48 protein-coding genes (1 of these 48 running past the window's edge) are annotated in these 50,027 nt (G+C 73.8%); 11 read left to right on the top strand and 37 right to left on the bottom strand.

Translation table 11 applies throughout. The features are described from left to right. Window positions 1–46 precede the first annotated feature (46 nt). Window positions 47–1,969 carry a discoidin domain-containing protein gene (locus AC156L_RS27650; protein WP_484407382.1) on the bottom strand — a complete coding sequence of 641 codons (1,923 nt, stop codon included), beginning with the start codon at window positions 1,967–1,969 and terminating at the stop codon, window positions 47–49. 95 nt (window positions 1,970–2,064) lie between these two features. On the opposite strand from AC156L_RS27650, the gene AC156L_RS27645 reads away from it, so the two are divergent. Beyond that, window positions 2,065–3,063, top strand: coding sequence for a LacI family DNA-binding transcriptional regulator (locus AC156L_RS27645; RefSeq protein ID WP_330875309.1), 999 nt, complete (start codon window positions 2,065–2,067; stop codon window positions 3,061–3,063). A 9-nt stretch (window positions 3,064–3,072) separates the two neighbouring features. Here AC156L_RS27645 and AC156L_RS27640 read toward each other — a convergent pair whose 3' ends face one another. Genes AC156L_RS27640 through AC156L_RS27630 form a run of 3 tightly spaced genes read right to left on the bottom strand, consistent with a single transcriptional unit; the run spans window position 3,073 to window position 6,222 of the window. Next, window positions 3,073–4,935, bottom strand: a complete 1,863-nt coding sequence (locus AC156L_RS27640; RefSeq protein WP_330875308.1) for a WD40 repeat domain-containing protein — start codon at window positions 4,933–4,935, stop codon at window positions 3,073–3,075. Next, window positions 4,932–5,765 carry a hypothetical protein gene (locus AC156L_RS27635; RefSeq protein WP_330875307.1) on the bottom strand — a complete coding sequence of 278 codons (834 nt, stop codon included), beginning with the start codon at window positions 5,763–5,765 and terminating at the stop codon, window positions 4,932–4,934. Before AC156L_RS27635 ends, AC156L_RS27640 begins: the two co-directional genes overlap by 4 nt. Then, complete coding sequence (locus tag AC156L_RS27630; RefSeq protein ID WP_330875306.1) at window positions 5,758–6,222, bottom strand: MFS transporter; 465 nt, start codon at window positions 6,220–6,222, stop codon at window positions 5,758–5,760. Before AC156L_RS27630 ends, AC156L_RS27635 begins: the two co-directional genes overlap by 8 nt. Before the next feature lie 224 nt (window positions 6,223–6,446). On the opposite strand from AC156L_RS27630, the gene AC156L_RS27625 reads away from it, so the two are divergent. Beyond that, window positions 6,447–6,863 (top strand): helix-turn-helix transcriptional regulator, encoded by a 417-nt coding sequence (locus AC156L_RS27625; protein ID WP_330875305.1) that lies wholly within the window; start codon window positions 6,447–6,449, stop codon window positions 6,861–6,863. A gap of 171 nt (window positions 6,864–7,034) precedes the next feature. Here the strand turns inward: AC156L_RS27625 and ligD are convergent, their stop codons facing one another. The 3 genes from ligD to AC156L_RS27610 all read right to left on the bottom strand — a co-directional run bounded on the left by ligD (window position 7,035) and on the right by AC156L_RS27610 (window position 10,890). After that, complete coding sequence (ligD, locus tag AC156L_RS27620; protein WP_330875304.1) at window positions 7,035–9,077, bottom strand: DNA ligase D; 2,043 nt, start codon at window positions 9,075–9,077, stop codon at window positions 7,035–7,037. Between the two features lie 512 nt (window positions 9,078–9,589). Continuing rightward, complete coding sequence (locus tag AC156L_RS27615; protein WP_330875303.1) at window positions 9,590–9,871, bottom strand: hypothetical protein; 282 nt, start codon at window positions 9,869–9,871, stop codon at window positions 9,590–9,592. A 164-nt stretch (window positions 9,872–10,035) separates the two neighbouring features. Then, window positions 10,036–10,890 (bottom strand): SDR family oxidoreductase, encoded by an 855-nt coding sequence (locus AC156L_RS27610; protein WP_330875302.1) that lies wholly within the window; start codon window positions 10,888–10,890, stop codon window positions 10,036–10,038. A gap of 132 nt (window positions 10,891–11,022) precedes the next feature. Here AC156L_RS27610 and AC156L_RS27605 point away from each other — a divergent pair, with 132 nt between their 5' ends. Together AC156L_RS27605 and AC156L_RS27600 are read left to right on the top strand one after the other, a co-directional pair. Then, window positions 11,023–11,883: a LysR family transcriptional regulator gene (locus AC156L_RS27605; RefSeq protein WP_330875301.1), complete on the top strand. Its 861-nt coding sequence runs from the start codon at window positions 11,023–11,025 to the stop codon at window positions 11,881–11,883. Next, window positions 11,871–12,446 carry a helix-turn-helix domain-containing protein gene (locus tag AC156L_RS27600; RefSeq protein WP_330875300.1) on the top strand — a complete coding sequence of 192 codons (576 nt, stop codon included), beginning with the start codon at window positions 11,871–11,873 and terminating at the stop codon, window positions 12,444–12,446. The genes AC156L_RS27605 and AC156L_RS27600 overlap by 13 nt, the downstream gene beginning before the upstream one ends. A gap of 9 nt (window positions 12,447–12,455) precedes the next feature. On the opposite strand, the gene AC156L_RS27595 is transcribed toward AC156L_RS27600, so the two are convergent. Further along, window positions 12,456–13,331 carry an AraC family transcriptional regulator gene (locus AC156L_RS27595; protein WP_330875299.1) on the bottom strand — a complete coding sequence of 292 codons (876 nt, stop codon included), beginning with the start codon at window positions 13,329–13,331 and terminating at the stop codon, window positions 12,456–12,458. Window positions 13,332–13,475: 144 nt separating this feature from the next. Between AC156L_RS27595 and AC156L_RS27590 the strand changes: the two genes are divergently transcribed. From AC156L_RS27590 to AC156L_RS27570, 5 genes are all read left to right on the top strand, one after another. Further along, on the top strand, window positions 13,476–13,781 hold the full coding sequence (locus tag AC156L_RS27590; RefSeq protein ID WP_330875298.1) for a putative quinol monooxygenase: 306 nt from the start codon (window positions 13,476–13,478) through the stop codon (window positions 13,779–13,781). A 27-nt stretch (window positions 13,782–13,808) separates the two neighbouring features. Then, a complete protein-coding gene (locus AC156L_RS27585) occupies window positions 13,809–14,786 on the top strand; it encodes an alpha/beta hydrolase (protein ID WP_330875297.1) in 978 nt (325 codons plus the stop codon). 355 nt (window positions 14,787–15,141) lie between these two features. Further along, window positions 15,142–15,825 (top strand): glycoside hydrolase family 11 protein, encoded by a 684-nt coding sequence (locus AC156L_RS27580; protein WP_330875296.1) that lies wholly within the window; start codon window positions 15,142–15,144, stop codon window positions 15,823–15,825. Between the two features lie 86 nt (window positions 15,826–15,911). Further along, the gene (locus AC156L_RS27575; RefSeq protein ID WP_330875295.1) at window positions 15,912–16,580 is read left to right on the top strand and encodes a polysaccharide deacetylase family protein; all 669 of its coding nucleotides are present in this window, start codon (window positions 15,912–15,914) and stop codon (window positions 16,578–16,580) included. A gap of 151 nt (window positions 16,581–16,731) precedes the next feature. Next, entirely contained in the window at window positions 16,732–17,361 is a 630-nt protein-coding gene (locus tag AC156L_RS27570; RefSeq protein ID WP_330875294.1) for a DUF6518 family protein, read from the top strand. Window positions 17,362–17,386: 25 nt separating this feature from the next. Here AC156L_RS27570 and AC156L_RS27565 read toward each other — a convergent pair whose 3' ends face one another. The 16 genes from AC156L_RS27565 to AC156L_RS27490 form a co-directional block, all read right to left on the bottom strand. Then, entirely contained in the window at window positions 17,387–18,172 is a 786-nt protein-coding gene (locus AC156L_RS27565; RefSeq protein WP_330875293.1) for a class I SAM-dependent methyltransferase, read from the bottom strand. Between the two features lie 265 nt (window positions 18,173–18,437). Next, on the bottom strand, window positions 18,438–19,883 hold the full coding sequence (gene argG / locus AC156L_RS27560; RefSeq protein WP_330875292.1) for an argininosuccinate synthase: 1,446 nt from the start codon (window positions 19,881–19,883) through the stop codon (window positions 18,438–18,440). Window positions 19,884–19,973: 90 nt separating this feature from the next. Beyond that, the gene (locus tag AC156L_RS27555; RefSeq protein ID WP_330875291.1) at window positions 19,974–20,480 is read right to left on the bottom strand and encodes a hypothetical protein; all 507 of its coding nucleotides are present in this window, start codon (window positions 20,478–20,480) and stop codon (window positions 19,974–19,976) included. Further along, on the bottom strand, window positions 20,477–20,965 hold the full coding sequence (locus tag AC156L_RS27550; RefSeq protein WP_330875290.1) for a hypothetical protein: 489 nt from the start codon (window positions 20,963–20,965) through the stop codon (window positions 20,477–20,479). The genes AC156L_RS27555 and AC156L_RS27550 overlap by 4 nt, the downstream gene beginning before the upstream one ends. Beyond that, window positions 20,962–22,191: an MCE family protein gene (locus tag AC156L_RS27545; RefSeq protein ID WP_330875289.1), complete on the bottom strand. Its 1,230-nt coding sequence runs from the start codon at window positions 22,189–22,191 to the stop codon at window positions 20,962–20,964. Before AC156L_RS27545 ends, AC156L_RS27550 begins: the two co-directional genes overlap by 4 nt. Further along, window positions 22,188–23,345, bottom strand: coding sequence for an MCE family protein (locus AC156L_RS27540; RefSeq protein ID WP_330875288.1), 1,158 nt, complete (start codon window positions 23,343–23,345; stop codon window positions 22,188–22,190). The genes AC156L_RS27545 and AC156L_RS27540 overlap by 4 nt, the downstream gene beginning before the upstream one ends. Beyond that, a complete protein-coding gene (locus tag AC156L_RS27535) occupies window positions 23,342–24,526 on the bottom strand; it encodes an MCE family protein (protein WP_330875287.1) in 1,185 nt (394 codons plus the stop codon). Before AC156L_RS27535 ends, AC156L_RS27540 begins: the two co-directional genes overlap by 4 nt. Continuing rightward, window positions 24,523–25,539, bottom strand: a complete 1,017-nt coding sequence (locus AC156L_RS27530) for an MCE family protein (RefSeq protein ID WP_330875286.1) — start codon at window positions 25,537–25,539, stop codon at window positions 24,523–24,525. Before AC156L_RS27530 ends, AC156L_RS27535 begins: the two co-directional genes overlap by 4 nt. Continuing rightward, entirely contained in the window at window positions 25,536–26,585 is a 1,050-nt protein-coding gene (locus AC156L_RS27525) for an MCE family protein (protein ID WP_330875285.1), read from the bottom strand. Before AC156L_RS27525 ends, AC156L_RS27530 begins: the two co-directional genes overlap by 4 nt. Beyond that, a complete protein-coding gene (locus AC156L_RS27520; RefSeq protein WP_330875284.1) occupies window positions 26,582–27,850 on the bottom strand; it encodes an MCE family protein in 1,269 nt (422 codons plus the stop codon). Before AC156L_RS27520 ends, AC156L_RS27525 begins: the two co-directional genes overlap by 4 nt. Beyond that, window positions 27,847–28,671 (bottom strand): MlaE family ABC transporter permease, encoded by an 825-nt coding sequence (locus tag AC156L_RS27515; RefSeq protein ID WP_330875283.1) that lies wholly within the window; start codon window positions 28,669–28,671, stop codon window positions 27,847–27,849. Before AC156L_RS27515 ends, AC156L_RS27520 begins: the two co-directional genes overlap by 4 nt. Then, window positions 28,671–29,402, bottom strand: a complete 732-nt coding sequence (locus AC156L_RS27510) for an MlaE family ABC transporter permease (protein ID WP_330875313.1) — start codon at window positions 29,400–29,402, stop codon at window positions 28,671–28,673. The genes AC156L_RS27515 and AC156L_RS27510 overlap by 1 nt, the downstream gene beginning before the upstream one ends. A 240-nt stretch (window positions 29,403–29,642) precedes the next feature. Further along, entirely contained in the window at window positions 29,643–31,850 is a 2,208-nt protein-coding gene (locus AC156L_RS27505; protein ID WP_330875282.1) for a xanthine dehydrogenase family protein molybdopterin-binding subunit, read from the bottom strand. Then, complete coding sequence (locus AC156L_RS27500) at window positions 31,847–32,827, bottom strand: FAD binding domain-containing protein (RefSeq protein ID WP_330875281.1); 981 nt, start codon at window positions 32,825–32,827, stop codon at window positions 31,847–31,849. Before AC156L_RS27500 ends, AC156L_RS27505 begins: the two co-directional genes overlap by 4 nt. Beyond that, window positions 32,828–33,418, bottom strand: coding sequence for a (2Fe-2S)-binding protein (locus AC156L_RS27495; protein WP_330875280.1), 591 nt, complete (start codon window positions 33,416–33,418; stop codon window positions 32,828–32,830). A 93-nt stretch (window positions 33,419–33,511) separates the two neighbouring features. Continuing rightward, a complete protein-coding gene (locus tag AC156L_RS27490) occupies window positions 33,512–34,204 on the bottom strand; it encodes a TetR/AcrR family transcriptional regulator (RefSeq protein ID WP_330875279.1) in 693 nt (230 codons plus the stop codon). Between the two features lie 144 nt (window positions 34,205–34,348). Between AC156L_RS27490 and AC156L_RS27485 the strand changes: the two genes are divergently transcribed. Then, on the top strand, window positions 34,349–34,915 hold the full coding sequence (locus tag AC156L_RS27485) for a hypothetical protein (protein ID WP_330875278.1): 567 nt from the start codon (window positions 34,349–34,351) through the stop codon (window positions 34,913–34,915). A gap of 95 nt (window positions 34,916–35,010) precedes the next feature. Here the strand turns inward: AC156L_RS27485 and AC156L_RS27480 are convergent, their stop codons facing one another. From AC156L_RS27480 to AC156L_RS27450, 7 genes are all read right to left on the bottom strand, one after another. Continuing rightward, a complete protein-coding gene (locus AC156L_RS27480) occupies window positions 35,011–36,207 on the bottom strand; it encodes a VWA domain-containing protein (RefSeq protein WP_330875277.1) in 1,197 nt (398 codons plus the stop codon). A 17-nt stretch (window positions 36,208–36,224) separates the two neighbouring features. Next, window positions 36,225–37,967 carry a vWA domain-containing protein gene (locus tag AC156L_RS27475; protein ID WP_330875276.1) on the bottom strand — a complete coding sequence of 581 codons (1,743 nt, stop codon included), beginning with the start codon at window positions 37,965–37,967 and terminating at the stop codon, window positions 36,225–36,227. Between the two features lie 174 nt (window positions 37,968–38,141). Then, window positions 38,142–39,569 (bottom strand): PepSY-associated TM helix domain-containing protein, encoded by a 1,428-nt coding sequence (locus AC156L_RS27470; protein ID WP_330875275.1) that lies wholly within the window; start codon window positions 39,567–39,569, stop codon window positions 38,142–38,144. A 107-nt stretch (window positions 39,570–39,676) separates the two neighbouring features. Beyond that, window positions 39,677–40,474: an ABC transporter ATP-binding protein gene (locus tag AC156L_RS27465; RefSeq protein ID WP_330875274.1), complete on the bottom strand. Its 798-nt coding sequence runs from the start codon at window positions 40,472–40,474 to the stop codon at window positions 39,677–39,679. Then, window positions 40,475–41,542 (bottom strand): FecCD family ABC transporter permease, encoded by a 1,068-nt coding sequence (locus AC156L_RS27460; protein WP_330875273.1) that lies wholly within the window; start codon window positions 41,540–41,542, stop codon window positions 40,475–40,477. A gap of 3 nt (window positions 41,543–41,545) precedes the next feature. After that, window positions 41,546–42,604, bottom strand: a complete 1,059-nt coding sequence (locus AC156L_RS27455; RefSeq protein WP_484407378.1) for an ABC transporter substrate-binding protein — start codon at window positions 42,602–42,604, stop codon at window positions 41,546–41,548. Between the two features lie 105 nt (window positions 42,605–42,709). Next, window positions 42,710–43,276, bottom strand: a complete 567-nt coding sequence (locus tag AC156L_RS27450) for a sigma-70 family RNA polymerase sigma factor (protein ID WP_330875271.1) — start codon at window positions 43,274–43,276, stop codon at window positions 42,710–42,712. Between the two features lie 64 nt (window positions 43,277–43,340). On the opposite strand from AC156L_RS27450, the gene AC156L_RS27445 reads away from it, so the two are divergent. Further along, window positions 43,341–44,093, top strand: a complete 753-nt coding sequence (locus tag AC156L_RS27445; RefSeq protein WP_330875270.1) for a zf-HC2 domain-containing protein — start codon at window positions 43,341–43,343, stop codon at window positions 44,091–44,093. A 127-nt stretch (window positions 44,094–44,220) separates the two neighbouring features. On the opposite strand, the gene AC156L_RS27440 is transcribed toward AC156L_RS27445, so the two are convergent. The 6 genes from AC156L_RS27440 to AC156L_RS27415 form a co-directional block, all read right to left on the bottom strand. Beyond that, on the bottom strand, window positions 44,221–44,799 hold the full coding sequence (locus tag AC156L_RS27440) for a sigma-70 family RNA polymerase sigma factor (RefSeq protein WP_330875312.1): 579 nt from the start codon (window positions 44,797–44,799) through the stop codon (window positions 44,221–44,223). Between the two features lie 49 nt (window positions 44,800–44,848). After that, the gene (locus AC156L_RS27435; RefSeq protein WP_330875269.1) at window positions 44,849–45,595 is read right to left on the bottom strand and encodes a class I SAM-dependent methyltransferase; all 747 of its coding nucleotides are present in this window, start codon (window positions 45,593–45,595) and stop codon (window positions 44,849–44,851) included. A 675-nt stretch (window positions 45,596–46,270) separates the two neighbouring features. Further along, window positions 46,271–46,954 carry a response regulator transcription factor gene (locus tag AC156L_RS27430; RefSeq protein WP_330875268.1) on the bottom strand — a complete coding sequence of 228 codons (684 nt, stop codon included), beginning with the start codon at window positions 46,952–46,954 and terminating at the stop codon, window positions 46,271–46,273. Beyond that, window positions 46,951–48,189, bottom strand: coding sequence for a sensor histidine kinase (locus tag AC156L_RS27425; protein ID WP_330875267.1), 1,239 nt, complete (start codon window positions 48,187–48,189; stop codon window positions 46,951–46,953). Before AC156L_RS27425 ends, AC156L_RS27430 begins: the two co-directional genes overlap by 4 nt. 121 nt (window positions 48,190–48,310) lie before the next feature. After that, a complete protein-coding gene (locus AC156L_RS27420; RefSeq protein WP_330875266.1) occupies window positions 48,311–49,363 on the bottom strand; it encodes a hemolysin family protein in 1,053 nt (350 codons plus the stop codon). After that, on the bottom strand, window positions 49,360–50,027 hold the 3' end of the coding sequence (locus AC156L_RS27415; RefSeq protein ID WP_330875265.1) for a hemolysin family protein. It continues 739 nt past the right edge of the window; 668 of the gene's 1,407 nt are visible here — the last part of the coding sequence; its start codon lies off the right edge, out of view — the gene reads right to left on this strand; its stop codon occupies window positions 49,360–49,362. The genes AC156L_RS27420 and AC156L_RS27415 overlap by 4 nt, the downstream gene beginning before the upstream one ends.

Raw genomic sequence — 50,027 nt, 5'->3', positions numbered from 1 at the left:
GCTCCTTGCAGGGTTGGGAGCAAATCTCCACGGCCTTGTGGAGACGTCAGTCGTACAGGCGGAGGTCCGCGATGCTCCACCAGTTGTCCGCCGCGTTCGTGGCGGTGATCCGCAGGTACCGCGCGCTGGTGCGGCGGACGTCGACGTTCGTCAGGTGGCCGGTGCCGGTGCCGGTCGCGATGGTGCGCCACGTGGTGCCGTTGTCGCTCGCGGACAGCTGCCAGCCGCGTGCGTAGTCGCCGAGGTTGCCGCCGCTGTCGATCGCGACCCGCCGGAAGACCGTGCTGCCGCCCAGGTCGACCTGGAGGTGCTGGCCGGGCTCCTGGGCCTGGCCGCTGCTCCACCACGTGGAGGCCTCGGCGTCCACGGCGGCCGACGGCGCGGTGCCCGCGGGCGAGGCGGTCGCCGTCGCGGCGGGCAGCTCGACCCGGTCCAGGTCGGACCGCGGGGACCGGTGGCGGGGCCAGGTGAACGTCGCGAGCGCACCGCCGGGCAGCGTGTACTCGAAGACCTGCTCGCCGACCGCGACGGCGAACGTCCGCGGCTCGTCGTTCTCGTTGTGCACGACCAGGGCCGTGGAGCCGTCGGGGTTGCGGAACGCCACGTCGGCGACCTGCCCGTTCCAGCCGGTGGAGCCGAAGGACGTGCTGGCGACGCGTTTCGCGCCCGGCTTCACGAACTTCGAGAGGTGGCCGACCGTGTAGTACTCGGCGTTGGTCGTCACGGAGCCGTCGGCGCCGACGGTCACCAGGCCGGTGCACGTGTCGCAGCCGCCCAGGTGCGGCCCGCCGGTCTCGTCGAGCGCGATGTTCCAGTTCACCACGGACTTGGCCCAGTTGCGGGTGGTGCCGATGGCGATGGTGCGGGCGTGCCAGACCAGGGTGTCGCGGAAGACCTTCGCGGGCGGGTCGGCCGGACCGTGGGAGCCGGAGCACTCGGTGAACCAGATCCCCTTGTCCGGGTGGGCGTCGTGCAGCGCGGTCTGCGCGGAGGGATCGCCGTAGTAGCAGTGGAAGGCGGTGCCCGCGACCCACTTCGCGGCCGGGCCGGACAGGAAGTCCGCGGCGTAGTCGGTCTCGGGGTCCTCACCGGGCGGCGTGGTGCCGATGTCGCCGGGGTGCGTGGCCCAGTTGTGGTCGTAGGCCAGGATCTTCGTCCTCGGACTGGCCCACCGCAGCAGCGGCCCGAGCGCGCTGATCACCTTCTCCTGCTGGTCGACGGGCATGTCCGTGCCCGGATAGCCCACGGGGGTGCGGTTCTGCGGCTCGTTCTGCACCGACAGGTAGTCGACCGGCACACCCGCCGCGGCGTAGGCGCGCACGAACTTGACGAGGTAGCGCGCGTAGGCGTCGTAGACCGCGGGGTCGTCCTTGAGCCGACCGCCCACCAGCGAGTCGTCGGTCTTCATCCACGCGGGCGGGCTCCACGGCGTCGCGATGACCTTCAGCCGCGGGTTGAGCTGCTTGGCGCGGCGCAGCAGGGGCAGCACCCGCTCCTCGTCGCGGGCGGTGCTGAAGTGGCGCAACGGGAAGTCGGTCTGCCCGGCGGGCACGTCGTCGAACGTGTAGTGCTCGGCCGCCGCGGTGAAGTCGGAGGAGCCGACGGGCTGGCGCAGGAAGCTGACGCCGATGCCGCGCTCGGGGTCGAACAGGTCGCGCATCGCCTTCTCGCGCGCCGCCGGGGTCAGCCGGTGCAGCACGGCCGCCGACGAGTCGGTGATCGAGGCGCCGAACCCGTCGACCTCCTGGAACGTCCGGTCCGGGTCCACGACGATGGTCTGGTGGGGCGAGTCGCCGCGCCGGAACGGCACGGACGGCTGCTCGGCCAGCAGCCGCGTCCGGTCAGGGGTGGTGAGCCAGACCCCGACCCTCGGCGCGTCGTGCTTCCGGGCGTCGGCGTGGACACCGCCCGGCGTGCCGAGCACCAGGGCGACCACGGACGTGAGGGCTACGGCGACGGGGGTTCTCATCGCTCTCCTTCGAGCAGTATGTAACAAGCTGTTTCAGGATGGAACACGGCTGCTGGAGCGGCGTCAAGGCGCAAGACGTCGTTAAGATCGGCCTGGTGGAGAACAGGCGCGCGAAGGTCCGCGACATCGCCGCGGAGACCGGCGTCTCGATCGCCACCGTCTCCCGCGTGCTCAACGACCACGCCAACGTGTCGCCGCGGACCCGCGACCTCGTGCTCCAGGCGGTCGAGCGCCACCGGCAGCCCGCCGGCACCGGCGGCGCGGCCCGCACGGTCTACGTGCGCTGCCCGTACCTGCTCACCGACTACTTCGGACTGATCGTGTCCTCGGTCGTCGAGACCCTGCGCCTGCACGGGGCGCGCACGGTGCTCGACGCGGGCGAGGCCTCCCAGGGCTCCGAGGTCCTCGCGGGCCTGCCGGACGAGCCGGGGATCGACGCCGCCGTGCTGATCCTGCCGCCGGAGGACGACGACCGGCTCGTGGCGCTGTCCCGGCGCGGCTTCCCGTTCATCGTGGTCGACCCGCGCACCGCGCTGCCCGCGGACATCCCGTCGATCTCCGCCGCCCACCTCTCCGGCGCCCGCGCGCTCACCGCGCACCTGGTGGGGCACGGCCACCGCGCCATCGGCGTCATCGCGGGCCCGGACGTGTGGCTCGCCGGTGACGCCAGGCTGGCGGGCCACCACGCGGCGCTCGCGCAGGTCGGTGTCCTGCCCTCACCGCGCCTGACCAGGCACGTCGAGCCGACGATCGACGACGGCGTTCGCGCGGCGGGTGAGCTGCTGGACGGCGCGGACCGCCTGACGGCGCTGGTGTGCTTCAACGACAAGCTCGCCGTCGGCGCGCTCCGGGCGGCCCACGACCGCGGTCTGCGCGTGCCGGAGGACCTGTCCGTCGCGGGCTTCGACGACATCGACCTCAGCCGCGCCACCCGCCCCGCCCTCACCACGGTCCGCCAACCGCTCCAGGAGATGGGCCGCCTCGCCGTCACGCAGCTCGGGCGCGTCCTGGACGGGCACCGGCCGGAGGCCCTGCACCTGGAGCTGTCCACGACGCTGGTCGTCCGCGACTCCACCGGTCCCGTGCCCGTGTGACGCGGTTCGTCACGGCTGCTCCACGTCGGCCACCTCGCGCACCGAGATCGCCAGGTCGGCGTTGGCGCTGGTGATCACGACCAGCCGGCCGCCGGGCGCGCCGAACGCGGTCATGGTGGACGTGCGGTCGTCACCGACGGCCAGCTCCGCGACCCGCCGCCCCGTCCCCGCGTCCCACACCAGCACGACGCCGCCCTTGCCCATGCTCGCGAACACCTGCCGCCCGCCGTCCAGCCGGGCGGCGACCACCGAGAACACCGAGTAGTTCTCGCGGTGGCCGGGCAGGACGTCGCTGACCGGTTCCCCGGTCTCCGCGTCCCAGAGCCGCAGCCTGCTGTGCTTCTCCGCGAACGCGAGGACCGCGCGGCCGTCGTCCAGGACGATCGAGGCGATCGGCCCGGCCACCCCGTGCTCACCGGTGATCGGTTCGCCGACGGGCTGCCGGGTCTCCACGTCCCACCGCAGCACGGTCTTGTCCGAGGTCACGACGGCGAGCAGCGTGCGACCGCCGGGGAGCCGCACTGTGGTCAGCCACCTCGGGGTGCGGCCGAACCCGGTGATCGGCTCGCCCTCCGGCCTGCCCGTCAGCGCGTCCCAGAACCGCACGACGCCGTCCCAGGAGCAGCTGGCGACGAGCGTCCGCCCGGTCGACGGGGTGAACACGTCCAGGCACACCACCATCTCGGCGTGGCCGACGAGGGGTTCGCCCACCGGCAGCCCGGTCTCGGCGTCCCAGCGGCGCACCAGGCCGTCCTCGTACCCGCTGACGACGAGCGGTCCGAGCGCGGCGACCGATCGCACCTTCGCGCCTGCGATCATCGGCTCACCGACGGGCAGGCCGGTGGCCGGGTCCCAGCGGCGGACCGTGGTGTCGCCCGCGCTGACGACCAGCGTGCGGCCGTCGGCCAACCCGGTGGTGACCAGTCCGACGACGTAGTCGTTGTGGCCGGTCAGCGGAGAGCCGACGGCCTCGCCGGTGGCGGCGTCCCAGCGGCGCACCTCACCGTCGTCCGAGCCGCTGAACAGCAGCGTCCGACCGTCGTCCGCCTCGACCGCGGCCAACGACCGCACCGGGCGGACGTGACCGGCGAGCGGCCGCGCGGTCTCGCCGTCCCACCGGAGCACCGCGCCGTCGCGACAGCCGCCCACGAGCACGGTGCGGCCGTCGGGCAGCGCGACCGGCAGCAGCGACAGCACGACGGCGGAGAGGGGTTCGCCGACCGGCTGCCCGGTCTCGACGTCCCAGCGCCGCACCGTGCCGTCGTCGGAGGCGCTGCACAGCACCGAGCCCACGACGGCCAGCGCCCGCACGGGTCCACCGTGGACCATCCTCGGCTCGCCGACGGGAGCGCCGGTTTCCACGTCCCACCGCCACAGAGCACCGTCGGCGAACCCACCGACCAGCAGCGTCCGACCAGCCACCACCACCGTCGCCAACGACCACACCGACGACGGCCTGCCCGGCAGCGGACCGCCGACCGGCAGACCCGTGGTCACGTCCCACCGCCGCACGTCGCCGTCGTCGGAACCGCTGAACACCACCGACCCCACGACCGCCAGGGACCGCACCCACCCGGTCCGCGCCCCGTCCCCCACCGCCTCGCCGGTCGCCGCGTCCCAGCGCACCAGCCGCCCGTCCTGGAAACCGCCCACGACCACCGGGCGCCCGTCGGCACGAGCGGTGGCCAGCGACCACACCCACCCGCGCCCGTCCAGCGGCTCGTCCAGCGCCTCACCGGTGAGCGCGTCCCACCGCCGCACCCCGCCGTCGCTCGACCCGCTCACGAGCACCGCCCGCCCGTCGACCCGCAGCGCGGCCAGCGCGGTGACCGGTCCGCGGTGCGGGGTCCTGATGGCCGTCGGGGCGCTCACCAGCCGGCCTCCGTCAGCACCAGGCACAGCAGGTTCTCCTCGTCGTCGACGATCTCGTAGCCGTTGAGGTTCTCGGCGGTGACGGGGAAGACGAGGGCGTTGACCCCGGTGTCCCGGTCCAGCACGACCTCGGCCCAGTTGTCCCGCCGGAGGTGGGGGCCCTCGGCCTCGATGCGGTCGCGCACGTCCGGGAAGAACGCGGGCACGCCGTCCTCGTGCGGGAGCGTCGCGCGCATGGCCTCCTCGCCCCACAGCACGGCGTAGTCCTCGACCATGTGGACGTCGTCGTAGCACTCGACGTCCCACTCCGCCTGGGCGATCCGGTCCGGATCCGCCAACGGGACCACCAGCATCCGCGTGGTGTAGCGGAACGCGTCGGGGTCGTGGTCGTCCGGGGTGCACGCGGACGTGCCGACGTGCACCGGGTAGGTGCCCGCTGGCAGCCGGTGCGTGAACCCGCCCTCGGTGACCCACGGGGTCTCCCAGATGACCGGGCCGTCGGCCACGACGAGGTCGCCCGCGTGGTCGAACCAGTCGGGTTTGGCGTTGGGGAAAGGTGCCAGCCTGTCCGCCAGGCGCCACAGGAGCTGTTCCGCGTCCACGGTGTCGTGCCCTTCCGGTCGTCCGCTCGTCGTTCCCGTCATCCGGCCACCGGTCTCCGCGTCGGAGCGCCGCACCCCGCCGTCGCCCGACCCGCTGACGAGGACCGCCCGCCCGTCGGCCCGCAGCGCGGTGATCGGTCCGAGGTGCTGGGCGCGGAGGTCAGCGCGTGCTCGGACCCGACGGGTTCGACCGCTGACCGGTGGCCCACGCCGGTGATCTTCAGCCATCGGATGACCACGTGACTGAGCGGGCATCGGTCTCGCGGTGTCCGGTGTGGACCGAGCGCGGCAGCGGCACCACCGCCAGCACGCCGCTGAGCACCGTCCCGCCGCAGGCGACGAGGGTCGCGGTGGCCGGGGACGAGGCCTCCGCGATGACGGGTCCCGCGAACGCGGCGACCGCCTCCGCGGTGAACAGCGCGGAACCGACCCGGCCCAGGAGCTCGTTCGGCGTGATCCGCCGCACCGAGGTCTTCACGACCACCAGCGCCGTCGACCCGAACGCCCCGGTGACCACGGCGGCGGGGAGCGCGGTGGCCATCGGCGTCGAGCCGAACAGCAGCCCGAACCCGACGGCCGTGGCCGCGAGCGTGCCGCCGAGGAGGTACCCCGGCGACACGCGGTCGACCAGCGCCCGGACGAGCGGCGCGCCGAGCAGGAACCCGACGCCGAGCGCGGACAGCACGAACCCCGTGCGCGCGGTTCCTCCCCAGTTCCCGCAAGCAGCGCCGTCGGCGACGCGTTGGCGCGCAGGAAGACGCCGTTGACCACGACCAGCGCCGAGGCGGTCACCTCGCCGCGCAGGAAGGCCGGTCCCGCACCGAGTTCCCCGAGGAGGCCGCGCGCGCCACCGGTCCTCGGGCCCGCGGGCCGCCGGGTGGTCGCCAGGATCGCAGCGGCCGAGAGGACGTGGGTCGCGACGTCCACCCACACCAGGGCGTGGAAGCCCACGACCCCGACGCGGGGCTGTCGGCGCCCCGCGTGGCCAACCTGGAGAACGGCCGGGGCAACCCGACCCTCGACGCGCTCGACCCGCTGGCCTCGGCGCTCGACACGCGGTTGACGGTCGACTTCGCCCCCGACGGCGAGCCTCCCCCCGCGCTGCCCGCCTCCCTGGTCCGGCTCAGCCGCGGCACCCGGTTCCGCCACGACGTCCAGGTGCTCGCCGAGTCCACCGGGGCCGGCACGGCCGAACTGGCCGGGCGCCTGCTCGACGCGCTGGCCAGGCTGGGCGACCTGACCGGCCGCGACCTCACCGAACCCGACTGGCACCGCCTGCTCGACGCCCTGCTGCTGGTCACCCTCCACCCGCACACCACCAGGTAGCGGCCGTCACCACCCACCGCGGAACGCGGGCGAGCGGCCCGACCGAACTGGCGGGGCGCACCCCGGCCTCCCTCCACCCGCGCGCCTGCCGGGCACCTCTCCGGCGGGCACGACCTGGACGCGGTCCGCGCCGCCGTCACGGCCGAGGTCGACCGGGCCGCGCGGGACCGGTCAGCCGGTCGGTAGGCCGGCCCGGCTCCCCTCCAGCACGGCGAACAGGTCGCCCAGCTCCCGCACCCGCTCCACGACGTCCTCGGCGGTGAACACCAGCTGCTCGGCGGCGCTGCACGCCCGGACCTCGGCCCAGGTGACCGGGGTGGACGCGGTGGGGTGCTCACGGCCGCGCAGGGAGTACGGCGCGACGGTCGTCTTGGCGGGGTTGTTCTGGCTCCAGTCGATGAAGACCCTCCCCGGCCGCGCCGCCTTCGCCATCGTCGCCGTCACCAGGTCCGGCGTCCGCGCCGCGAACCGCTGCGCGACCGCCTTCGCGTACGCGGAGGTGTCGCCCGACCGCACGCCCCTCACGCCCGCGCAGACCTGCATCCCCTTGGAGCCCGACGTCTTCGCGACCGGCGTGAGGCCGTCGGCGACGAGGACGTCGTGCAGCCGCTCGGCCACGCGGGCGCACTCGACCACGCTCGTGCCCGGTCCGGGGTCGAGGTCGAACACCAGCCGGTCCGGGACCCGACGGGCGGTGCCGGGTCCGATCGTCCACTGGGGAACGTGGAGTTCCAGCGCGGCCAGGTTCGCCGCCCACACCAGGGCGGGCAGCTCGTCGAGCAGGGCGTGCTCGACGGTGTCGCGCGAGCCGCCGCTGGGCAGCCGCACCGTCCTGATCCAGTCCGGGGCTCCGCGCGGGACGTTCTTCTCGTAGAAGTGCTCGCCCGCCACGCCGTCGGGGTAGCGGACGAAGGTGACCGGCCGGTCGCGCAGGTGCGGCAGGAGGAACGGGGCGACGGTGCTGTAGTAGTGGATGACCTGGGCCTTGGTGAAGCCGTCCGGGTACAGCGGTTTGTCCAGGTTGGACAGGACGAGCTGCCGCTCCCCCGCCCGCACGGTGACGCGCTTCGCCTGCCGGGCGGGCGGCGCGGGCGCGGCGCGCGGGGCCGGTGGTTCCGGCGCGGCCCGCTGCGCGACCACGTCCGGTGCGGCGCGCGGCGCGACCACGTCCGCCGCGGCGCGGTCCTCGCGCAGGCCGCGCCACGCCGTGTGCCGGAGCCTGCCGGTGCGGCCGTCCGCGCCACGGGTGAACTGGCGGTACCGCACCTCGCCGACGAGTCGCGGTTCCACCCACCGCCCCCGGCGGACGTCGTCGCGCGGCGGGTCGGCCGCGAACGGGTGCGTGGACCGCTCCAGCGGGACCAGGAGCGCGCGCAGCTCGTGGCGGTCGCGGTCGGTGAACCCGGTCCCGACGTCGCCGATGTACACCAGTGCCCCGGTCACGGGGTCGTGCGCGCCCAGCAGGAGACCGCCGACCATGCCGGTGAACCGGTTCTGCCCCGGCCGCCACCCGCAGACCAGCACCTCCTGGGTCCGCACGATCGGGTGCTTGAGCCACGAGTCCGGCCGCGCGCCCGGCACGTAGGGCGAGGCGCGCAGCTTCGCGATCAGCCCCTCGTACCCCGCCGCCGCGACCGCGTCGAGCAGGGTGGCGGGCGTGCGCCGGTCCGCGGCGAGGGAGTCGAACGTGAACGCGGGCACCACCGAGACCCGGTGCGGGTCCGGCATCGGCAGCCGCTCCAGCAGCGCCCGGCGCTCGTCGTACGGCCGGTCGAGCAGCGACCGGTCGCCGAGCCGGAGCAGGTCGAACGCGAGGTACCGGACCTCGGCCACGTCGTGGAACACCTCGTCGCGCCACGGGGAGCCCGCGTGCTTGCGGTACCGCCCGCGCCGCTGCTGCAACTCCCCGAACTCGATCCGGCCGTCGGCGCCGTAGACGACGATCTCGCCGTCGAGCACGGCCGCGCGCCCGTCGAGCCCCTCGGCGAGGACGCCGACCAGGCTGGTGAACTCGGGGGTGAAGTCGATGCCGTTGCGGCTGGTCAGCACCGTGGTCCCGTCGGGGGCGACGCGCATGGACGCCCGGTAGCCGTCGAGCTTGTACTCGTACGTCCACTCCGGACCGCCGCGCAGCACGCCGCCGTCGGGCTTGGCGAGCATCGGTTCGACCCACGGCGGCACCGGGTCGACGGGTTCGGCGGGACCGCGTGCCATCGACGACCTCCGCCCCACCGTGGCGGCACCGCTCAGGCCTGCCGCGCCCGGACCACCGCCCTGCCCGACCGACCGTAACCCATTCGGCCTAGCTCCGCGCCCCGGTCCGGGCCTGGTCAGCGGATCTCGGTGGGCACCGCGTCGAGCACCAGGAGCACCGCGTCCCGCAGCGACCCCGGACGGTGGACACCCGGCAGGTCGAGGTCGGCCCGCCCCCGGCAGGCGACGGCCACGACAGACCGGTCCGCGCGGTCAGGGCGGCCGGCGGGACCCGCCCGGCGAGGTCGGCCCGGTGCCCACGGCAGCACGACGGTGGACGAGACCTTCTCCGCCGCACGCGCCGCACGTCCTCGTCGGCGCGGCGGCGGTGCCCGCCCGCGGTCCGGGCCGCGGGACCGAGGTCGTAGCGGTGCCGCCAGGTGCGCAGGGTGTGGTCGGCACGCCGAGCATCGCGGCGGGCGCTCCCGGCGTCCACAGCGCTCCCGGCGTCGCGGGCCGGTCGACGTCCTCGGTCATCGTCCGCCGAAGCCGGGAAGACCCCTGGACCTGAGGATCGCCAGTTCGTCGCGCACCCTCGCCCGGTCGACGGCGGCCTCGGCGGGCGCCCCGAACTCCGCCCGCAGCGCGTGCACCAGCCTGCCCCGCACGGCCCTGCCGTGCACGTCGCCGCTGTCGGCGGGCGTGAAGTGCTCGCGGAGGATGCGCCTCGCGGTGGCCTCCGCGGGCCGCCGTCGACCGCACGTCACCACGACGTGCCACACCAGGTCGATCATCCGGTCCTCTAGACCGGCCATGGACGGCTCCGGGGCTCGGTGACGAGCGTCGGCGCACGCGGTGGTACGGGCACGGGTCCCACGTCCCTCGGCGGGTGGTGACGACGGGACCACCTTAGAACCGTTTCAAAATCGGTTCAACCAGGCCTGGCCCCGCGTGTCGACGGGGCCGGGCCGGTCGCCGCCTACCCGATCGCCGCGCGCAGGACGTCCCGCAGCGGCGCCGGGGGCCGTCCGAGCAGCCTCGGGAGCGCCGGGTCCACCCGTGCGAACTCGCCCTTCCGGCTCGCCTCGAACAGGCCGACGAGCAGGTCGGCCGCGCGTCCGGGCACGCCGCGGGCGAGCAGGCCCGCGCGGTAGTCCTCGTCCGGCACGACGACCCGGCGGACCGGCCTGCCCGTCAACTCCGAGGCGATGGCCGCGACACCGGCCATGTCGACCGCCTCCGCCCCGGTGAGGTCCGGGCTCACCCCGTCCAGGACGTCGTCGACCAGCGCGACGACCGCGGCCTCGGCGAGGTCGGCGTGGGCGGTCCAGGACACCGGCCCGTCCTCCGGCAGGGCCAGCTCACCGGTCTCCAGCGCGGCGCCGAGCAGCACGAGCGCCGACGACGCGTAGAAACCGTTGCGCAGCACCGTGAAGTCCACCCCCGAGTCCCGCAGGAGGACCTCGGTGGCGGCGTGGTCCGGCATCGGCGGGAAGGGCGAGTCGGGGTTCGAGCCCGTGTGGCTCGTGTAGACGACCCGCCGCGCGCCGGACCTCGCCGCCGCGTCGATCGCCGTCCCGTGCAGGCGCAGCGCCTCCTCGCCCGCGCTGTCCACCGACACGACGAGCACCCGCGAGGCTCCCTCGAAGGCGTGGTCGAGGCTCGCGGCGTCGGCGAAGTCGCCCCGCCGCACGCGGACGCCCCGCTCGGCCAACCCCCGCGCCCTCTCCGGGTCGCGGACGCACACGCCGACCCGCTCGGGAGCCACCCGGTCCAGCAACCGCTGGACGACCAGTCCGCCGAGCGTTCCGTTCGCACCACTGACAATGATCATGAGAACCCGTTCACCAGACGTACGCCCAAGTCCTGGGCGCGCCGACCACGATGCCCGCGCAGGCGGCGCGCGAGAAGGATCGAGGCGGTCCCGGCTGTTACCCTCCGGGACACACCGATCGGAGGTGGACGGGTGGAGTCACGGCCGCTGCGCTACTTCGTCGCCGTCGCCGAGGAGCTGAACTTCTCCCGCGCCGCCGACCGGCTCGGCATCTCCGCGCCACCCCTGTCCCGCGCGATCCGCGGCCTCGAAGCGGACCTGGGCGTGACCCTGTTCGAGCGGACCACCCACAGCGTCGCGCTGACACCCGCGGGCGCCGTCCTGCTCGACCAGGCCCGCGTCGCGCTGGACGCCCTCGACGCGGCCGGGCGCCGGGCGCAGCGCACCGCGGCCCCCGAGCCGAAGCTGGTCCTCGCGGTCAAGGCCGACAGCGACGCCGGCCTGCTGGACGGCATCCTGGCCGCCTACGCCGCCGATCCCGCGGCTCGGCCCGTGTCGATCCGGCTGTGCGGCTGGGGCGAGCACCCGCGGCTGCTGCGCCGGGGCGAGGCCGACGCCGCCCTCGTCTACGAACCGTTCGACCGCACCGGGCTCGACGCCGAGACCGTGGTCGAGGAGCCGCGCGTCGCCGCCGTCCCCTCCGGACACCCGCTCGCCACCCGCGAGAGCATCGGCCTCGCCGAACTCGGCCTGCCCATCGCGGACCCGGCCGGTCCCGACGACGTCGGCCGATTCCTCGACCGGATCGTCGAGCAGCACGGCGTCCGCGACCTGCCGCAGCTGCTCAAGCTCGTGGAACTCGGCGAACTCGTCACGCTGCTCCCCGAATCCGTCGTCGACCGCTACCCCCGGCCGGGGATCGCCTACGTCCGCGTCCCGGACGCCCCGCCCGCCGTCCTGGCCATCGCGTGGCCGCAGCAGTCCCGGTCCACGGCGACCGCGGCCCTCGTCCGCGCCGCCTCCTCCGGCACGTCGAGGCCATGGACGAGCTGAGCGCCGTGCTGGCCGCGGTCGGACCGCGGCTGCGTGAACTCCGCCGCGCACGGGGCATCACGCTCGCCGACCTCGCGGACACCACCGGCATCTCCGAGAGCACGCTGTCGCGGTTGGAGAGCGGTGGGCGGCGGCCGAACCTGGAACTGCTGCTGCCGCTGGCCCGCGCCCACGGCGTCCCGCTCGACGAACTGGTCGGCGCGCCGCACACCGGGGACCCGCGCGTGCACCTCACACCGGTGCGGCGCTTCGGGATGACGTTCGTCCCGCTGACCCGGCGCGCGGGCGGCGTGCAGGCGCACAAGCTGGTCATCCCGGCGTCGGAGGGGGAATCGGCCCCGGACCTGAAGACGCACGAGGGCTACGAGTGGGTCTACGTCCTCAGTGGACTGCTGCGGCTCCTGCTCGGGGATCGGGACCTGGTGCTGAGACCGGGCGAGGTGGCGGAGTTCGACACGACCGTCCCGCACTGGATGGGGTCCGCGGGAGCCGAGCCGGTCGAGCTTCTGGTGCTGTTCGGCCAGCAGGGCGAACGCGCCCACCTGCGGGCCCGCACCACCTGACCCGGCCGGTCACGCGCGCAACCGGAGGGCGTCCTGGCTCGGTGACGCGCCGAACTGGCGGCGGTACTCGCGGCTGAACTGCGACGGGCTGTCGTACCCGACGCGGCGGCTGATCCCCGTGACGTCGGTGGGGTCCGCGGCGAGCAGGAGCCTCGCCTGCTGGAGGCGGATCTGCTTCTGGAACTGGATCGGGCTCATCGCCGTGACGGCGTGGAAGTTGCGGTAGAACGCCGACACGCTCATGCCCGCGAGCCGCGCCACGTCCTCGACGCGGAACGACTGGGCGAAGTGCTCGCGGATCCACCGGACCGCGCGGGCGACGTGGCTGAGCCCGCTGTCGGCCAGGCCGAGCTGGCGGACGGTGGCGCCCTGCTCGCCGGTGACGAGCCGCCACAGGATCTCGCGCTTGACCAGCGGTGCGAGCACGGCGACGTCCCTCGGCTCGTCGAGCAGGCGCAGCAGCCGCACGACCGCGTCGACCAGCCCGGCGGAGGCGTCGCTGACGGCCAGCCCGGACGCGCTGGCGCCGCCGATGGGCGGGAGGTCGCCCGGCCCGGCGTGCAGCAGCAGTTCCGCGATGGCGGACGGGCGCAGGGTCAGGCCGAAGCCCAGGGCCGGGCTCTCGGGGCCGACACCGACGTAGTGGCCGGTGATCGGCAGGTCGACCGACGCCACGAGGTACTGGCCCGCCCGGTACTCGTGGACGCGGTCGCCCAGCGCGATGTGCTTCGCGCCCCGCGCGATGAGCGCCATCACCGTGCCGGACATCGCGGGCGACGGGCCGTCGTCCCGGTCGACCTTCGAGACCAGCACGTCCTCGATGGCGGTGGTCGTGTCGGGGCGGGCGTGGCGCTCCAGCAGACCGCGCAGCTCCTCAAGGTCCATCAGGTGAGTGAAGCAGAATCGGATCCTCGCCGCAATGAGAGGATCGGGCAAGTGCTCAGGAGCATCGATCTACCATTTCCGCAGGTGGGAATGCTTAGCTGGTCACATCACCATCCCGGGTGACCACCAGCGAGGAGAACGTTCATGACGATCGGCCACGGCTTCCACGCCACCATGACCGCGCGGCCCGGCAGGGGTGACGACCTGGTCGCGTTCCTGCTCGACGCGCCGTCCCTGCCGAACCCTGACTGCGTCGTCTTCCTCGTCAGCCGCTCGGCGAGCGACCCGGACACCGTGCACGTCACCGAGGGCTGGACCAGCCCCGAGGCCCACGCCGCGTTCTTCGCGACCGAGCAGGCCGTGGCGCTGGTCGCGAAGCTCCAGCCGCTGCTGGCGGGCGAGTCGCGGTACGTCGACGCCGTGCCCGTCGGCGGCAAAGCCGCCTTCTGACCACCCCGACCACCGAGAGGACTCCCCGTGGCACCGGTTCGCCCCGACATCGACCCCGAGCTGAGCGCGCTGCTCGCCGACGTGCCGCTCGGCACCGAGATCGACCTCGACCTGCTGGCGCGGCTGCGCCGGTACCCGTCGACGCCGGTCGAGACCCTGCTGGACGGCCGTGCCGTCGAGCGGCGGGAGGTCACCGTCCCCACCGCCGACGGCGCCTCGATCCCGCTGTCGGTCTTCAGCCCCGCGGGCACCGACCGCACCGCTCCCGCGCCGTGCGTCTACTGGATCCACGGCGGCGGCATGGTCATGGGCGACCGCTTCTCGCAGATCGACGTCCCCCTCGACTGGCTCTTCCGGTTCGGCGCGGTCGTCGTGTCCGTCGACCACCGCCTCGCGCCGGAGGCCACGGGCACCACGCTGGTCGACGACTGCTACCTCGGTCTGCTGTGGACGGTCGAGCACGCCGACGACCTCGGTGTCGACCCGGAGCGCGTCGTGGTGGCGGGCATCAGCGCGGGCGGCGGCCTCGCGGCGGGCGTCACGCTGCTGGCGCGCGACCGCGGCACTCCGTCGATCGCCGCCCAGGTCCTGGTCTGCCCCATGCTGGACCACCGCAACAACACCACGTCCAGCCTCCAGTTCTCCGGCGAGCCCGCCGTCTGGACGCGGGAGATGAACGAGTTCGGCTGGCGGTCGGTGCTCGGCGACCTCGCGGAGCGGGACGTGCCGGGCCACGTCTCCCCCGCGGTCGCCGACGACCTCTCCGGTCTGCCGACGACGTACGTCGACGTGGGCTCGGCCGAGGTCTTCCGCGACGAGGACGTCGCCTACGCCTCCCGGATCTGGGCGGCTGGCGGTCAGGCGGAACTCCACGTCTGGGCGGGCGGCGTCCACGGGTTCGACGCGCTGGCACCGGGAGCGGCCCTCTCGATCACGGCCCGCCGGACCCGCGCCGACTGGCTCGCCCGCGTCCTGGAACAGCCCTCCCCCGAGAGGGGTCGGTGATCAGCGGACGGGGGCCCGGCTCGGTGGGGTGCTCGACGCACGGTGATCACCGGCTCTCGAAAGTTTCGGCGCTGGCGATCTCCCAATCCGGTCAATCGATTCAGCATCGGCGACCCGACCTGGCCACTTCGCCGGACTTAAACGTTGTTCGTAGGCACTTCCTCTGCCGAAAGTGTCAAAGATACTTTCCGAAACATTCTCGAAACCCGTTGACAACAACGCGCAGCCGGTTCAACACTGTCGGTGTCGACAGGGCTCGACCACCGTTGATCCGGGCACCGCGGAGGCCGCTACCGGCCACCCGGTCGCACCACGCTGCCTCGCCGCCGCGTCACACCCTCAACGAGGAGGAAGCATGCGCACGACACCGCAGAAGGGCCGCGGGCTCAGCCGTTTCAGGCTGCTCGCGGGAGGCGCCTGCGCCGCACTGGTCATGTCTCTGCTGCCCGGTGCCGCGGGCGTGGCGAACGCCGCCACGTGTTCGAGCCAGACCGGGAACAACAACGGCTACTACTACTCGTGGTGGACCGACGGCGGCGGCTCGGCCTGCATCACCCTGGGCTCGGGCGGCAACTACAGCACGAGCTGGCGCAACACCGGCAACTTCGTCGGCGGCAAGGGCTGGGCCAACGGCTCGCGCAGGACGGTCAACTACTCGGGCAGCTTCAACCCGTCCGGCAACGCCTACCTGACGCTCTACGGCTGGACGTCCAACCCGCTCGTCGAGTACTACATCGTCGACAACTGGGGCAACTACCGGCCCACGGGCGAGTACAAGGGCACCGTCACCACCGACGGCGGCACGTACGACATCTACCGGACGATGCGGTACAACGCCCCGTCGGTCGAGGGCACGAAGACCTTCCCGCAGTTCTGGAGCGTCCGGCAGCAGAAGAAGACCGGCGGCACCATCACCACGGGCAACCACTTCAACGCGTGGTCGAGGGCCGGGATGAACCTGGGCTCGTTCAACTACTACATGATCATGGCGACCGAGGGCTACCAGAGCAGCGGCAGCTCCAACATCACCGTGTCGTGACCCGGCCGGTGGTCTCCCGCGACGCGGGTCGCGGGAGACCACCGGTACGCCAGGCCCGCACCGGATCGATGGAAGGACCACACCGCATGGGAAAGACACGCTCCCTGGCCACCGGACTGGCCGCCGCCGCGCTCGCGGTGGCGAGCGCCGTCACGGCCACCCCCGCCAACGCCGCGGCCTGCAACGGGTACGTCGGGCTCACCTTCGACGACGGCCCGTCGGGCAACACCCAGGCCCTGCTCACCGCGCTCCGGCAGAACGGCTTGCGCGCCACCATGTTCAACCAGGGCAACAACGCCGCGGCCAACCCCGGTCTGGTCAGGGCGCAGGCGCAGGCGGGCATGTGGATCGGCAACCACAGCTACACCCACCCGCACCTGACCCAGCAGAGCCAGGCGCAGGTCGACTCGGAGATCTCCCGCACCCAGCAGGCCATCGCCAACGGCGGCGGTGGCACGCCGAGGCTGTTCCGCCCGCCGTACGGCGAGACCAACGCGACCGTGCAGTCGGTCGCGGCGAAGTACGGTCTGCGCCAGATCATCTGGGACGTCGACTCGCAGGACTGGAACGGCGCGAGCACCGACGCGATCGTCGCGGCCCACGCCCGGCTCACCAACGGGCAGGTCATCCTCATGCACGACTGGCCCGCCAACACGCGCGCCGCGATCCCGCGGATCGCCCAGACGCTGGCGAGCCGCAACCTGTGCGCGGGCATGATCTCCCCGCAGACCGGCCGCGCGGTCGCCCCCGGCTGACGTGCGGCCACCCGGTGCGGCGGCGGGGTTCCGCACGCCGCACCGGGTCCCGGTCCTCCGTGGTCGGTCGCGGCACACCGGCCACTCGGCGGGCCGACATCGGCCACACGGCTGATGCCGGCGGGCCACCGGCCGCGCGAGGCTCGCCCCCGTGCTCATCGACCCCACCCGCCGCCCGCCGTCCACGCCGTCGTCGACCGGCCTCGCGCTGCTCGCGGGCCTCCTCGTCGGCGCGGTCACCAACGTGCTCCAGGGCGTGCTGCCCGACGCGCTGCAAGCGGTGTCGAACTCCGGTTCCGTCTGGTCGGCCGCCGCGTTCGCGGCCGGTGCGCTCGTCCGGGTGCGCGGCCTGCCCGCGGTGCTGGCGGGCACCGCGACCGAGATCGGCGCGGTCGTCGGCTACTACGCCTACGCCGGACTCGTCCGCGACGGCGTGGGCGACCTGACCTACCCCCTGTTCTGGTTGGCGCTCGCCCTGGTGGCGGGACCGGTCTTCGGCACGGCGGGCGCGTGGTGGCGCACCGGCGAGGGCTGGCGCCGTCCCACCGGGCCCGCCCTGCTCGGCGGGGTGTTCGGGATGGACGCGCTCTGGTACGAGTTCGTCCTGCGCTACCACGGCGACGCCGTCGCCTACGGCGTCGTGGCCGTGCTGGTCCCGCTGCTGCTGGGGCGGACGGCCCGCGACCGGCTCGTCGGGCTCGCCACCGGCCTGGTGCTGTCGGTGCTCGCCGTGCTCGCGCTGGGACTGCTGGCCGAACTGCCAGCCCTGCTGTCGGGCTGACGCCCCTGGAACGCCTCGACCGGTTTCAGACGACCCCGCGCACGGTCCACGCCCGCGCCGCGAGGGAGATCGAGCCGTCCGGCGCGTGCGGGACGGTCCGGCGGAACTGGGCGGCGACCGCGGAGCGGTGCTCCCCGGTGAGGGTCGCGAGGTACCTCGGCGCCGCGCCCTCACCGCTGAGGAACGGCAGCCACAGGTCGTCGAACGAGCCGAACTCCACGGGCAGGTCCAGGGGCTCGACCACCACGCCGGTCAGGCCCGCGCCCTCGAACAGCGCCCGCAGCGGGTCGGGGCGGCAGACCGGGAAGCGCACCCTCTCGTCGAGGTCGGCCGCCGCCGGGTCGACCGCGAGGGCCGCGTCCCAGAACAGGCGGAACACCCCCGTGCCCTCGGCGTAGTCCCAGACGTAGGCGCCGACCACACCGCCGGGCCTCGCCACCCGGCGCATCTCGGCCAGCGCGTCCTCCGGCCGCGGCACGACGTTCAGGACGAGCCCGGACACGACCCGGTCGAACTCGGCGTCACCGGCGGGGATCGCCGTGGCGGTGCCCACGACCGCGTCGACGCCGTCGCGCACGGCCGCGGCGACGAAGGTCTCGGACGGATCCACCCCCAGGATCCACGTCGGGCGCGCCCCCGCGAGGACGGCCCGCGCCAGCGCGCCCGTGCCACAGCCGACGTCGCACCAGGCGAGACCGTCTCCCGTCGGCAGCCAGCCGACGAAGCGCGGCGCGAGCAGCCCGCTCCACCGCCCCGTGGACGCGTCGTACTCGTCCGCGCCCGCCCGCACGTCGACCGGTCCACCGCTCATCGGACACCTCCGCCAGGCACGTTCGCACAGTTCGGACGTCGTCGCGAACGCGGTGGTGGGGGTCGGCGAGCAACCGCGGGCGTGGAGGCGGGGACCTCCACGCCCACCTCGACCGAACGCACGCCGGGCCAGTCGACGGACTCGGTTCACCGCACGCGTTTCCGGCACCTCAGCGAGCGGGTGCCGAGCATCCGCTCGCGACCCCCGGAAAGCCGGGAGCCCTGAACGCGCGACGCGTCCAGGGCTCCCGGTCGAGCGCGGCCGATCAGTCGTTGCCCGACTCCAGCGCCGCGTGGTCGAGCAGTTCGTCGTCCGCCACCTCACCGCGCGACGCGATGGCCTCGGCCCCGCCGTCGGGCATGGTGCCGATCAGTTCGGTCGACGTCACCTGCGCGGCGCTGATCAGCGCCGACTGCCTGCTGCCGACCATGCCGAACCCGGCGTACAGCTCCAGCTTCGCGCGGGAGTCGGCGATGTCGAGGTTGCGCATCGTGAGCTGGCCGATGCGGTCGACCGGGCCGAACGCCGAGTCCTCGGTGCGTTCCATGGACAGCTTGTCGGGGTGGTAGCTGAACGACGGCCCGGTGGTGTCGAGGATCGAGTAGTCGTCACCGCGCCGCAGGCGCAGCGTCACCTGGCCGGTCACGGCGGTGCCGACCCAGCGCTGGAGCGCCTCGCGCATCATCAGCGCCTGCGGGTCCAGCCAGCGGCCCTCGTACATGAGCCTGCCGAGCTTGCGCCCGTCGTTGTGGTAGGCGGCCAGCGTGTCCTCGTTGTGGATCGCGTTGACGAGCCGCTCGTACGCGGCGTGCAGCAGGGCCATGCCCGGTGCCTCGTAGATGCCGCGGCTCTTGGCCTCGATGATCCGGTTCTCGATCTGGTCGGACATGCCGAGACCGTGGCGACCGCCGATGGCGTTGGCCTCCAGCACGAGGTCGACCGGCGTGCCGAACTCCTTGCCGTTGATCGTCACGGGACGGCCCTGGTCGAAGCCGATCGTGATGTCCTCGGGGGCGATCTCGACGGCGGGGTCCCAGAACCGCACGCCCATGATCGGGTCGACCAGCTCGATGCCCGTGTCGAGGTTCTCCAGCGCCTTGGCCTCGTGCGTCGCGCCCCAGATGTTCGCGTCGGTCGAGTACGCCTTCTCGGTGCTGGAGCGGTACGGCAGGTCGCGGGTCTGCAACCACTCGGACATCTCGGTGCGGCCACCCAGCTCACCGACGAACTCGGCGTCCAGCCACGGCTTGTAGATCCGCAGCGAGGGGTTGGCCAGCAGGCCGTAGCGGTAGAACCGCTCGATGTCGTTGCCCTTGTAGGTGGAGCCGTCGCCCCAGATCTGCACGTCGTCGTCGAGCATGGCCCGCACCAGCATGGTGCCGGTCACGGCCCGCCCCAGCGGCGTGGTGTTGAAGTACGTCCGACCGCCGGTGCGAATGTGGAACGCCCCGCAGGCCAGCGCCGCGAGCCCTTCCTCCACCAGCGCCGCCCGGCAGTCGACCAGCCGGGCGATCTCGGCGCCGTACAGCTCGGCGCGATCGGGCACCGACGCGATGTCGGGCTCGTCGTACTGGCCGATGTCGGCCGTGTACGTGCACGGCACCGCGCCCTTCTCGCGCATCCACGCGACCGCCACCGAGGTGTCGAGGCCGCCGGAGAAGGCAATGCCGACGCGTTCGCCGGCCGGGAGGGAAGTGAGCACTTTGGACACGACGTCAATTATGCACGACGCTGCATGATCATACAAACCCCTAGGCGCGGTTCCACCCCCCGGACCGACCCCGGAGCGCGACCCCCCAGGTCACAGCACGGTGATCGCGGTGATCCGCCAGCGCCCTCCCAGCCGCTCCGCGCGCACGTCGAGCTGGCCCGCGCGCGAGGAGTGCTCGTTGTCGGCCGATCGCAGGGTCTGCTGGTCGACGAACACGAGCAGCCGCGCGCGGTCGCCCACCAGCTCGACCACGCCGATGGAGCGCACGGCGGTGGTGAACACGACCTGCTGCTCCACGGCCCGCTGCCGGACCTCGCCGAACAGCGCGGTGTACTGCTCGACCGCCTCACCCGCCAGCACCTGGCGCGCCGAGCGCTCGGTCGCGTCGGTGTTGCCGTGGTCGTAGGAGAACACCGAGCGCACGGCGGCGCCGACCTCGTCGACGACCGCCCTGGTCGCGGAGGCGTCGACCAGCGCGGTGTTGGTGGCCCACGGGCTCTGGCGCAGGCGGTCCGCGGCCAGGCCGAACCACAGCGACGCGACCGCGCTGGCGACCACGACCGCCGCCAGCACACCCAGCGTCGAGGCCCGCCTCATCCGCCGTACCCCACGACCCGCACCGAGCTGAGCAGCCACTGGTCCCCCGACCTGGTCAGGTCCACGTCGAACCTGGTGCGCTTGGCCGTGGTCGGCCCGCCCTCCGGCGTGACACCGACCTCCAGCACGGCCATCAGCCCGGCCTGCCCGGAGTGGACGTCCAGCGACGTCACCGCCGCGCCGAGCACCGTCACCGCCGTCGCGGTCCTCGCCGCCCCGATGTCCCGCACGTGCGCTTCGCGGTCGCGGGTCAGCTGGTCCAGCAGCCGCCCGGTCGCCACCGACTGCCAGGACCGCTGCACCTCCACGGGATCGCGGCGGTCCACGGTGTTCAGCACCACCAGCCGCTGCTCCCCCTGGCGCAGCACCTCGTCGCGGGTCAGCGCGAAGCGCTGGGCGTCGCCGTGGCCCGCCTGCCACCACGACCAGCCGAACCAGGCCGCGCCGAGCACCCCGACGGCGGCCAGCGCCGCGAACAGCCTCACCACTCCCCCAGCCCGAGCAGTTCGGCCAGGCTCGTCGGCGAGGGCCTGGTGTCCGGCGAGCCGAGCACGCCCGGCAGCCGGGGCTCCCGCGGCGGCTCCGGCGGCGGGAGCTGCCGGGGTGTCCCGGCGACCGGGGCGTTCTGCGCGCCGCGCACGCTGATCGGGCTGTTCGGCGGCTCCGCGCAGTAGGCCTGGCCGTTGGCCGGGACGGCGGTCACGTCGTCGGCGGGCCGCTGGGCGGTGGTCTCGTAGCCCCTGGTGCACGACAAGGGGTCGAAGAAGTTGAGCACCGCGCCCAGGTGGCCGGTGCCGTCCGGTGACGTGGTGCGGGTCGTGGCCACGACGATCGGGTAGACGACGAGCGCCTGCTCGATGGCGTCCGCGCGGCTGGTGGTGATCTGGGTCGTGGTGAGCAGGTTCGCCACCAGCACGCCGAGGTCGGTGCCCGAGGTGCGCAGGACGTCGTCGACCTGCGCGGCCACGGCCGGGGCCCGGCCGATCACCGCGCGCAGGTCCGGGTCGGACTCCTTGAGCTGGGCGGAGATCCGGGCGAGCCCCTGGCCGAACGCGGCGATGTTCGCGGCTTCGGCCCGCTGCGTCTCCAGCACCGTGCGGCCGTCCGCGAGCAGCCCGATCGTCTGCGGGAGGTGGTCGACCGCCGCGCCGGTGAGGGAGTCGGCGCTGTCCAGCAGCCGCCCCAGCGGTTCCCCGGCCCCGGTGAACGCGGCGTGCAGCTCGTCCACGACCGTCCGCAGCGAGTCGGTGGGGACCGACGTGACGAGCGCGTCGAGGTTGGTCAGCACCGATTCCGGGCTGGGCGGGACGGCCGTCCGGTCGAGCGCGATCACCGAGCCCTGCCCGAGGAACGGGCCGTGCTCGTCGTCCGGTTCGAGGTCGACGTACTGCTCGCCGATCGCGGACCGGTTCGCCACCAGCGCCCGCGCGGACGCCGGGATCGGCGGCGCGGACGGCTCGACGTCGAGGTCCACCTCCACGCCCCGGTCGGTGAGCCGCAGCTCGGTGACGCGGCCGACGGTCACGCCCCGGTAGGTGACCTCGGCGTTGACGAAGATGCCGCCCGAGTCGGTGAACCGCGCGGTCACGACGTAGCCGCGCGCGCCGAGCAGCCGGTCCAGCCCGGCGTACTCCGCGCCCGTGTAGGTCAGCCCCACCACGGCGATGACGACGAGCAGCAGCAGCTGCACCCTGGTCCGGCGGCTGGTCACCCGCCACCTCCCAGCAGCCCTTCGAGCACGCCCGCCAGCCCGCCGACGGTCGGGGCGAGGGAGGGGAACCCCGGCAGCGCGAGCACCGGCGGGGCGGTCGGGGGCGCGGGCGCGGTCAGCCCCGGCACGCTCGTCAGCGGCGGCAGGGGCAGCAGCGGCCGGTTCGACGAGGCCAGGTTCTCCACCAGGTTCGACAGGTCGAGGTCGAGCCGGACGTCGGAGTTGAAGTAGTCGCCCTTGACGGCGTTCGCCGCGTAGGGCGTGAACGGGTAGGTGGCGATCGTGGTCATCGCCTTCGGCAGGCTGTCGCCCGCCTCCACCAGCCGCCGCAGGATCGGCACGAGCGCGTGCAGGTCGGCGACGACGTCCTCGCGGCCGCGGTTCAGCGTGTCGACGGCGACCGCGGACAGCTCGTCCAGCGACCGCAGCATCGTCACGAGTTCGCCGCGCTGCTCGGTGATCACCTGGAGGCCGGGGGCCAGGTGGTCCAGCGTGGTGGTGATGGCGCCGGTCTGCGCCACCAGCGTCCCGGACAGCCGGTCGAGGCCGTCGATCGCCCTGGTGATCTCCTCCTTCTGCCCGTCGAGGTTGCCGACGAACGTGTCCATCGTGGACAGGAACGAGCGGATCCGCGGCTCCTTGCCGGACATGGCCGCGTTCAGCTCCGCCACGATGTCGCGGATCTGGGCGACGCCCCCGCCGTTGAGCAGCAGCGACAGCGCGCCCAGCACCTCCTCGATCTCCGGGTTGCGGTTGGTGCGGCTGAGGGGGATGACCGCGCCGTCGGTCAGCTCGCCCCGAGCGGCCTCACCGCTCGGCCCGCCCAGCTCGACGTACTTCTCCCCCAGCAGGCTCGACTGGCGCAGGTTCGCGGAGGCGTTCGCGGGCAGCCGCACGTCGCCGTTGACCGCCACGGTGACCAGCGCGGTCCTGTTGTCCGGCGCCAGTTCGACCCGCTCGACCCGGCCGACGGCCACGTCCGCGGTCTTCACGCTGGCCTGCGGCACCAGGTCCAGCACGTCGGCGAACTCCGCGGTGATCCGGAACGGGCGGTCGCCGAGGTCGGCTCCGCCGGGCAGCGGGACGTCGTAGAGGCCGCCCGAGCACCCGCCGAGCGCCAGCACGGCGAGCAGGCACCACCGCCGGGCCGTCACCGGTCCGCTCCCCGGTACCAGACCTCCATGGCGGGCAGCGGGAGCGGCGGCAGCGTGCCCTGCTGGACGGCGGCCAGCACCTCGGCGACCGAGGGCAGCCGGACCACCCCGTCCAGGACGGGCGCGAGCTGCTCGCACGCGGAGGCCAGCACGTCCGGCACCTGCTTCGGCGTGGTGAGCCGGAGCAGCTTGCACGCCATCAGCACCGGCGGGTAGGTCAGCTCGTTGAGGTTGGCGCGCACGGCGATCGTGCCGGACGCCTCGTCGTAGGCGTTCAGCAGCCCGGACGCCGCGTTCGGCGCGATGTCGAGCACCTCGGCCAGCGCGCCGCGCTGGTCGACGAGCGCCTTCGTGACGCCGGTGAGCCTGCTGACGGTGGACTGGAGCAGTTCCCGGTTCTGCTCCACGAAGCCCTGGACGTCGGTCAGCGCGAGGGCGAGCGACGCCAGCGCCGCACCGGCCTGCTCGCTGTCGGCCGCGAGGAACGTGGACACGTCGGCGACCCGGCCGCTGAACTCCCGGACCTGGCCGTCGCTCTCGGCCAGCGCGCCGGTGAAGTCGCGCAGGTTGTCGACCGTGGCGAACAGGTCGCCCTTGGACCTGTCCAGCGCGGACGCCGCCTCCGCGAGCCGGGTGACGGTGTCGTTGAGGTTCTGCCCGTTCCCGTCGAGGTTGGCCGCCGCCACGTCGAGCAGGTCCGACAGCGCGCCGTCGGCGTTGGCCCCGTTCGGTCCCAGCGCGGTCGAGAGGTCGTTGAGGCTCCCGTACAGCGAGTCCAGCTCCACCGGGGTGGCGGTGCGCTCCCTGGGGATGCCCGCGCCCGGCGCCAGCTCAGCGCCGTCGCGGTAGGCGGGCGTGAGCTGCACGTACCGGTCGCTGACCAGGCTGGGTGCCACGACGACGGCGCGGACGTCGGCGGGGACCCGGACGTCGCGGTCCACCAGGATGTCCACGTCGACCTGCCCGCCGCGCGGCCGGACGCCGGTGATCAGGCCGACCTGGACGCCGAGCACCCGCACCGCCGATCCGGTGTGGACGCCGACGGCCTTGTCGAACACGGCGGTGACGCGCCTGCCGGTCGACCCGATCCGCACCCACCACAGCGCTCCGGCGGCCAGCAGCGCGAACACGCAGCCCAGCGCGAGCCACCTGCCGAGGTCGCGGCCCCCGTCCGTCCTCATCGGACACCCGCCGCGAGCGGCGGGAGGCAGCCCTCCGGGTTGACCTGCACCACGTCCGTGACGATCGGTGGTGGGAGCAGGCCGCACAGGTAGCCCTCGAACCAGCGCCCGTTGCCGACGGTGTTGCCGAACACCCGCACGAACGGCGCCATGGACGCCAGCGCGGCGCTGAGGTTGTCCTGGTTGCGCTGCAACACCGCGGTGACCCGGTCGAGCCGCTCCAGCGTCGGCGTGAGCTGGGCGGTGTTGTCGGCGACCAGCCCGCGCAGCTCGTCGGCGAGCGTCCGGGTGCCCGTCAGCAGGGCGCTGATCGCCTCGCGGCGCAGTCGCAGCTCGCCGAGCAGCAGGGTGCCGTCGGAGATCAGCCTGCGCAGCTCGCCGTCCCGGTCGGCCAGGGTCCCGCTGATCCGGCTCGCGTTCGCGGCCAGGTCGACCAGCTGCTCGTCGCGCGAGGAGATGGTCCTCGACAGCGACGACAGGCCGTCGAGCGCGCTCCTGAGGTGCGGCGGGGTGTCCGCCAACGCCTCGGCGACGACCTCGAAGCTCTCCGCGAGCTGGTCGGTGTCGATGCGGCTCACCGTGTCCGAGAGCTGCCCGACCGCCTCGGAGACGTCGAACGGCGCCAGGGTCCGCTCGCGCGGGATGACCACGTCCGGGTCCAGCGGGGCGCCACCGGCCGGGGCGAGGTCGAGGTACTTGTCCCCCAGCAGCGTCTTGATGCCGATGGACGCCGACGTCCGGTCCCCCAGCCAGGTGTCGCGCACCCGGAAGACGACGTCGACCTGGTCGCCCGCGAGGCCGACCCCGGTCACCTCGCCGACCTTGACGCCTGCGACGCGGACCTCGTTGCCCGACGCCAACCCGGCCGACTCGCTGAAGTAGGCCCGGTAGGTCACGCCACCGCCGATCAGCGGCAGGTCGTCGAGGTTGAAGGCGACGGTGGCGCCGAGCGCGATGACGGCGAGCGTCGCCATCCCCACGCGCGCCTGGTCACGATCTCGCAGGGGTTTCACGGGCCGCACCTCTCGGGCATCCTCGTCGCGGGCAGGGGGGCGATGGGCACCTCGACGCCGAGCGAGGAGATGCCGACGGTCCCGGACATCCGGCACAGGAAGAAGTTGAACCAGCTCCCGTAGCTCGCGGTCCTGGTGAACGCCTGGAGGTTGCCGGGGAGGCCGACCAGCAGCTCGTCGATCACCTGCTCGCTGTCGTCGAGCGTGGTGGACAGCAGGCCGAGCGCCGCGATGTCGTCCTTGAGCGGCGGGCGCGCGTCGGTGAGCAGCCCGGCGGTGGTGCCGGTCAGCTCGCCCAGCGCGCCGATGGCCTCGCCGATCGGCGCGCGCTGCTCGGCGAGGCCGGTCGCGAGCTGCTGCACCTGGACGATCAGCCCGGACAGCTCGGGGCCGCGCGCGTTGACGGTGCCGAGCACGGTGTTCAGGTTGTCGATCACCTGCCCGATCACCGCGTCCTTGTCGGCCAGCGCGGTGGTGAGGGACGCGGTGTGCGCGAGCAGGCTGTCGACCGTGCCGCCCTCGCCCTGCAACACCTGGATGATCTCGTGGGACAGCGTGTTCACCTGCTCGGGGTCCAGCGCCCGGAACAGCGGCTTGAACCCGTTGAACAGCACCGTGAGGTTCAGCGCGGGCCGCGTCCGCTCCAGCGGGATCGCCCCGCCGGGCGGCAGGGTGGCGCCGACGTCGCCGACGCCGACGTCGCCGACGCCGACGTCCAGCGCCACGTAGCGCTGGCCGATGAGGTTGCGGTACCTGATCACCGCCGAGACGCTCGCGGGCAGCACCCGCCGCTCCTCGACCTCGAAGCCGACCTCGGCGAGCGTCCGGTCCGCCACGGCGATCGACGTGACCCGCCCCACCCGGACCCCGGACATCCGCACGTCGTCGCCGACGTTCAGGCCGACGACGTCGGTGAACCTGGCGGTGTACGAGGACGTGCCGCCGCCGCCGAAGTTCGCGATGGTCGCGCCGAGGACCCAGGTCAGCGTGATCGTCACGGCGGCGAAGACCACCATCTTCACCAGCGCGGGCCGGAAGGCGTTCACCGCAGCTCCACCTCCGCCCCTCGGTAGAGCGGGCCGAGCAGCAGCGCGCTCCAGCTCGGCACCTCCTCCGGCACCACGCCCAGTTCCGCCGCCGCCAGCAGGCCCACGAGCTTCTGCTCCTCCGGCGAGTTCGCCAGCGCGGGCGCGCCGACGGCGGACGGCTTCGTGGACCCGTCGAGCACCGGGCCGCCCGGCGGGTACTGGGGGAACTTGCCCGGCGGCTCGACCGGGTCGTAGCAGCGCGGGCCGCGCTTGTCGTCGTAGCGCGGGGTGTCGACGCCGGGCAGGTACTTGCCGCGGCTGGTGGTGATCTCCAGGGTGAACTTGCCGATCTGCGGGTGCTCGGTGCCCTTGCCGAAGGTGAAGTCGGCCCGGTCGACCGACTCCGCGAGCTGCTTGAGCACGCACGGGTACTCGGGCGCGTACCGGGCGAGCAGCTCCAGCGTCGGCCTGGCGGTCGCGCTGAGGTTGATCAGGTTGTTCCGGTTGACCCGCAGGAAGTTCTCCAGGTCGATCGCCGTGGTGGTGAGCGTGCCGTACAGCTCCAGCAGGTTCTCCCGCTGCTCGACGAGCGTGCGGCTGGTCGTCGTCAGGTCGGCCAGCGCCCCCAGCAGGTCCGGTGCGGCGCCGGCGTAGTCCTCGGCCACGTCGGCGAGCGCGGTGACGTCGGCGTTGAGGTCCGGGATGGACGCGGTGAGCGCGGCCACGTACCGGTCCAGCCGCACGACCGTGTCGCCCAGCCGCGCGCCGCGCCCGTCCAGCGCACGGGACATCGCGGTCAGCGTCGCGGACAGCTTCTGCGGCTGCACGGCCTGCACCAGCGGCATGAGGTCGGCCAGCACCCGGTCGACCTCGATCGCGGCGCTGCTGCGGTCCTGGCCGATCACGTCGCCCTCGGCGAGGCGGGCCGCCGAGGGCCGCTCGGGGACCTGCAACGCCACGTAGCGCTCGCCGAACAGCGTCTTCGGCAGCAGCCGCGCGGCGACGTTGGCCGGGATCAGGTCCACCCGGTCCGGCCGCAGCGCGAGGTCGAGCACGGCCGCGCCGCCGGTCGCCCGCACGGCCCGCACCTCGCCGACGACGACCCCGCGGATCTTGACGTCGGCGCCGCGCTGGAGCTGGCTGCCGACGCCGGTCGCCTCCAGCCTGACGAGCACGACCGACGTGAACACCTTGCGGTACACGCCGATCGAGCCCGCGACGAACAGCGCGGCGACGAGCAGGAACGCCACGCCCAGCGCCTGGTGCCGCAGCCTGGTGCTCATCCGGCTATCCGCACCGTCGTGGTGGCGCCCCAGATCGCCAGGCTGAGGAAGAAGTCCAGCAGCATCTGGAGCACCAGCGCCGCGCGCACGGCCCGGCCGACCGCGACGCCGACGCCCGCCGGTCCGCCGGTGGCGTGGTAGCCGTAGTAGCAGTGCGCCAGGATCACCACGGTCGCGAACACCACGACCTTCAGGAACGACCACAGCACGTCCTGCGGGGACAGGAAGAGCGTGAAGTAGTGGTCGTAGGTGCCCGCGGACTGACCGTAGAACAGCACGGTCACCTGTCTGGACGCTAGGTAGGAGCAGAGCAGGCCGACGACGTAGAGCGGGACCACCGCGCCGAGCCCGGCGATCACCCGCGTGGTGACCAGGAACGGCACGCTGGGCACGCCCATCACCTCCAGCGCGTCGATCTCCTCGGAGATCCGCATCGCGCCGAGCTGGGCGGTGAACCCGCACCCGACGGTCGCCGACAGCGCGAGCCCCGCCGCGAGCGGCGCCACCTCCCTGGTGTTGAAGTAGGCGGAGATGAACCCGGTGAGCGCGGCGGTGCCCATCTGGTTGAGCGCCGCGTAGCCCTGGAGCCCCACGATCATCCCGGTGAACAGGGTCATGCCGATCATCACGCCGAGCGTGCCGCCGATGATCGCGAGCGCCCCGCTGCCGAAGGTCACCTCGGCGAGCAGGCGCAGCGTCTCCCTGGGGTGGCGGACGAGCGTGGCGGGCACCCAGGCGATCACCCGGCCGTAGAAGGCGAGCTGGTGGCCGAGCCCTTCGAGCGCGTCGAACGGCGTGGAGCGCGACCGGGCCCGCGCCATCACGTGCCCTTCGCCGGGACGACGCCGAGGTAGATCGCCGTCAGCACGACGTTGATCAGGAACAGCAGGAGGAACGTGATGACGACGGCCTGGTTGACCGCGTCCCCGACGCCCTTGGGGCCCGCGGGCGGGTTCAGGCCCCGGTAGGCGGCGACGACCCCCGCCACGAACCCGTAGAGCAGCGCCTTGAACTCGCTGATCCACAGGTCGGGCAGCTGGGCGAGCGCGTTGAAGCCGGCCAGGTAGGCACCGGGCGTGCCGCCCTGCACGACCACGTTGAAGAAGTAGCCGCCGAGCACGCCGACGACGCTGACCACCCCGTTGAGCAGCACCGCGACGACCATCGCGCCCAACACCCTCGGCACGACCAGCCGGTGCGTCGCGGAGACGCCCATGACCTCCAGCGCGTCGATCTCGTCGCGGATCTTGCGGGCGCCGATGTCCGCGCACATCGCCGAACCGCCCGCGCCCGCGACGAGCAGCGCGGTGATCAGCGGGCTCGCCTGCTGGATGATCGCGAGCGCGCTGGCCGCGCCGGTGAACGACTGGGCGCCGATCTGCTTGGTCAGCGCGCCGAGCTGGAGCGCGATCACCGCGCCGAACGGGATGGAGACCAGCGCCGTCGGCAGGACCGTGACGCTGGCGAAGAACCACGCCTGCGTCACGACCTCCTTGAACTGGAACGGTCTGCGCGGGATCATCCGCAGCACGTCCCAGGCGAGCGAGGACATCCGGCCGACCTGGCGGAACGCGGCGCCGCCGAAGTAGCCGTACTGGATGTCGCCGCTCACCACGCCTCCCCCGGATCACCTCAGGCCGGAGCGTTACCCAGGTCACACTAGAATCTGTTCTCGTTTATCTCAAGGCCCACCTCCCTGCGCCGACCCCGGTCCTACTACTGTTGAACTGCGGCGATGCCATCACGGGACCGGAATAATCTCCTTTTGATAGAACTCGTTCTAGAGGATTCCTCAGTTCTGTTCGGACAGCGCGGCGATGACCTTGTCCTGGGTGATGGGCAGGTCGGTGATCCGGCGCCCGATGGCGTGGTGCACGGCGTTGCCGATGGCGGCGGTGACGCCGGTCATCGGGGTCTCGCCGAAGCCGCGGGCGCCGAGCGCGGGGCTGGCCGGGTCCGGCCGGTCGATGAAGCTCACGTCGACCTCCGGCACGTCGGCGTTGACCGGCACGAGGTAGCCGGACAGGTTCGGCGTGAGCACCCGGCCGAGGTGCGGGTCCACCAGGGTGTGCTCGGTGAGGGTGAACCCGATGCCCCAGACCGCCCCACCGATGGCCTGGCTGCGGACGGTCTGCCGGTTCAGGACCCGACCGGTGTCGAAGACCCCGACGACCCTGCGGACGCGCACCCGCCCCACCACCGGGTCGACGCGCACCTCGACGAACACCGCGCCCACCGAGTAGGCCAGCGGCACCGGGACCGGGTTGCTGGTGACCTCGACCGGCCTGCCGAGGCGGCGCAGCACGTCCCGGTAGGAGACCCGCCGCCGGGGCTGGTCGGCCACGAACAGGTACCCGTCGGCCGTGCTGACGCGCTCCGGCGGCACACCGTGCAGCGGCCCTCCCCCGTCGGCGACGGCGGCGGCGACCACCTGCTCGCGGGCCGCGGTGGCCGCCCTGACCACACCGCTGCCGACGCTCGGCACGGTGGCCGAGGCCGCCGAGGCGAACGCGGGAGGGAAGTCCGTGTCGCCCAGGAGGAACGTGACGTCGTGGGCGGGCAGGCCGAGCACCTCGGCCCCGACCTGGCCCATGACCGTGCGGGTGCCCGTGCCGATGTCCTGCGTGCCCGAGCGGATGGTCGCGGTGCCGTCGAGCGAGATCGTCACGGTGGCCCCGGAACCGGGACGCCCACCGGCCGTGTGCGCGGCCGTGGCCATGCCGAGGCCGACCAGTTCGGCACCGTCGCGGGTGGACCCCGGCCGGGGGTCGCGGCGCGACCAGCCGAACCGGCGCGCGCCCTCCTCGTAGCACTCGCGCAGGTGGTTGCTGCCGTGCCGGACCCCGGTCTCCTGGTTGGTGTCCGAGAAGTTGCGCAGCCGCAGCTCCACCGGGTCCACGCCGAGCGCGTAGCTCAGCTCGTCCATCGCGGACTCCAGCGCGTGGGAGGTCGCCGCCTCCGGTGACCGCACGAAGCTGCCGGTGGCCAGGTCCAGGCGCACGGCGCGCTGGGTGGAGCGCACGTTCGGGCAGGCGTAGAGCATCCGGGTGGGCTCGGAGCTGTTGAACAGCGCCTCCTCCGTGCGCGACACCTGCTGCGTCACGACGTGCTCGACCGCGGTCAGCCCGCCGTCGCGGGTCGCCCCGAGGCGCAGCGCCTGCCGGGTCTCGGCGCGGTGGCCGTTGGAGGTGTAGGTGTCCGCGCGGGACAGGACGAGCTTGACGGGCCTGCCGACCTGCCGGGCGACCGCCGCGGCGAGCACGGTGTGCGGCCACACCGGTCCCTTGGCGCCGAACCCGCCGCCGACGTGGGGCGTGACGACCCGGACGTTCTCCCTCGGCAGGCCGAACGCCTGCACCAGCGCGTTCTGGGTGTTGGTGATGCCCTGCGTGGACTCGTGCACGGTCAGCCGGTCGCCGGTCCACTCGGCCACCGTCGCCGACGGCTCCAGGGCGTTGTGGTGCTGCAACGGGGTCGTGCACGCGGTCTCGACCACCACGTCCGCGGCGGCGAACCCGGCCGCGACGTCGCCGCGCTGGTAGTCGTTGGGGCCGTCGTTGCCCGGTGGTGGCACGTAGGCCTCGCCCATCGAGTCGGCGAGCACGACCCGCGGCGGTTCCGCCCGGTAGGTCACCCGGACCTGGGTCGCGGCGTGCCGCGCCTGCTCCAGGGTCTCCGCCACGACGACCGCCACGGGCTGGCCCGCGTGCCGGACCACGTCGTCCTGCACGGGCAGGAACCGCTTGAGGTAGGCCGCCGTCGGGCCGGGCACGGTGAGCCGGGGCATGGTCAGGTGGGTGACGACGCCGAGCACACCGGGAGCGGCCTGCGCCGCGGCGGTGTCCAGCGCGGTGACGCGACCGCGCGCGACGGTGCTCGTCACCAGGACGGCGTGGGTCACGCCCGGCACGTCGGCGTCGGCGGCGTACCGGGCGGCCCCGGTGACCTTGGCCATGCCGTCCACCCGCGTGAGGGGTCGACCGACCACGGACGGGCTCATCGGGTCCTCCTGAACCGTCGCAGGACGTCGGTGGTGGCGCGCTGGAGCAGCGGCACCTTGAAGGCGTTGTGCTCGCGCGGCACGGCGTCGCGCACCAGCGCGGTGACGGCGGCGCTGATCGCCGGGTCGTCCAGGCGCCTGCCGACGAGTTCCCGCTCCGCCTCGCGCGACCGCCACGGCCGCGGCGCGACCCCGCCGAACACCAGGCGCGCCTCGCGCACCACGTCGCCGCTCAGCAGCACGGCGGCGGCCACGGAGACCACGGCGAACTCGAACGTCGCCCGGTCGCGGACCTTCAGGTACCGCGAACTCCGGGCCAGCTCCGTCACGGGCACGTCCACGCCGGTGATCAGCTCACCCGGCCGCAGGGTGGACTCCACGTGCGGGGTGTCGCCCGGCGGCGGGTAGAACTCCGCCACGGGGATCTCGCGGGGGCCGTCGGCGCCGACGACGCGCACCGTGGCCTCCAGGGCGGTGAGGGCCACGGCCAGGTCGGACGGGTGGACCGCGATGCAGTGGTCGCTGCCGCCGAGGACGGCGTGCCACCGGTTCACCCCGTCCAGCGCGGCGCACCCGCTGCCGGGGTCCCGCTTGTTGCACGGCATGGCGGGGTCGCGGAAGTACCAGCACCGCGTGCGCTGGAGGAGGTTCCCGCCCAGGGAGGCCATGTTGCGCACCTGGGGCGACGCGCTCGCCAGCAGCGCCTGCGCCAGCGCGGGCAGCCTGCGGACGACCTCGCCGTGCGCGGCGACGTCGCTCATCCGGCTCAGGGAGCCGAGGCGGACGAGCGTGTCGGAGACCCGCACGTCGGTCAGCGGCAGGGAGTTGATGTCGACCAGGCGGTCGTGCCGCTGCACGCCGTCCTTCATGAGGTTGAGCAGGTCGGTGCCGCCCGCGACGTAGCGCGAGCCGGGCGCGGTGCCGAGGGCGACGGCGTCCTCGGTCCGGTCGGGGCGTGAGTAGGCGAACGAGTCCATTCAGGTCATCTCCTCCGCGGCGTCGCGAACGGCCGCCACGATGTTGGGGTAGCAGCCGCAGCGGCACAGGTTGCCGCTCATCCAGTCCCGGATCTCGTCGTCGGACCCGGTGTGCCCCTCCGCGACGCACGCGACGGCCGACATGATCTGGCCCGGTGTGCAGAAGCCGCACTGGAACGCGTCGCGGCGGAGGAAGGCGGCCTGCACGGGGTGCGGTTCGCCGTCCGCGAGGCCCTCGACGGTGGTGATCTCGCGGTCCTGCTGCATGACGGCGAGCGTCAGGCAGGACTTGATCCGCCGCCCGTCGGCGAGCACGGTGCACGCGCCGCACTCGCCGCGGTCGCAGCCCTTCTTGGTGCCGGTCAGCCCCAGGCGCTCGCGCAGGGCGTCGAGCAGCGTCACCCGCGGTTCGAGGACCTGCTCGTGGGTCGTCCCGTTGACGCGCAGGGAGATCCGGACGGTGCCGTCGGCCGCGGCGAGCGCGGCCCGCGGCCACGCGGGCAGCGAGGTGGTCGCCGTGGCCGCGGCACCGGCCTTGAGCACGGTGCGCCTGGTGGGGGTGAAGGCGGGCGGTGGCTCGTCCTCGGACATCGGGACGCCTCCTTCTGTTATCGATGGCAACGCTCGAAAGCTACCAAAGATAACGTAACGACGGCAACGTCCAAATGCTATCGATGCAAACAGCTAGGAGGAGGCGATCCTGTTCAGCCACTCCTCCAGCAGGACGCGCTCGGGAGCGCTCAGCGCGGTCAGGGTGGGCACGACGGCGCGCAGCGCGACGGCCGTGGTGACCGGGTCGACGCCGGACCGGTCGGGGGCGACGCCCTCGGTGGTGACCGCGGCGATCGTCGACTCGCGGGCGAGCAGCGACAGCGCCGGGTCGCGCTCGGCCTCGGGGAGCGAGATGAGGGTGAACGTCATGCCGCACCCGGCCGCGTGCACCAGGTGGGCGGCGCGCTCCTCGGTGACCCGCAGCCGACCCGCCTCGGCGACGCGCCTGATCTTCCCGGCGAGCACGGCGGACGCCTGCCGCGCGGCGGGAGACTCGACGCCGGGCCGGGCGTCGCCGTAGATCAGCGAGTAGAGCGCGGGGTTGCGCACGCCGAAGTCCACGTGCAGGTCCCAGCCGTGCCGCAGGTCCTCCACGGGGTCGTCTGTCTCGACGAGGGAGGTCTTGCTCCGCAGGTAGACCTCGAACCCGTGGCTCGCGACCGCGTCCAGCAGCCCCTGCTTGTCGCCGAAGATCCGGTAGAGGGTGGGCGACTGCACCCCGGACGCGGTGCACACCGCGCGCGTCGACAGCGCCTCGCGGCCCCCTTCGGCCAGCAGGTCGGAGGCGGCTCCGATGATCCGCTCGCGCGTCAGGTCTCTCTTCATGGTGGCGACGGTAACAGGATGCCGTTACCGCTTCGCCGTTGTCCTGGAACGCCCGGCGCGATGAACGCGACGATGCCGATTCGATGAACGCGGCCGTCGATGCTTGCCCCGGCAACACAGCCACCCTTCTCGAAGAGGAGAGACATGCGTCAATCGCTCAGGCGCGCCGGGCTGCTCAGCACGGCCTTCCTGCTCGCGCTGACGGGAATGGTGTTCGTGAACGGCACGGCGTCGGCGACGAAGTCGAGGCAGACGTTGGACGCCGCGTCGATCACCCAGGCCTGCGACAACTCGGTCTGCGCCAAGGACGCGCAGTCCGTGCCCGCCCGCCAGCCCGTCGACACGTACTGCTCCCACCCCGACGGCGGCTTCAACCTCACCTACACCAACCCCACCTTCGGTCGCGGCGGCTACGTCCCCGCCGCGAACTTCACCGGCGACACCGAGAACCGCGAGCGGTGCGGCGCCCTCTCCGGTTCCTTCGCGCGGACGAAGATCCGGACCAACCTGTGGTCCTGCTCCGGGGACGGCTGCGTGAACTTCGGCGGCGACCTCCGGGTCGGCGAACAGCTCAGGGCCTTCTGCCACCTCCCGCCGAACCAACCCAACTCGTTGCTCGTCTTCGTGCCGCGCAACACGTTCGCGGGCTTCGTCCGGATCTCAGCCCTCGACATCAACCCCACCGTGCCGAGTTGCAACCAGGGTTTCTGACCCGGCGCGCGAACAGCCGGGCCGTCATCCGACGGCCCGGCGTTCGGGCGGGACGGGACGACGGCGCGCACCGCTCCCCCGCACGCCCGTGACGGTCACCCTCCCGGCGGGCGCAGCGCGGCCAACGCCTCGTTCACCACGTCGACCTGCGCGTTGTAGTCGTCGGCCACCTCCCTGAACGTCCGGAGCCGCTCGTCGAGCGCGGCACCCGACCGCGCCGCGGCCAGCAGCTCCACCGCCGCGGCGACGACCCGTCCCTGGCGGTCGCGGAGGTCGACGGCCCGTGCGTGCAGGTCGACCGCGGCGGACGTCGTGGCCCGGCTGCGCAACTCCTCGAACTCCGCCTCGGCCGTCACGGGCTCGACCCCGTCGAGGGTGCGGCCCGCCACGTCGAGACGTCCGTCCACGATGGCCTGGGCGGCGTCGTTGACCTTCGCGACGGCCGGGTTGAGCAGGTCGACCACCCGCTGCGCGGAACGGCGGCCGGGTTCGACGTTGGCGACCCAGTCCAGTGCCGCGTCCAGGTCGGCGGGCTTCTCGGCCAGCAGCGGCGGCGGGGCGTTCGCGGCCGTCGCGAGCGCGGTCAGCCGGTCGCGGTGCTCGGCGGGGAGCTGGTAGCCGACGAACCGGAACTCGATCGCGAGCCCGGCGGCGGCCACCCGGTCGCGCACCTCCCGCTCCACGAACCGCGCGTCGTCGTCGCAGGCGTCGACGCCGTGCCGGGTGACGACGATGATCCGGTTCACCTGCGTCGCGTCCAGCGACAGCGGGTCCGAGAAGTCGGCGGTCGCCTCCACGATGCCGCGCACGAGCGTGGCGCTCCCCGAGGCCGACAGGCCGCGCACCGCCTCGCCGATCTCCGCCCGGTTGTCCTCGCCGAACCCGACGAGCCGGGTCGTGTTGTCCTCCGCGCCGCACTCCCCGCCGAACCCGCGGAGCGCCATCGCGTCCTGGTCACCGGAGTTGCCCAGCGCCTTCGCCAGCGACGCCGTGCTGTCCGCGAGCCCGTCCGGGGTGTCCGACCCGGCGAGGTCCAGGAGGAACTCCGTCTTGTACGTCGGCGCGAACAGCGGGACCACCCAGGTCACCACGGCGAACGTCCCGGCGCCCACCAGCGCGACCACGACCAGGGTGATCACGGCCCTGGCCACCGACCGCGGCACCTGCACACCGAACCAGTTGATCGTCCCCACCACGGCGCCGTGCACGGTGCCCACCTGGAGGGACGTGGTCACGTGCTCGGCCGACAGGGTGTTGTGCGCCTCGGAGCGAGGGCTCTCCGGTTCCACCACGGGGTGTCTCCCGTCGGTCAGGGGGCGGGGAGGATCGCGACGGCGTTCGGCTCGACCACGATCGACCGCCCCTCCTCGGTCAGCGTCAGCTCGCCCGCGCCGCTGAACCCGGCGATCCCCGAGAAGGTCAGGGTGGCCCGCCAGCCTCCACCGACGTCCTCGACCAGGGGTTCCGCCTGCGCGGACCTGGTCCAGGCGCCGTTGGTGAACCGGTGGCCGGTGACAGCGGCGGGCCGCACGGCGTTCCACCACGACCCCGGCTGCACGGGCGGAGCCGGAGGGGCGACGAGCGTCACGGCGACGGCGTCGCCGTCCGGCAGGAACCGCAGACCCGCGACGGCCCCAGGGTTCGTGGTCGCCCGCCAGTCGAGGTCCTCGCCCGTGACGACGGTCCCCTTCGCCGTGTCGACCAGCGTGAGCCCGTCCGTGACGCAGGCGAACCGCGTCCCGTCCTCGTTCACCGCCAGCGGGGACGGCCGGGGATCACCGTCCACCTGGAACGCCCGCGTGGCCGTCAGGTCCTCGTGCACGCGGTAGGCGGTGTCGGTGGAACCCGCTGCGCCCCCGTTGTCCACCGCGTGCACGGCGTAGCCCCGCCCGCTGCGGCTGGTGACGAGGGAGCTGGTCACGAACCCCTCCAAGGCACCCCGGGGTCGCGGGGGAAGGCCGGGGATCTCCACGGGCGTCGGCGGGCCGCCGGTGTCCGGGTAGAGCACCCAGCCGGTGCCCGACGCCTCGGTCCCGATCAGGCGGGACCCGGCGAACGCGACACCGCAGCCCACGCAGGTCCAGGTGTGCCGGGTGCCGGTCTCGACGTCGTGGAGCACGACGGTCCGCCCCGCGTCCCCGCTGAGGCGGAGCCAGGCCAGCCGCTTCCCGTCCGCCGACCACACCGGCTCCCCCACTCCGGGGGAGTTCTCCGAGACCTGGTCCAGCACCACCGACTCGGCCTCGGGACCGGTGCGCAGCCGGACGCCGGTCGCGGTCGCGTAGGCGAACGGCCGGAACGGTGGTGGCGGTGGAACGGACGAGGTGGACGTGGTGGGCTCGGGGACGCCGACCTTGGCCGCGTCCGACGACACCGGCACCGCCAACCGCGTCAGCGTCCCACCGAGGTCCTCCGCCGTCTCCACGAACTCCGGCTCGGCCGACCCGGTGGCGACCGCCAGCTTCGCCAGCGGCTCGCGCTGGTCGGCGGGAACGCGGTAGCCGACGAGCCGGACGTCCAGGTGCGTCCCGGACGCGGCGACCCGGTCCTCGACCGCCTTCAACCCGGCGGCCTGGTCCTCGGCGCAGGCGTCGGAACCGTGGGTCGAGACGACGACCACCCGGTTGCCCAGCCGACCGGGGAACGGGTACCAGCCGGAGAAGTCGTCGACGGCGGCGAGGATCCCGCTGAACAGCGTCGCGTCGCCGACCGGTCTGAGCTTGCCCGCCGCCTCGCCGATCTCGCGCCCGTTGCCGGTGGCGGTGCCGACGGGTAGCCAGGTGTTCGCCGGATCGCCGCAGGCGCCGCCGAACGCGCGCAGGGCGAGGGCGTCGTCGTCACCCGCGTTGCGCGCGGCCGACCCGACCGCGCCGGCGACCGGTGCCAGATCGCCCTCCGCGGAGGACGAGTCGACCAGGAACGTGGTGCGGTGGTCCGGGATGGACCGCAGGACCACCACGACGACGGCCCCCACCAGCACGACGGCGGCGAGGACCGCGACGAGCCGGAACCGTGACCTCGTGGCGCGGTTCGACGAGGTGGGTGTGGACATCCGCGACCTCCGCGCACGTGACCGTCGTGGGCGGCAGGGCGCCTTCCGCTTGACTGGAAGGCAGTCTGCACCCGTTGCGCGCGAGGGGTTCCGCATTTCTGCGCCCGGACGCCGACGACACCCGATCGCCCCGGTCGATCGCCGGACGATCGACCGGGGTGTCGTCCGGAGTGGTCAGCCGACCCCGGCCCGCCGACGGGAGCGGACGAACCCGATCACCCCGTCGAGGACCAGGAACGCGACCAGGCTGAGGCCCAGCAACGGGATCGCCCAGCCGACCAGGATCAGCACCAGCGGCGCGGGGACGACGAACCACAGCGGGAGCCGCTGCCACGTCCCCCGCTTCGGCGCGGTGCCGAGCGGTGCCCGGCGGTCGGCGCGGGTGGGTCGGCGCTGCCACCACATCCGGTAGCCGAGGACGACCACCGTGAGGATCGCCGCGGCCAGCAGGAACAGCACGGCCTGGTTGGCCGCGCCGAACAGCACGCCCATGTGCGCCTGGATGCCGAGCGACGACAGCTTCGCCAGGAACGGGCGGTCGGCCCAGTCGGAGCGGGCGGTCACCGCGGAGCCGTCGGCGTCGACCGCGACCTTGTCCAGCCGGACCGGCCAGGTGTTGTCGGTCTGCGCCGCCGTCCACGCGGTGCCCGCGGCGGCGGGGACGGTGAGTTCCAGCGGGCCGTCGAGGCCCGCGCCGCGCGCGGTGCCGAGCACCCGGTCGAAGGCCGCCGCGTCCACCGGTGCGGTGCCCTCCTGGCCGCCGCCGTGCTCCGAGTGCTCACCGGACCCGCTGGTGCCGCCCGCGGCACCGGGGAGCGCGGTGTCGAGCACGGGTGCCTTGGCGTCGAGCGCCGTGAGCGCCGCGCTGAAGTTCTCGCCGGCGTAGGTCGACCAGGTCAACCCGGTGGCGGACAGGAACAGCGCGCCGACCAGTGCCCACACGCCGATGCTCGCGTGCCACGACCGGGTCTTCCGCACGCCCTTCGCGCCCGATTCCGGCACCAGCAGGGCGCGGACGCGGCGCCGCGCGGTGCGGCGCCTGCCGATCCACAGCACCAGCCCCACCAGGGACAGCACCCACAGCCAGCTCGCCGCCAGCTCCGAGTACAGCGTGCCCGGCACGCCGAGGTTCAGGTTGCTGTGCAGGTTGTCCAGCCAGGTGGTGGCGGGCGTGGAGCCGAACCAGGTGGTCAGCTGCCCCTGCGACCGGGCGGTGTAGGGGTTGACGTAGACGGTCGTGCTGTACTCCTCGGGCAGGCCGGGCTCCGCGAGCACCACCCGCGTCGTGGCCTCCGGGTCGTCCGCGACCAGCACGCCGGTCACCGTCCCGTCCGGCACGGCGGCCCGCGCCGCCTCCACCTGCTCGGCGAGCGGACGCGGGGCGCCCCCGACCGGGGACGCCACCAGGACGTCGCCGTAGAGGACGTCGTCGACCTGCGGCGCGAGCGCGAACAGCATCCCGGAGGCGGCGGCGATCACGAGGAACGGACCGACCAGCACCCCCGCGTAGAAGTGCAGCCGACGCAGCAGCGGCGCCACCGCGAGCCGGGGCGGGCCGGACGTCTCGTCGGTTCTTTCGGCCTCAACGGCGGGAGCAGACATGCGACACCTCGTGCGGGGAGTGGGGACCTGACGCAGTAGTCGTCCGCGGGAGCCGTTCGGTTCCCGCGGACTTCGAGATCGTCGGGGCGGTCCCGGCCCCGGTGGGATCAGGTGGGCCGCGCCGCGACCGCGCTCGCCGGGGTGCGGTGGTCGAAGGCGATCAGCGGGTCACCGGTGAGCGGGTGGTCCACCACCGCCGCCCGCACGCCGAACACCGAGGCCATGAGGTCACCGGTCAGCACCTCGCGCGGCGTCCCGGAGGCCACGACCGCGCCGTCGTGCAGGACGTGCAGCCGGTCGCAGACCGAGGCCGCGGCGTTGAGGTCGTGCAGGGCGACGAACGTGGTGCGGCGGTGCTCGCGCAGCAGGGACAGCAGTTCGACCTGGTGCCGCACGTCGAGGTGGTTGGTGGGCTCGTCGAGCACCAGGACGTCGGGCTGCTGGGTGAACGCGCGCGCCAGCAGCACCCGCTGGCGCTCGCCGCCGGACAGCGTGGAGAACCCGCGCCCGGCGTCGGCGGCCATGCCGACCTGCTCCAGGGCGGTGGTGATGATCCGCCGGTCCTCCGGGTCGTCGCCCGCGAACGCGCGCTTGTAGGGCGTGCGGCCCATCGCGACGACCTCCCGGACGGACAGCTCGAAGTCCGTGCCGCGCTCCTGGGGCAGGGCGGCGACGTGCCGGGCGGCCTGCCGCGCGGTCAGCCCCAGCACGTCGGCGTCGTCGAGCAGCACCCGTCCCGAGGTCGGGCGCAGGTGCCGGTAGACGGTGCGCAGCACGGTGGACTTGCCGCTGCCGTTGGGCCCCACGAGCCCGACGACCTCGCCGTCGGCGGCGAACAGGTGGACGCCCGACACCACGCTGCGGCCGGACAGGGTGACGTGGAGGTCCTCGACGTCCAGGCGCATCTACTTCTCCAGCTTCCGGTCGAGCAGGTACAGCAGGGTCGGGGCGCCGATGAACGCGGTGACCACGCCTACGGGCAGTTCCTGCGTCTCCAGGGCCGTGCGGGCGACGACGTCGACCGCCACCAGCAGCACGGCCCCGAACAGGGCGGCCACGGGCAGCAGGCGGCGGTGGTCGCCGCCGACGACCAGGCGGCACACGTGCGGGACCATCAGCCCGACGAACCCGATCGCGCCCGAGACGGCCACGAGCACGCCGGTCAGCAGGCTGGTGGCGACGAACAGCTCCCTCCGCAGCCTGGACACGTCGATTCCCAGTCCCGCCGCGGTCTCGTCGCCCATCAGCAGGGCGTTGAGGCCGCGGGCGCGGGACTGGAGCAGCAGGCCGACGAGCACCACGGCGAGCGCGGGCACGGCGAGCAGGTCCCACCTCGCCCCGCCGAGGTTGCCCATCAGCCAGAACAGGACGCCCCTCGTCTGCTGCTCGTCGGCGGTCTGGAGGACCAGGTAGCTGGTGATGCCGGACAGGAACTGCCCGATGCCCACGCCCGCGAGGACCAGGCGCAGCGGGGAGAAGCCGCCGCCGCGGCGGGCCATCGTCCACACCAGGCTGAACGACAGGAGCGCGCCGACGAACGCGGCACCGGACAGGCCGAGCTCCGCCAGCCCTCCCGCGCTCGCGCCGAACACGATGGCCGCGACGGCGCCCAGGGAGGCGCCGGAGGAGATGCCCAGCAGGTACGGGTCGGCGAGGGGGTTGCGCACCAGCGCCTGCACCGCCGTGCCGACCAGCCCCAGTCCCGCGCCGACGACCGCGGCCAGCAGCGCGCGCGGGACGCGGAGCTGCCAGACGATGACGTCCGACGTCCCGGCCACGGGAGCGGCGCCGGTCAGCCCGCGCCACACCGCCGCCCACACGTCGCCGACCGGGATCGTGCTGGAGCCCAGCGACACGGCCACGCTGAGGAGCACCACGAGGGCCACGACCAGCACCGCCGAGACGAGACCGGCCCGTGCGGCCGAGGAGTCGCCGGTCCGGTCCCGCTCGCGGCGGGACGGCAGCACCACCACCCGTCAGCCCGCCTTGACCAGGTCGGGGTGCAGCGTCGCCGCGATCTCCCGGACGGTGTCGGCGTTGCGCACGCTCGCGATCGTGGTGCGCTCGGACGGGATCCGCAGGAACCGGTCCTCGCGGACGGCCTCGAGGCCCGCGGTGGCGGGGAACTCCTTGAGGAACCTGACCGCCTCGTCGAACCCGGCCTGGTTGGCCCGCGCGTCACCCCGGTTGCGCACGCCGAGCTGGATCCAGTCGGGGTTCCGGGCGACGACGTCCTCCCAGCCCACCGGCTTGAACCCGCCCGAGCAGTCGCCGTAGACGTTGCGCGCGCCCGCCAGGGTGATCACCGCGTTGGCGACCTGCTGGTTGCACGCCGCGACCGGCTGGCCGGGGGTCGCGCCCACGTCGAAGAAGTAGTAGGTGGGGCGCTCGCCCTCGGGCACGCCCGCGAGGGCGGCGCGGACCTCGCCGGTCGTGCGCTCCATGCCTGCGACGAGTTCCCCGGCCCTGGCCGAGGTGCCGGTCACCGCGCCCAGCCGCCTGATGTCCTCCTGGACCCCCGACAGGTCCGTGACCGCGCGGCCCGCGTCCGCCGGGCAGGCCGTGGACCGGAGGAACAGGTGCTTGACGCCGACGGCGGCGAACTCCTCCTCGGTGGGCGCGACGCCCGCGGCGCCACCCATCGCGCCCATGCCGCTGAACGTGTCGATGTACAGGTCGGCGCCGGAGCCGAGCAGCTTCTCCTTGGCGATCACCCGGTCCCCCAGCACGGGGACCTTCGCCGCCGCCTCGGCGAACTCCTCGGGCATGGTGCCCGCGGCGGGCGGGAACCCGGTGCCCAGCACCTTCTCCTGCGCGCCGAGCCAGAACAGCACCTCCAGGCTGGAGGCGTTGCTGGTCACGATCCTCGACGGCGCGGAGTCGAAGCTGATCCTCGCTCCCCGGCAGTTCTCCAGCTCCACCGGGAACCCCGCCCCGGCCGGGGCGGGCGGTGCGGCGGAGGGCGGGCCACCGCCGCACGCCGAGAGCAGGAACACCGAAGCGACGGCTGCACCGCGCAGCGCTCGACCGACCACGAACCGACTCCCGTCTCGTCCGGTCCTCACCGGACCGCTGATCGAGTAGTCGGATCGGTTCCGCGTTCGGTTCCCGCCGTCCGCGGTCCGGGGTGGACCTCGGGATCACACGACCCCGGAGTCCTCCTGGCCGCCCGCTCGCAGCAGGTCGTCGCGGGCCCGCGCGACGCGGGAGCGGACCGTCCCGATCGGACAGCCGCAGACCTCCGCCACCTCGACGTAGGACAGGCCGAACACCTGGGTCAGCACGAGGGCCTCGCGGCGCTCGGGCGTGAGGCCGTCGAGCAGCACGTTCAGGTCGACGACGTCCTCGAACCCGGTGCGGTTCCGCTCCCGGACGCGGGCGTCGGACACCTTCACGTAGTCGGCGGCCCACGCGATCGACGGCCTGGCCACCGCGGCCCGCACGTGGTCGACCACCGTGCGGCGGGCGATCGACAGCAGCCAGGTGCGGGCGGACGACCTGCCCTCGAAACCGGGGAGGCTGCGCAGGGCGCGGAGGTAGACCTCCTGCGTCAGGTCGTCGGCCTCCCGGACGCTCGCGAGGTGCGCCACGAGTCTCCACACGTCGCGCTGGGTGGTGCGGACGAACCGTTCGAGCGCCGCCCGATCGCCTGCTCCGGCGGCCAGCGCACTGGCCGTCACCGCGTCGTCGTCGCGTGTAGTGGACACGGTCGATGAGGTTAACCCAGAGCCGGGAGGGAACTTCTGCTCCGCTTGGAGCGACAATCTCCACGTGGACTGCGACATCTGCCGAGAAGCCCTGTCGGCGCGATCGGACGGCGAGGCCGAACCCGTGCCCGCCGGGGTGACCGACGCGCACCTGGAGTCCTGCGCCGCGTGCAGGCGGTGGCAGCAGGACGCGGCGGCGCTGACGCGCGGTCTGCGCCTGCGCCCGGCGGTCGACGTCCCGGACCTCGCCGCGCAGGTGCTGGCCGCCGCACCGCCCGTGCCGCCCGCCGCGCGGCCGACCCGCGGCTGGTACCCGCGCGCCGTGCTGGCGGGCGTGGCCGTCGCCCAGCTGACGCTCGGGTTGGCCCAGGTCTTCGGGGTGAACGCCGGGGACGCCCACGCAGGCCACGGGGCGGGGTCGACGCACCTGTTCAACGAGAGCACCGCGTGGAACCTCGCCCTCGGCCTGGGGATGCTGTGGACCGCCCTGCGCCCCAGCGCGAGCACCGGGCTGCTCCCGGTGATGGCCGGGTTCGTCGCGGTGCTCACGCCCTTCTCCGCGCACGACCTGGTCACGGGCACCGCGCCGCTGTCGCGGATCACCTCGCACGCGTTCCTGGTGCTGGGCCTGGTGGTGCTGCTGGTCGTGCACCGCACGGGCCGCACCCCGGAGGACGGCGCCCGCGCGACCGGCCCGGACGGCACACCCCTCCCCGTCGACGACGGGGGCGCGCAGGACGGCCCGGCGCGGCGGGTGCACGGCGGAAGTCCCCGGTGGCGACACCTGCGCCCGGTGAGCGGCAAGCACGCCGCCTGACGGCTCTGCCGCGTCGCCGCCCCGCCGAACCGTCACGTCGTCAGGCCGTCTCGGCGCCGGAGCGCCTCGGTGTGTCGCGGTCGGTGTGTCGTCGCCTCACCGGCGGTCGGCGGGGTGCCCCGCGGCGTCAGCCCGCCGACCGCTCCCGGCCCGACCGGTCGTCGTCGCGCAGCAGCGCCACCAGGTCCTCGCGGGCCCTGGCCACGCGCGACCGGATCGTCCCCACCGGGCAGTCGCACACCTCCGCGGCCTCGGCGTAGGACAGGCCGAGCGCCTGGGTGAGCACGAACGCCGCCCCGCGGTCGGGGTCGAGCGAGGACACGGCGTCGTGCAGCGCGACGCGGTCGGCGAAGCCCGGTCCCGCGTCCGGCTGCGCCAGTTCGGCCGCGGTCCGCCAGTCGTCGTGGCCGTCCACCCTGGGCCGGACCTTCACCGACCGGAGGTGGTCGGCCACCACCCGCCGCGCGATCGACAGCAGCCACGTCCTGGCCGACGACCTGGCCTGGAAGCGCGCGAGGCTCGGCAGCGCGCGCAGGAACGTCTCCTGCGCCAGGTCGTCGGCGAGTTGAGCGTCGCCCGCCAGGTGCGCGACGAAGCGCCAGACGTCGGCCTGGGTCGCGCGCACGAACCGCTCGGTCGCCGACCGGTCCCCGGAACGGGCCTCCAGCGCCAACCGGGTGATCTCGGCGTCGTCGTTCCGCAGCAGCCTCACGACGAGGACTACGGAACGGCCGGACCGGACGTTCAACCTCCCGTCAGCGCACCGCGACCACCACGTGGTCGTCACCGGACTGCCACACCACGCCCACCTCGGCGAACCCGGCCCGCCGCAGCGCCTCCACGTGCCAGCGCGCGCTCAGCCCGTTGCCGCGGCCGTCGTTCTCGGCTCGGGGTCGCTCGCCGGTGAACGCACCGCTCAGCTCGGGATCGGCGCGGACGGCGTCCCACCAGGCCGACCACTCCTCGTTCTCGACGACCCCCGCGCGCTCGGCCCGCCGGTGGCGGACGACCTCGGCCAGCTCCCGCAGCGCGGGCCGCTCGTCGTGGAGGTGGTCGCCGTTGACCAGCACACCGCCGGGCCGGATCGCCGCGGCGAGGTCGCGGTAGACGCCCTCCAGGCGTTCGGCCGCGATCCAGTGCAGCGCCGTGGTCGACACCGCCGCGTCCCACCCGGACCCGACACCGAGGGCCTCCACCCAGCCGGGCTCACCGAGTTCCGCCCGCACGTACTCGACCGGCGTCCGACCCGCGCGGGCCAGGGCCAGCAGGAACGGGTCCGCGTCGACCCCGACGACCCTCGCGGCGGGCACGCGGGCGTGCAGCCGCGTCGACAGCGAACCGGGCCCGCACCCGAGGTCCACGACCACCGGTGCCTCCACGGCGGCGCACACGTGCTCGACGACGTCGCCGATCACCCGGAACCGCTCCTCGCGGTCGGCGACGTAGCGCTCCTGCTGGCGGTCCCACCGCTCGACCCACCGCTCCGCGACCACCTGGTCCACCACGTTCGTCCTCCGCCGCTCGGCTCCCGATGTGACGAAGCTTACTGCCAAACACTGGCAACAGCGACCTGGACCGGGTCCCCGCCGAACGACCGGCCCGTCGCGCCGAGCCCTTCCCCTGGGCCCGCCGCCCCGGAGCCCAGGACCGTGCGGCCGGCGGCGGGGATGCGCCCGGTCGCGTCGGCCGCACGCGCCGCAGGCGGCTCGAACTGCGGGCGGTACCGCCGTTCCGCGTGCCGGCGCGGGCGTGCAGCTCCTCGACCAGCGGACGCGCGGCGCGCTCGGCGTGCACGGACAGGAACGCGTCCACCACCTCCGCGGGTGGCGGGCCGCGCCCGTCGCGGGGCTCCAGGGCGCGCACCGCCGCCGCGTCGTCCACCGACCAGGTGCCGGTGGACGGGTCCCACCGCGCGCCTGCCGGGTGCGCCGCCCTGGGCCCGGTGCCCCGGCGGGCAGCAGCCGCGCGGCCGCCTGGTGGGCCGCCGCGCCGGGCACCCCGCCCTCCAGGACGTGCGGCAGGTCCACCAGCGCCGCGCGCGGCGACACCGCCCGCCTGGCGTTCGCCCGCTCCTCGGCGGTCGCCGAACGCGGACCCCCGTCCGAACCACCCGCGACGGCCTCCTGCGTCCACTCCCAGGACGACGCTGCCGGACAGCACCGACGGTTCCGGGTCCGTCACAGGCCGGAGGTGTCGTCCTGCCCGATCAGGCCGTGGTGGTGGGCGAAGCGCACGGCGTGCACGCGGTCCCGCAGCCCGAGCTTCGCCAGCACGCGCGACACGTGGGTCTTGACGGTCTGACCGCCGACGTAGAGCTGGTCGCAGATCTCGGCGTTGGACAGGCCGGCCGCCATCAGCAGGAACACCTCGTGCTCGCGCGCGGTGAGCCGGTCCACCCCCGGTGCCGTGCTCCTGGGCCCGGCGGTGGGCGTCAGCACGTCGGCCAGCCGGGGGGCGAGGCGGCGGGTGATCGACGGGTCGATGTAGGTGTCGCCCCGCGCGGCGACGCGGATCGCGGTCACCAGTTCCTCGGGCGGCAGGCTCTTCAGCACGAAGCCGCTCACGCCCGACGCCAGCGCCTCGTGCACGTAGTCGTCGGCGTCGAACGTGGTGAGCAGCACGACCTTGAGGTCGCGGAACCCCGACGACATGAGTTCGCGGGCCGCCGCGAGCCCGTCGAGCTTGGGCATCCGCACGTCGAGGATCACCAGGTCGGGCCGCAGGTTCCGGGTCGCCTCGACGGCGCTGTAGCCGTCGCCGACGTCCGCGACGCAGCTCATGTCCGGCTGGGCGTCCAGCACGGCCCGCAGGCCGGAGCGGAACATCGCGTGGTCGTCGGCGATCACGATGCGCAGGGTCATGTTCCGCTTCCGATCGGCATCGTCACGCTGGTCTCCCAGAACTGCCCGTCCTCGACGAGGCCGGAGGTCGCGGAACCGCCGAGGCTCTCCGCGCGCTTCCCGATCCCCTCCAGCCCGCGAGCCGAACCCCGTTGCCCCACCAGGGAACCGCGCTCCGCGAGCACCGCCTCGGAGGCGACCCGGTTGCGGGCGGTGAGCACCACGTGGTCGCGGCCGTACTCCAGTTCCACCCGCACCGCCGTCCCGTCGCCGTGCCGCAGCGCGTTGGTCATCATCTCCTGCGCCACCCGGTACAGCGCGGTGTCGACGGCGCTCGGCACCGGGCGCGGGTCGTCGTAGACGGCGAAGGCCACCCGGAGACCGGAGTTCCGGACGCCGTCGAACAGCTCCTGGAGCTTGCCGAGGCCGGGCTGCGCGGAGTCGTCGCCCTCGTGCAGCAGGTCGAGCAGCCTGCGCAGGTCCACCATCGCCGCCCGGCTGGACGCCTCCACCGCCGTGAGCGACGTGGTCACCGGACCCGCGCCCGAGGCCGCGGAGTCCCGGTCGTCCAGGTTCAGCCTGGCCGCGGCGGCGTGGACGCCGATCGCGCTGACGTGGTGGGAGATGACGTCGTGCAGGTCGTTGGCGATGGCCTCGCGCTCCCTGGCCACCGCCCTGGCCACCTCGGCGCGCGCGTCGCGCAGCGCGTCCTCCCGCTGGCGGCGCAGCTCGTCGACGTGGGCCTTGCGCGCGGTGGTGTAGCGGCCGACCAGCCACGGCAGCACGGAGTTGGCGGTCACCAGGGTCAGCACGGCCAGGGGGTCCCTCGACCCGCTGATCCACAGCGACACCAGCACGCCGGTGCCCAGTGCGATCAGCGAGAGCCCGGCGGGCAGGTTCCGCAGCCAGGCGCCCGACCGGTAGGCGGACACCAGCAGCCCGGCGGTGGTCGCGCTGCGGCCCGGCAGGACGACCGCCAGCACCGGGACCAGGGCGCCCTGCGCGAGCGCGACCCAGCCCGAGTACCGGGGCGACGAGGCCAGGGCGGCGTCCGCGACGACGATCACGACCAGGAGCAGCGCCTCGAACGCCCCCACGCTCTCGGGTCCCCTGGTCAGGAAGCTCACCGCGTCGGTGAGCAGGCACACGGCCGCCACCAGGACCGACTGGCGCGTCAGGGACCGCGCCACGTCGCGGTCGCGCCCCGGTACCCGGCGGACCGGCGTCCCGACCGCCTCCGTCGCACTGCTGGTCATGGGAGCCATTGTGCTGGCCCCCCGGAACCGGGGGAGTCACACCCCAGGGGATGCGCCACCACGGGGGACGGAACCCGCGGTGTCCGGTGTGCACGGTCCACACCGGACACCGCGGTCGAGGTCAGCCCGCGGTGCCGCGCTCGCGGTCGGTCTCGTCGTCGAACTCCCCGATGAGCTGTTCGAGGAGGTCCTCCAGCGCGGCGATGCCCACCACGGTCCGCTCGCCGTCGGCGACCAGCGCCAGCTGCGACCTCGCGCCGCGCATCGCGGTGACCGCGCGGGCGACGGGCAGGTCGGCGGGCAGCGTCAGCGGTGTGGTCATCATCGTGCCCGCCGCCGGGTCGGCGCCGGTGGCCGTGGCGCGCACGACCTCGCGGATGTGCAGCAGGCCGACGAACGCGCCGTCGGGGTCCAGCACCGGGAACCGCGACCGACCGGTGTCGCGGCTGAGCCGCTCGACCTCGTGGGCGGTGGTGCCCTCGGTCACGGTCACGGTCCTGTCCCTCGGGATCATCACCTCGGCCAGGGTGGTGTTCTGGAGGTGCAGCATCCTGGTGAGCAGGCGCTGCTGGCCCTCGGGGATCGTGCCGTGCTCACCGGACTGGCGCAGCAGCATCAGCAGGTCGTTCGGCCGGTGCGCCTGGGCCAGTTCGTCCTGCGGCTGCACCTTGAGCAGCCGCAGCAGCGCGTTGGACGTGCCGTTGAGCGCGGACAGCAGCCAGCGCACCCCTCGGGCGAACCCGCGGAACGGCAGCGCCAGCAGCAGCGCCGAGCGCTCGGGGTGCGAGATCGCCCACGACTTCGGCGCCATCTCCCCGACGACCATGTGCAGGAACACCACCAGCACGAGGCTGAGCGCGAACGCGATCCCGTGCGCCACCACCGGGGGCAGCCCGGTCAGCAGGAACAGCGGGTCGAGCAGCGTCGCCACGGCGGGCTCGGCCAGCGCGCCGAGCCCCAGGGTGCACAGCGTGATGCCGAGCTGCGCGCCCGCGAGCATGAGCGACAGCTCCCGCACGCCCGCGACGGCCGCGCGGGCGGCCCGGCTGCCCTCGGCGGCCGACTGCTCCAGCCGGTGGCGCTTCGCGGAGATCAGCGCGAACTCCGCGGCGACGAAGAAGGCGTTGCCCACCAGCAGGGCGAACGACACGGCGAGCGACAACCCGATGCTCATCGGCCCAGCACCTCGTCATCCTCGGGCACGGTTCCCCGTTCCTCCTCGTCGTCCGGTGGGTCGGGCGGCGCGGGCCGGTCGCGCAGCACGACCGTGCTGGGCACGTTCCTGGCGACCGCCGCGACCCGCACCAGCACGTGCCGCCACGACGGCGGTTCGTCGTCGAGCGACGGCACGGGCACGGCGACCTCGATCTCGTCGCCCACGCGGGCGGTGCGGCCGAGTTCGCTCAGCACGAGGCCGGACACCGTGTCGTAGCCGTTGTCGGTCGGCAGCGAGACGCCGGTCGCGTCCTCGATCTCGTCGATGCGGAGCCTGCCGGGCACCGTCCACGAGCCGTCGGGCCGCTGTTCGACCACGTCGGCGATCAGGTCGTCCTCGTCGTGGATCTCCCCGACGAGTTCCTCCGCCAGGTCCTCCAGCGACACGACGCCCGCGAACCCGCCGAACTCGTCGACCACGCAGGCGGTCTGGCGGTGCTCGGCGCGCAGCCGCTCCAGCACGGCGGGCAGCGGCAGCGTCGAGGGCACGAGCACGGCGGGCGAGGCGATCCGCCCGATCGGCGTGTCGGCGCGCTTCTCGGGGTCGACGGTCAGGACCTCGGCGAGGCCGACCAGGCCGACCACGTCGTCGAGGTCCTCCCCCACGACGGGGAAGCGGGAGT

The organism is Umezawaea sp. (genome assembly GCF_057122925.1).
This window is presented reverse-complemented; position numbering and strand designations above follow the sequence as displayed.

Excerpts from the sequence above, each read along its gene's own strand:
- AC156L_RS27470 (WP_330875275.1), bottom strand. The coding sequence starts at position 39,569 with ATGTCTGCTCCCGCCGTTGAGGCCGAAAGAACCGACGAGACGTCCGGC.
- AC156L_RS27600 (WP_330875300.1), top strand. The coding sequence starts at position 11,871 with ATGGACGAGCTGAGCGCCGTGCTGGCCGCGGTCGGACCGCGGCTGCGT.
- AC156L_RS27515 (WP_330875283.1), bottom strand. The coding sequence starts at position 28,671 with ATGGCGCGGGCCCGGTCGCGCTCCACGCCGTTCGACGCGCTCGAAGGG.
- AC156L_RS27650 (WP_484407382.1), bottom strand. The coding sequence starts at position 1,969 with ATGAGAACCCCCGTCGCCGTAGCCCTCACGTCCGTGGTCGCCCTGGTG.
- AC156L_RS27510 (WP_330875313.1), bottom strand. The coding sequence starts at position 29,402 with ATGTCCTCGCTCGCCTGGGACGTGCTGCGGATGATCCCGCGCAGACCG.
- AC156L_RS27615 (WP_330875303.1), bottom strand. The coding sequence starts at position 9,871 with ATGGCCGGTCTAGAGGACCGGATGATCGACCTGGTGTGGCACGTCGTG.
- AC156L_RS27590 (WP_330875298.1), top strand. The coding sequence starts at position 13,476 with ATGACGATCGGCCACGGCTTCCACGCCACCATGACCGCGCGGCCCGGC.
- AC156L_RS27430 (WP_330875268.1), bottom strand. The coding sequence starts at position 46,954 with ATGACCCTGCGCATCGTGATCGCCGACGACCACGCGATGTTCCGCTCC.
- AC156L_RS27425 (WP_330875267.1), bottom strand. The coding sequence starts at position 48,189 with ATGACCAGCAGTGCGACGGAGGCGGTCGGGACGCCGGTCCGCCGGGTA.
- AC156L_RS27595 (WP_330875299.1), bottom strand. The coding sequence starts at position 13,331 with ATGGACCTTGAGGAGCTGCGCGGTCTGCTGGAGCGCCACGCCCGCCCC.
- AC156L_RS27580 (WP_330875296.1), top strand. The coding sequence starts at position 15,142 with ATGCGCACGACACCGCAGAAGGGCCGCGGGCTCAGCCGTTTCAGGCTG.
- ligD (WP_330875304.1), bottom strand. The coding sequence starts at position 9,077 with ATGGCACGCGGTCCCGCCGAACCCGTCGACCCGGTGCCGCCGTGGGTC.
- AC156L_RS27485 (WP_330875278.1), top strand. The coding sequence starts at position 34,349 with ATGCGTCAATCGCTCAGGCGCGCCGGGCTGCTCAGCACGGCCTTCCTG.
- AC156L_RS27565 (WP_330875293.1), bottom strand. The coding sequence starts at position 18,172 with ATGAGCGGTGGACCGGTCGACGTGCGGGCGGGCGCGGACGAGTACGAC.
- AC156L_RS27535 (WP_330875287.1), bottom strand. The coding sequence starts at position 24,526 with ATGAGGACGGACGGGGGCCGCGACCTCGGCAGGTGGCTCGCGCTGGGC.
- AC156L_RS27520 (WP_330875284.1), bottom strand. The coding sequence starts at position 27,850 with ATGAGCACCAGGCTGCGGCACCAGGCGCTGGGCGTGGCGTTCCTGCTC.
- AC156L_RS27610 (WP_330875302.1), bottom strand. The coding sequence starts at position 10,890 with ATGATCATTGTCAGTGGTGCGAACGGAACGCTCGGCGGACTGGTCGTC.
- AC156L_RS27420 (WP_330875266.1), bottom strand. The coding sequence starts at position 49,363 with ATGAGCATCGGGTTGTCGCTCGCCGTGTCGTTCGCCCTGCTGGTGGGC.
- AC156L_RS27495 (WP_330875280.1), bottom strand. The coding sequence starts at position 33,418 with ATGTCCGAGGACGAGCCACCGCCCGCCTTCACCCCCACCAGGCGCACC.
- AC156L_RS27490 (WP_330875279.1), bottom strand. The coding sequence starts at position 34,204 with ATGAAGAGAGACCTGACGCGCGAGCGGATCATCGGAGCCGCCTCCGAC.
- AC156L_RS27475 (WP_330875276.1), bottom strand. The coding sequence starts at position 37,967 with ATGTCCACACCCACCTCGTCGAACCGCGCCACGAGGTCACGGTTCCGG.
- AC156L_RS27575 (WP_330875295.1), top strand. The coding sequence starts at position 15,912 with ATGGGAAAGACACGCTCCCTGGCCACCGGACTGGCCGCCGCCGCGCTC.
- AC156L_RS27465 (WP_330875274.1), bottom strand. The coding sequence starts at position 40,474 with ATGCGCCTGGACGTCGAGGACCTCCACGTCACCCTGTCCGGCCGCAGC.
- AC156L_RS27500 (WP_330875281.1), bottom strand. The coding sequence starts at position 32,827 with ATGGACTCGTTCGCCTACTCACGCCCCGACCGGACCGAGGACGCCGTC.
- AC156L_RS27555 (WP_330875291.1), bottom strand. The coding sequence starts at position 20,480 with ATGAGGCGGGCCTCGACGCTGGGTGTGCTGGCGGCGGTCGTGGTCGCC.
- AC156L_RS27635 (WP_330875307.1), bottom strand. The coding sequence starts at position 5,765 with ATGGCTGAAGATCACCGGCGTGGGCCACCGGTCAGCGGTCGAACCCGT.
- AC156L_RS27505 (WP_330875282.1), bottom strand. The coding sequence starts at position 31,850 with ATGAGCCCGTCCGTGGTCGGTCGACCCCTCACGCGGGTGGACGGCATG.